This window comes from Halobacillus sp. ABH2_015 (genome assembly GCF_056158945.1).
Genome location: NZ_JBSWUG010000002.1, coordinates 3523736 through 3581406, shown reverse-complemented (window position 1 = coordinate 3581406; position 57671 = coordinate 3523736). Strand labels below are relative to the sequence as shown.

56 protein-coding genes and 2 tRNA genes (1 of these 58 cut by a window edge) are annotated in these 57671 nt (G+C 49.6%); 42 read left to right on the top strand and 16 right to left on the bottom strand.

Annotated features, from left to right (window positions below; translation table 11 throughout):
• The first annotated feature begins 239 nt into the window (after window positions 1–239).
• Genes mnmE through ACXAD6_RS18425 form a run of 4 tightly spaced genes read left to right on the top strand, consistent with a single transcriptional unit; the run spans window position 240 to window position 4845 of the window.
• Window positions 240–1616 carry a tRNA uridine-5-carboxymethylaminomethyl(34) synthesis GTPase MnmE gene (mnmE, locus tag ACXAD6_RS18440; protein ID WP_474970155.1) on the top strand — a complete coding sequence of 459 codons (1377 nt, stop codon included), beginning with the start codon at window positions 240–242 and terminating at the stop codon, window positions 1614–1616.
• 59 nt (window positions 1617–1675) lie between these two features.
• Complete coding sequence (gene mnmG, locus ACXAD6_RS18435; RefSeq protein ID WP_474970154.1) at window positions 1676–3565, top strand: tRNA uridine-5-carboxymethylaminomethyl(34) synthesis enzyme MnmG; 1890 nt, start codon at window positions 1676–1678, stop codon at window positions 3563–3565.
• 17 nt (window positions 3566–3582) lie between these two features.
• Window positions 3583–4299, top strand: coding sequence for a 16S rRNA (guanine(527)-N(7))-methyltransferase RsmG (gene rsmG / locus ACXAD6_RS18430; RefSeq protein WP_474970153.1), 717 nt, complete (start codon window positions 3583–3585; stop codon window positions 4297–4299).
• 54 nt (window positions 4300–4353) lie between these two features.
• The gene (locus ACXAD6_RS18425; RefSeq protein WP_474970152.1) at window positions 4354–4845 is read left to right on the top strand and encodes a metallophosphoesterase family protein; all 492 of its coding nucleotides are present in this window, start codon (window positions 4354–4356) and stop codon (window positions 4843–4845) included.
• Here the strand turns inward: ACXAD6_RS18425 and nei are convergent.
• The 5 genes from nei to ACXAD6_RS18400 form a co-directional block, all read right to left on the bottom strand.
• A complete protein-coding gene (gene nei / locus ACXAD6_RS18420) occupies window positions 4842–5672 on the bottom strand; it encodes an endonuclease VIII (protein ID WP_474970151.1) in 831 nt (276 codons plus the stop codon). The two genes, ACXAD6_RS18425 and nei, sit on opposite strands and share 4 nt — an antisense overlap.
• Before the next feature lie 16 nt (window positions 5673–5688).
• Window positions 5689–6558 (bottom strand): SDR family oxidoreductase, encoded by an 870-nt coding sequence (locus ACXAD6_RS18415; protein ID WP_474970150.1) that lies wholly within the window; start codon window positions 6556–6558, stop codon window positions 5689–5691.
• A 75-nt stretch (window positions 6559–6633) separates the two neighbouring features.
• On the bottom strand, window positions 6634–7101 hold the full coding sequence (locus ACXAD6_RS18410) for a hypothetical protein (RefSeq protein WP_474970149.1): 468 nt from the start codon (window positions 7099–7101) through the stop codon (window positions 6634–6636).
• A gap of 22 nt (window positions 7102–7123) precedes the next feature.
• The gene (locus tag ACXAD6_RS18405; protein WP_474970148.1) at window positions 7124–8110 is read right to left on the bottom strand and encodes a DUF3231 family protein; all 987 of its coding nucleotides are present in this window, start codon (window positions 8108–8110) and stop codon (window positions 7124–7126) included.
• Complete coding sequence (locus ACXAD6_RS18400) at window positions 8082–8288, bottom strand: hypothetical protein (RefSeq protein WP_474970147.1); 207 nt, start codon at window positions 8286–8288, stop codon at window positions 8082–8084. The genes ACXAD6_RS18405 and ACXAD6_RS18400 overlap by 29 nt, the downstream gene beginning before the upstream one ends.
• A 105-nt stretch (window positions 8289–8393) precedes the next feature.
• Here ACXAD6_RS18400 and ACXAD6_RS18395 point away from each other — a divergent pair, with 105 nt between their 5' ends.
• From ACXAD6_RS18395 to ACXAD6_RS18385, 3 genes are read left to right on the top strand one after another with little or no spacing between them, the layout of a single operon-like run.
• Entirely contained in the window at window positions 8394–9905 is a 1512-nt protein-coding gene (locus ACXAD6_RS18395; protein WP_474970146.1) for a spore germination protein, read from the top strand.
• Window positions 9898–11013 (top strand): GerAB/ArcD/ProY family transporter, encoded by a 1116-nt coding sequence (locus ACXAD6_RS18390; RefSeq protein ID WP_474970145.1) that lies wholly within the window; start codon window positions 9898–9900, stop codon window positions 11011–11013. The genes ACXAD6_RS18395 and ACXAD6_RS18390 overlap by 8 nt, the downstream gene beginning before the upstream one ends.
• Window positions 11003–12091, top strand: a complete 1089-nt coding sequence (locus ACXAD6_RS18385) for a Ger(x)C family spore germination protein (protein WP_474970144.1) — start codon at window positions 11003–11005, stop codon at window positions 12089–12091. The genes ACXAD6_RS18390 and ACXAD6_RS18385 overlap by 11 nt, the downstream gene beginning before the upstream one ends.
• Window positions 12092–12139: 48 nt before the next feature.
• Here ACXAD6_RS18385 and splB read toward each other — a convergent pair whose 3' ends face one another.
• Window positions 12140–13168: a spore photoproduct lyase gene (splB, locus tag ACXAD6_RS18380; protein WP_474970143.1), complete on the bottom strand. Its 1029-nt coding sequence runs from the start codon at window positions 13166–13168 to the stop codon at window positions 12140–12142.
• On the bottom strand, window positions 13162–13422 hold the full coding sequence (locus ACXAD6_RS18375) for a transcriptional regulator SplA domain-containing protein (protein ID WP_474970142.1): 261 nt from the start codon (window positions 13420–13422) through the stop codon (window positions 13162–13164). Before ACXAD6_RS18375 ends, splB begins: the two co-directional genes overlap by 7 nt.
• A gap of 156 nt (window positions 13423–13578) precedes the next feature.
• On the opposite strand from ACXAD6_RS18375, the gene ACXAD6_RS18370 reads away from it, so the two are divergent.
• From ACXAD6_RS18370 to ACXAD6_RS18350, 5 genes are all read left to right on the top strand, one after another.
• Window positions 13579–14121, top strand: a complete 543-nt coding sequence (locus tag ACXAD6_RS18370; protein WP_474970141.1) for a GNAT family N-acetyltransferase — start codon at window positions 13579–13581, stop codon at window positions 14119–14121.
• Window positions 14122–14457: 336 nt separating this feature from the next.
• Entirely contained in the window at window positions 14458–15321 is an 864-nt protein-coding gene (gene noc / locus ACXAD6_RS18365) for a nucleoid occlusion protein (RefSeq protein ID WP_474970140.1), read from the top strand.
• 112 nt (window positions 15322–15433) lie between these two features.
• The gene (locus ACXAD6_RS18360) at window positions 15434–16207 is read left to right on the top strand and encodes a ParA family protein (RefSeq protein WP_027955880.1); all 774 of its coding nucleotides are present in this window, start codon (window positions 15434–15436) and stop codon (window positions 16205–16207) included.
• Entirely contained in the window at window positions 16188–17021 is an 834-nt protein-coding gene (locus tag ACXAD6_RS18355; RefSeq protein ID WP_474970139.1) for a ParB/RepB/Spo0J family partition protein, read from the top strand. Before ACXAD6_RS18360 ends, ACXAD6_RS18355 begins: the two co-directional genes overlap by 20 nt.
• 62 nt (window positions 17022–17083) lie before the next feature.
• Window positions 17084–17788 carry a DUF554 domain-containing protein gene (locus ACXAD6_RS18350; protein ID WP_474970138.1) on the top strand — a complete coding sequence of 235 codons (705 nt, stop codon included), beginning with the start codon at window positions 17084–17086 and terminating at the stop codon, window positions 17786–17788.
• 2 nt (window positions 17789–17790) lie between these two features.
• Here ACXAD6_RS18350 and yyaC read toward each other — a convergent pair whose 3' ends face one another.
• Window positions 17791–18417, bottom strand: coding sequence for a spore protease YyaC (gene yyaC, locus ACXAD6_RS18345; RefSeq protein ID WP_474970137.1), 627 nt, complete (start codon window positions 18415–18417; stop codon window positions 17791–17793).
• 89 nt (window positions 18418–18506) lie between these two features.
• Here yyaC and ACXAD6_RS18340 point away from each other — a divergent pair, with 89 nt between their 5' ends.
• From ACXAD6_RS18340 to rpsR, 7 genes are all read left to right on the top strand, one after another.
• Window positions 18507–19526: a YkvI family membrane protein gene (locus tag ACXAD6_RS18340; RefSeq protein WP_474970136.1), complete on the top strand. Its 1020-nt coding sequence runs from the start codon at window positions 18507–18509 to the stop codon at window positions 19524–19526.
• Window positions 19527–19576: 50 nt separating this feature from the next.
• Entirely contained in the window at window positions 19577–20485 is a 909-nt protein-coding gene (locus ACXAD6_RS18335) for a mechanosensitive ion channel family protein (RefSeq protein WP_474970135.1), read from the top strand.
• 14 nt (window positions 20486–20499) lie between these two features.
• Window positions 20500–20694: a DUF951 domain-containing protein gene (locus ACXAD6_RS18330; RefSeq protein WP_474970134.1), complete on the top strand. Its 195-nt coding sequence runs from the start codon at window positions 20500–20502 to the stop codon at window positions 20692–20694.
• 241 nt (window positions 20695–20935) lie between these two features.
• Window positions 20936–22033, top strand: coding sequence for a redox-regulated ATPase YchF (gene ychF / locus ACXAD6_RS18325; protein ID WP_474970133.1), 1098 nt, complete (start codon window positions 20936–20938; stop codon window positions 22031–22033).
• A 136-nt stretch (window positions 22034–22169) separates the two neighbouring features.
• Window positions 22170–22463, top strand: coding sequence for a 30S ribosomal protein S6 (rpsF, locus tag ACXAD6_RS18320; RefSeq protein ID WP_027955888.1), 294 nt, complete (start codon window positions 22170–22172; stop codon window positions 22461–22463).
• 12 nt (window positions 22464–22475) lie between these two features.
• Window positions 22476–22964, top strand: coding sequence for a single-stranded DNA-binding protein (ssb, locus tag ACXAD6_RS18315; protein ID WP_027955889.1), 489 nt, complete (start codon window positions 22476–22478; stop codon window positions 22962–22964).
• 21 nt (window positions 22965–22985) lie between these two features.
• Window positions 22986–23213, top strand: coding sequence for a 30S ribosomal protein S18 (gene rpsR / locus ACXAD6_RS18310; protein ID WP_027955890.1), 228 nt, complete (start codon window positions 22986–22988; stop codon window positions 23211–23213).
• A gap of 56 nt (window positions 23214–23269) precedes the next feature.
• Here the strand turns inward: rpsR and ACXAD6_RS18305 are convergent, their stop codons facing one another.
• Window positions 23270–23707 carry an Rrf2 family transcriptional regulator gene (locus tag ACXAD6_RS18305; RefSeq protein WP_474970132.1) on the bottom strand — a complete coding sequence of 146 codons (438 nt, stop codon included), beginning with the start codon at window positions 23705–23707 and terminating at the stop codon, window positions 23270–23272.
• A 179-nt stretch (window positions 23708–23886) separates the two neighbouring features.
• On the opposite strand from ACXAD6_RS18305, the gene hmpA reads away from it, so the two are divergent.
• Entirely contained in the window at window positions 23887–25110 is a 1224-nt protein-coding gene (gene hmpA / locus ACXAD6_RS18300; RefSeq protein ID WP_474970131.1) for an NO-inducible flavohemoprotein, read from the top strand.
• A gap of 2 nt (window positions 25111–25112) precedes the next feature.
• Here the strand turns inward: hmpA and ACXAD6_RS18295 are convergent, their stop codons facing one another.
• A complete protein-coding gene (locus ACXAD6_RS18295) occupies window positions 25113–25745 on the bottom strand; it encodes a YczE/YyaS/YitT family protein (protein WP_474970130.1) in 633 nt (210 codons plus the stop codon).
• A gap of 527 nt (window positions 25746–26272) precedes the next feature.
• Window positions 26273–27922 carry a peptide ABC transporter substrate-binding protein gene (locus ACXAD6_RS18290; protein WP_474970460.1) on the bottom strand — a complete coding sequence of 550 codons (1650 nt, stop codon included), beginning with the start codon at window positions 27920–27922 and terminating at the stop codon, window positions 26273–26275.
• Between the two features lie 302 nt (window positions 27923–28224).
• Between ACXAD6_RS18290 and ACXAD6_RS18285 the strand changes: the two genes are divergently transcribed.
• The 3 genes from ACXAD6_RS18285 (at window position 28225) to ACXAD6_RS18275 (ending at window position 32995) form a co-directional block, all read left to right on the top strand.
• Window positions 28225–29385 (top strand): pyridoxal-phosphate-dependent aminotransferase family protein, encoded by a 1161-nt coding sequence (locus tag ACXAD6_RS18285; RefSeq protein WP_474970129.1) that lies wholly within the window; start codon window positions 28225–28227, stop codon window positions 29383–29385.
• Between the two features lie 3 nt (window positions 29386–29388).
• Window positions 29389–30975, top strand: coding sequence for a phosphoglycerate dehydrogenase (gene serA / locus ACXAD6_RS18280; protein ID WP_474970128.1), 1587 nt, complete (start codon window positions 29389–29391; stop codon window positions 30973–30975).
• Window positions 30976–31477: 502 nt separating this feature from the next.
• Window positions 31478–32995 carry an AbgT family transporter gene (locus tag ACXAD6_RS18275; RefSeq protein ID WP_474970127.1) on the top strand — a complete coding sequence of 506 codons (1518 nt, stop codon included), beginning with the start codon at window positions 31478–31480 and terminating at the stop codon, window positions 32993–32995.
• 459 nt (window positions 32996–33454) lie between these two features.
• Here the strand turns inward: ACXAD6_RS18275 and ACXAD6_RS18270 are convergent, their stop codons facing one another.
• Window positions 33455–34270, bottom strand: coding sequence for a histidinol-phosphatase HisJ family protein (locus ACXAD6_RS18270; protein ID WP_474970126.1), 816 nt, complete (start codon window positions 34268–34270; stop codon window positions 33455–33457).
• 158 nt (window positions 34271–34428) lie between these two features.
• Here ACXAD6_RS18270 and ACXAD6_RS18265 point away from each other — a divergent pair, with 158 nt between their 5' ends.
• The 4 genes from ACXAD6_RS18265 to dnaB all read left to right on the top strand — a co-directional run bounded on the left by ACXAD6_RS18265 (window position 34429) and on the right by dnaB (window position 39324).
• Window positions 34429–35382 (top strand): YybS family protein, encoded by a 954-nt coding sequence (locus tag ACXAD6_RS18265; protein WP_474970125.1) that lies wholly within the window; start codon window positions 34429–34431, stop codon window positions 35380–35382.
• A gap of 29 nt (window positions 35383–35411) precedes the next feature.
• A complete protein-coding gene (locus ACXAD6_RS18260; RefSeq protein WP_474970124.1) occupies window positions 35412–37385 on the top strand; it encodes a DHH family phosphoesterase in 1974 nt (657 codons plus the stop codon).
• Window positions 37382–37828, top strand: a complete 447-nt coding sequence (gene rplI / locus ACXAD6_RS18255) for a 50S ribosomal protein L9 (RefSeq protein WP_474970123.1) — start codon at window positions 37382–37384, stop codon at window positions 37826–37828. Before ACXAD6_RS18260 ends, rplI begins: the two co-directional genes overlap by 4 nt.
• Before the next feature lie 134 nt (window positions 37829–37962).
• Window positions 37963–39324, top strand: a complete 1362-nt coding sequence (dnaB, locus tag ACXAD6_RS18250; protein ID WP_035532384.1) for a replicative DNA helicase — start codon at window positions 37963–37965, stop codon at window positions 39322–39324.
• A 140-nt stretch (window positions 39325–39464) separates the two neighbouring features.
• Here dnaB and ACXAD6_RS18245 read toward each other — a convergent pair whose 3' ends face one another.
• Together ACXAD6_RS18245 and ACXAD6_RS18240 are read right to left on the bottom strand one after the other, a co-directional pair.
• Complete coding sequence (locus ACXAD6_RS18245) at window positions 39465–40319, bottom strand: Cof-type HAD-IIB family hydrolase (protein ID WP_474970122.1); 855 nt, start codon at window positions 40317–40319, stop codon at window positions 39465–39467.
• Window positions 40310–41092: a DeoR/GlpR family DNA-binding transcription regulator gene (locus tag ACXAD6_RS18240; protein ID WP_474970121.1), complete on the bottom strand. Its 783-nt coding sequence runs from the start codon at window positions 41090–41092 to the stop codon at window positions 40310–40312. The genes ACXAD6_RS18245 and ACXAD6_RS18240 overlap by 10 nt, the downstream gene beginning before the upstream one ends.
• 239 nt (window positions 41093–41331) lie before the next feature.
• Between ACXAD6_RS18240 and ACXAD6_RS18235 the strand changes: the two genes are divergently transcribed.
• A complete protein-coding gene (locus ACXAD6_RS18235) occupies window positions 41332–42621 on the top strand; it encodes an adenylosuccinate synthase (protein WP_027955905.1) in 1290 nt (429 codons plus the stop codon).
• A 72-nt stretch (window positions 42622–42693) separates the two neighbouring features.
• On the top strand, window positions 42694–43251 hold the full coding sequence (locus ACXAD6_RS18230; RefSeq protein ID WP_474970120.1) for an LOG family protein: 558 nt from the start codon (window positions 42694–42696) through the stop codon (window positions 43249–43251).
• Between the two features lie 14 nt (window positions 43252–43265).
• On the opposite strand, the gene ACXAD6_RS18225 is transcribed toward ACXAD6_RS18230, so the two are convergent.
• Complete coding sequence (locus ACXAD6_RS18225) at window positions 43266–43751, bottom strand: hypothetical protein (RefSeq protein ID WP_474970119.1); 486 nt, start codon at window positions 43749–43751, stop codon at window positions 43266–43268.
• A 138-nt stretch (window positions 43752–43889) separates the two neighbouring features.
• Between ACXAD6_RS18225 and ACXAD6_RS18220 the strand changes: the two genes are divergently transcribed.
• From ACXAD6_RS18220 to ACXAD6_RS18180, 9 genes are all read left to right on the top strand, one after another.
• A tRNA-Asp gene (locus tag ACXAD6_RS18220) sits at window positions 43890–43966 on the top strand.
• Between the two features lie 123 nt (window positions 43967–44089).
• Window positions 44090–44162 (top strand) — tRNA-Phe (locus tag ACXAD6_RS18215).
• 283 nt (window positions 44163–44445) lie between these two features.
• Window positions 44446–45684, top strand: a complete 1239-nt coding sequence (locus ACXAD6_RS18210) for a peptidoglycan DD-metalloendopeptidase family protein (RefSeq protein ID WP_474970118.1) — start codon at window positions 44446–44448, stop codon at window positions 45682–45684.
• A gap of 178 nt (window positions 45685–45862) precedes the next feature.
• Window positions 45863–46567: a response regulator YycF gene (gene yycF / locus ACXAD6_RS18205; protein ID WP_027955909.1), complete on the top strand. Its 705-nt coding sequence runs from the start codon at window positions 45863–45865 to the stop codon at window positions 46565–46567.
• Window positions 46568–46571: 4 nt separating this feature from the next.
• Complete coding sequence (gene walK, locus ACXAD6_RS18200; protein WP_474970117.1) at window positions 46572–48419, top strand: cell wall metabolism sensor histidine kinase WalK; 1848 nt, start codon at window positions 46572–46574, stop codon at window positions 48417–48419.
• On the top strand, window positions 48416–49795 hold the full coding sequence (locus tag ACXAD6_RS18195) for a YycH family regulatory protein (RefSeq protein WP_474970116.1): 1380 nt from the start codon (window positions 48416–48418) through the stop codon (window positions 49793–49795). The genes walK and ACXAD6_RS18195 overlap by 4 nt, the downstream gene beginning before the upstream one ends.
• 19 nt (window positions 49796–49814) lie before the next feature.
• Window positions 49815–50726: a two-component system regulatory protein YycI gene (yycI, locus tag ACXAD6_RS18190; RefSeq protein ID WP_027955912.1), complete on the top strand. Its 912-nt coding sequence runs from the start codon at window positions 49815–49817 to the stop codon at window positions 50724–50726.
• 17 nt (window positions 50727–50743) lie between these two features.
• On the top strand, window positions 50744–51538 hold the full coding sequence (locus ACXAD6_RS18185; protein WP_027955913.1) for an MBL fold metallo-hydrolase: 795 nt from the start codon (window positions 50744–50746) through the stop codon (window positions 51536–51538).
• A gap of 79 nt (window positions 51539–51617) precedes the next feature.
• On the top strand, window positions 51618–52844 hold the full coding sequence (locus tag ACXAD6_RS18180) for a S1C family serine protease (RefSeq protein WP_474970115.1): 1227 nt from the start codon (window positions 51618–51620) through the stop codon (window positions 52842–52844).
• Window positions 52845–53230: 386 nt separating this feature from the next.
• On the opposite strand, the gene ACXAD6_RS18175 is transcribed toward ACXAD6_RS18180, so the two are convergent.
• On the bottom strand, window positions 53231–53935 hold the full coding sequence (locus ACXAD6_RS18175) for a DUF2306 domain-containing protein (RefSeq protein WP_474970114.1): 705 nt from the start codon (window positions 53933–53935) through the stop codon (window positions 53231–53233).
• 369 nt (window positions 53936–54304) lie between these two features.
• On the opposite strand from ACXAD6_RS18175, the gene ACXAD6_RS18170 reads away from it, so the two are divergent.
• The 4 genes from ACXAD6_RS18170 to xylE form a co-directional block, all read left to right on the top strand.
• Window positions 54305–55324, top strand: coding sequence for a Gfo/Idh/MocA family oxidoreductase (locus tag ACXAD6_RS18170; RefSeq protein ID WP_474970113.1), 1020 nt, complete (start codon window positions 54305–54307; stop codon window positions 55322–55324).
• Between the two features lie 48 nt (window positions 55325–55372).
• Window positions 55373–56383 (top strand): LacI family DNA-binding transcriptional regulator, encoded by a 1011-nt coding sequence (locus ACXAD6_RS18165; RefSeq protein ID WP_474970112.1) that lies wholly within the window; start codon window positions 55373–55375, stop codon window positions 56381–56383.
• A 32-nt stretch (window positions 56384–56415) separates the two neighbouring features.
• A complete protein-coding gene (locus ACXAD6_RS18160) occupies window positions 56416–57243 on the top strand; it encodes a sugar phosphate isomerase/epimerase family protein (RefSeq protein ID WP_474970111.1) in 828 nt (275 codons plus the stop codon).
• A 66-nt stretch (window positions 57244–57309) separates the two neighbouring features.
• A protein-coding gene (xylE, locus tag ACXAD6_RS18155; RefSeq protein WP_202411455.1) for a D-xylose transporter XylE crosses the window boundary here: on the top strand, window positions 57310–57671 show its beginning. Its footprint extends 1081 nt past the window's final position; the window shows 362 of its 1443 coding nt (coding positions 1–362); its start codon is at window positions 57310–57312; its stop codon lies off the right edge, out of view.

Here is a 57671-nt window from a genome sequence, read left to right as displayed (position 1 = left end):
AAAAGCCGGCAGGAGTATTTTTTTGGCTGTACGGTTGTCCACAAGGGGTATTGGAGACCTCTTGCGGGGAAAAGATGATAGATGGCAGGTTATGCACATGTGGATAACCGCCTGATGCGGATTTCGGTCCGCATATCTTTTCAAAACACACGGGTGTGTGGTAAGGTAGTATGTTAGTGACTAGTGAAAAATATTTCGGATAACTATAGATAACCAATCATTCCAGGAGGTGAAAACGTATGGAAACAGATACAATAGCGGCGATTTCCACCCCGGTGGGGGAAGGAGCCATTGCCATCGTCCGTTTGAGCGGTCCCCAGGCTGTTTCGACAGCCGCCGGTCTTTTTCAAGGGAAGGATTTGAACAACGTTGATTCCCATACGATGCATTACGGAAAGATCATCGATCCGGAAACCGGTGAAATGGCAGAGGAAGTGATGGTTTCTGTCATGCGTGCCCCGAAAACATTTACGAGAGAAGACATCGTTGAGATCAACTGCCACGGTGGACTCGTGTCTGTGAACCGGGTGCTTGAAATCGCACTGGCTGCGGGATCCCGTCTTGCTGAACCGGGGGAATTCACGAAGCGTGCGTTTATGAACGGGCGGATCGATCTTTCCCAGGCCGAAGCGGTTATGGATCTGATCCGTGCCAAGACAGACCGGGCGATGGATGTTGCGCTGAAGCAGATGGATGGACGCCTGTCCAATCTGATTCACAATCTGCGTCAGAAGCTTTTAGAGACGCTTGCACACGTCGAAGTGAACATCGATTATCCGGAGTACGATGATGTCGAAGAAATGTCCCATGACATGATGGAGCAGAAAACGAAGGAAGTGCACGAGGAAGTCGAGCGGATCTTAGAGACGGCCAAGCAGGGCAAGATCCTGCGGGAAGGTCTCGGGACTGCGATTATCGGTCGTCCGAACGTCGGGAAGTCCTCATTGATGAACGCTCTTGTTCATGAAAACAAAGCCATCGTAACGGAAATCCCGGGGACGACGCGGGATGTCATCGAAGAGTATGTCAATGTCCGCGGGGTGCCTCTGCGGCTGATCGATACGGCGGGGATCAGGGAAACGGAAGATATCGTCGAACGGATTGGCGTGGAGCGCTCCCGTCAAGTGCTGAAGGAAGCCGATTTGATCCTGCTTGTGTTAAACTATGGCGATGAACTGACCGAGGAAGATGAGAAGTTGTTTGAAGCAATCAGCGACATGAATGTGATCGTCATCGTGAACAAAACCGATCTTGAGAAAAAGCTCGATCTTGATCGTGTGAAGGAGCTCGCGAACGATCAGCCGGTCATTACGACGGCGCTGATTCGCGAAGAAGGCATCGATCAGCTTGAGCAGGCAATCGGCGAGACCTTCTTTGAAGGAGATCTTGATGCCGGTGATATGACGTATGTCTCCAATGTCCGCCACGTGCAGCTGCTGAAGCAGGCCAAGCAGGCGCTTGAAGACGCACAAAACGGGATGGCAATGGGCGTCCCTCTGGATGTCGTTCAAATCGATGTGACCCGTACGTGGGAAATTCTCGGGGAGATCGTCGGTGAGTCGGTACATGACAGCCTGATTGATCAACTGTTCTCCCAGTTCTGTTTAGGTAAATAAGTGTTGGTTCGTAAATATAGAGTGATTTTGGAACAACTATTTAAAGGAGAGACATCCAAATGACATATGATGCAGGGCATTATGATGTAATAGTAATTGGTGCCGGTCACGCGGGCGTAGAGGCAGGACTTGCAGCAGCGCGCCGCGGGGCGAAGACATTGATGCTGACCCTGAACCTCGACCTTGTCGCCTTTATGCCGTGTAACCCGTCCATCGGGGGTCCGGCTAAGGGGATTGTCGTCCGGGAAATTGATGCATTAGGAGGCGCAATGGGTAAGGTGATTGATAAGACCCACATCCAGATGCGTCTATTGAACACGAGAAAAGGTCCAGCTGTGCGTGCGCTGCGTGCCCAGGCGGATAAGCCGCTTTATATCAAGGAAATGAAGCGTGTGCTTGAAAATCAGGAAAATCTGACGCTGCGCCAGGCGATGGTGAAGCAGCTGCTTGTCGAGGACGATCAGATAAAAGGTGTTGTCACAGAAACGAAGGCAGCGTACTATGCGCCGACGGTTATCGTAACGACAGGAACCTTCATGCGCGGACGCGTCATCATCGGTGACATATCCTATGAAAGTGGACCGAACAACCAGCGTTCCACCGTTTCTCTTTCCGAACAGCTGGAAGAGATGGGCATTGAGATGGTCCGCTTCAAGACTGGAACACCGATGCGCGTCAACAGCCATACCATTGATTATTCCAAAACGGAAATCCAGCCGGGGGAAGAAGAGCCGCGCTCCTTTTCCTATGAAACGACCGAATTCATTACGGATCAGATCCCTTGCTGGCTGACGTATACGAATGAAGACACGCACAAAATCATTAATGATAATCTCGGTCTCTCAGCGATGTACTCCGGGGCGATCAAAGGGACAGGGCCGCGCTACTGCCCGTCCATCGAAGATAAAATCGTCCGCTTCAATGATAAGCCGCGGCACCAGATTTTCCTTGAGCCGGAAGGTCGTGACACGGAGGAAGTGTACGTCCAGGGCTTGTCGACATCCCTGCCTGAATACGTCCAGAACGAAATGATGCGGACAGTACCGGGACTGGAAAACGCTGAAATCATGCGGGCCGGCTATGCGATCGAGTATGACTCCATCGTCCCTACACAGCTCTGGCCGACACTTGAAACGAAGAAAATTGATGGTCTTTTCACAGCTGGTCAGCTGAACGGAACGTCCGGCTATGAAGAAGCCGCGGGGCAGGGGCTGATGGCGGGAATCAACGCCGCTGCCAAAGCCCTTGATCTTGATACACTGATTCTTGACCGTTCCCAGGGCTATATCGGTGTCATGATTGATGACCTTGTCACAAAAGGAACCGGCGAGCCGTATCGTCTTTTGACGTCCCGTGCGGAATTCCGTCTCATGCTGCGTCATGATAATGCGGATCTCCGCCTGACCGAAATCGGGTATCAACTCGGGTTGATTCCTGAGGACCGCTACAACCGTTTCCTTGAGAAACAGCGTTTGATCGAAGACGAGAAAAAACGTCTCGATAAAGTGATTTTGAAGGAAACCGATGAGGTACAGGCCGTCATCGAAGAAGCCGGAGGCTCGAAACTGAAAGACGCCATCCGCGCGGTAGATCTCTTGAAACGTCCGGAAATGAATTACAGCCACATTGAGCGCTTAAGTGCCAGTGAGGTTCAACTGCCGGATGATGTCAAAGAGCAGGTTGAAATCCAAACGAAATATAACGGTTATATCAAGAAGGCGATCGAGCAGATTGACCGTATGAAGAAAATGGAAACGAAAAAAATTCCAGAGAACATCGATTACGATGCCATCCACGGTCTGGCTTCAGAAGCGCGTGACCGTCTGAAAGCGGTCCGTCCACTTTCAGTCGGACAGGCTTCCCGTGTATCCGGTGTGAACCCGGCGGATGTTTCCATCCTGCTTGTGTATATTGAGCAGGGCAGAATCGCTCGTGTGTCTGGAGAATAACTCGAAAGGATGGGTTTATGGATACGAACACCTTTCTGAACGCTTTAAAAGAACAAGGCATTGAACTAAATGAACAGCAGCAGCACCAGTTTCAGCGTTATTTCGAAATTCTCGTCGAGTGGAACGAAAAAATGAACCTGACCGCCATCACCGATCAGGAAGGCGTGTATTTGAAACACTTTTATGATTCTTTGACAGCTGCTTTTTACTATGATTTTTCCGAACCCCTCCGTATCTGTGATGTCGGAGCGGGGGCTGGTTTCCCTAGTCTGCCGCTGAAAATCGTCTTTCCGCATCTGAAGGTGACGATTGTCGATTCGTTGAAGAAACGGATCACGTTCCTGAATCACTTAGCCCACGAATTGGGGCTGGATGATGTCGCTTTTTACCATGATCGTGCCGAAAACTTCGGGAAAAACACGGGCTTTCGGGAAAGCTATGACCTGGTGATGGCCCGTGCCGTCGCCCGGATGTCCGTCCTCAGTGAGCTTTGTCTGCCGTTAACGCAGAAGGGCGGCCGCTTCATGGCTATGAAGGGACCGAACCTGAGAGACGAAATGGAAGAGGCCGAGATCGCTATTCAAACGGTCGGAGGCGAAGTGAAGGATATCTACACGTTCGAGCTTCCGGAAGAGGGCAGTGAACGGAATATTGCCATCGTTGAAAAACGGCGGAAGACACCGAAAAAATACCCGCGTAAAGCGGGCACACCGAATAAAACACCGATTCAATAACAGCAAGCCACTCTATCATAGACCGATAGGGTGGCTTTTTTAGGAGGGATCTATATGAAGATTGTCGCGCTGTCTGATACACATATGCCGAAAAAAGCGTCCCGTCTGCCTGATCGTCTGGTGACTGCGTTACAAGAAGCGGACCAGATCATTCATGCCGGCGACTGGCAGACGCCGGACGTTTTTGAAGAACTGAGCCGCTTTGCTCCTGTCACAGGGGTGTACGGTAACGTTGATGGTGAAGATATGAAAGAGATCGTGCCCGAACGACAGCTCGTAACGTGGGCCGGGTATTTCATCGGCGTCGTCCACGGACACGGGGATAAGAAAACGACGGAAAAGCGGGCGGTGGAAGCTTTTCAGGAACATCCCCCGGACCTTATTATTTACGGCCATTCCCACATCCCTGTTCTCCGTTACTTTAAAAAGACACTGCTGTTCAATCCGGGATCCATTACGGACAAACGCCGGCTGCCTTTCTATTCTTTTGGTATTCTTACCCTTGGGGAGGAGGGCATTCATGCCGAGCATATCTTTTTCCGCTAGCGTTCCGGGTGTTTTTGACACGTCGGACAGTAATAGAGCCTTCTGGAAGCCGCCTGGATCTTTTCGATTTCTGTGCCATCGATCCGACAGGACTTACCTGCCCGGTTGAACACCCAGTGACGGTAGTCCCGGCGCTTGATGCCCTGTTTTTTCAACTGACCGGCCAGTTCAAGATCATTCGTGATGCCTTTATGGCGGTACGACTGCCATGTCAGGTCGATCGACGCTTCGGCGGCTTTCCGAAGCTGTTCCTCTGAACAATCAGAAGGGCGGGCGGAAGGGGAGATGCCGGCCTTGAATAGGATTTCACTGCGCAGATAGTTGCCGATTCCAGCGATAAATGATTGATCGAGCAGCAGGGACGTCCATTTGCGGTTCCGGAACCTCCTGCTGATGAAGCGTTCGAACAGAACTTCTGCTGTTACCGGTTCACTGAGCAGGTCCGGCCCAGTCTTCCGGATAAACGGGTGTTCCTCTGCCTCCTCTGTGCGGAGCACTTCAATATCCGAGGAACTGTATAGCAGGGCGGACTTTTTTTCATTGTGCAGCGCAAGGCGGAGCTGGCGGTTGGTGTCCGGATAGTTATAGGCGTTCCGGATCATCCATTTGCCGTACAGCTGATTGTGCGAATAAATCGTGTAGCCCCTTTGAAAGCGGATGAGCATCGCTTTTCCCTTCGTATCCACTTTTTCAACGACATCCCCCTGTAAAATCTCCTCATATTCCTGTAATCGCTCAAAGGCGAAAAAAAGGTCGAGCACAGCCCGACCTTTGAGTGCTTTTTCTACTTGATCCGCAGCACGGCGGATTTCCGGTCCTTCCGGCATAGGTCTCTTCCTCTCCTCAGCTGGACGTGAACATGCCGCCGTTGATATGGATAAACTGTCCGGTGATATACGTAGAGTCATCAGAGGCCAGCAGCACATAGCTTCCGACGTGCTCCACCGGCTGTCCCGGGCGTCCCATCGGGGTGTTGGTACCGAATTGTTCCACTTTATCCTCAGAAAAGGTGGATGGAATGAGTGGTGTCCAAATCGGCCCCGGCGCAATCCCGTTGACGCGGATGCCTTTATCGACAAGCTGTTTCGCCATTGAACGTGTGAACGCAACGACCGCGCCTTTCGTAGCTGTATAGTCCACAAGATCGGGGTTTCCGACATAAGGGTTGACGGAAGCTGTATTGATGATGGAACTTCCCTGCTTCAAATGAGGCAGGGCAGCTTTCGTCATATGGAAGACCGAATAGATATTCGTTTTAAATGTACGCTCCAGCTGCTCCGTTGAAATATTCAGCAGGTCGTCGGTCGGATGCTGTTCAGCTGCGTTGTTCACAAGAATATCAAGCTGACCGAGTTCCTTCACGGTTCTTTCCACGGCTTCCTGACAGACGGACTCCTCGCCGACGTCCCCGGCAATCAAAATCGCCCGGCGTCCTTCGGCTTCGACCTGCTTCTTCGTATATTCCGCATCTTCATGCTCTTCTAAGTAGGAAATCGCTACATCGGCGCCTTCTTTCGCATAACCGATGGCGACGGAACGACCGATGCCGCTGTCGCCGCCTGTGATCAATGCGACTTTCCCCTGCAGCTTATTTCCGCTTTTGTAATCGTCATCCGCCTGGAGGGGAGATGGGTTCATCGCTCCCTCTGTACCTGGCTGCCGCTCCTGCTCCTGACCCGGTTGACCTTGTGTCTGACGTTCTTGTCGATTCATTTCAATTCCTCCTCCAACTTGTTTTAGTGTGCTCATTCCACCATCATGGAATGTTCAAACAAGCCGGGGGCATATTCAGGAGGAATGATCAGCATAACGGAGAAGCAGCCTCCTCAGAATCAGGCCGCTTCCAATACCTGGGATAAGGAAGAGTATCGGCAGCCAGATCGGTCCGATCAATACGCCGAATAAGCGAAGAGTGGATGAAAAAATCAATCCCACCGTGACGAAGTAGGCAGAAAAAGCAAACGGAAGGAATGAATAGGCCGGAACCTTTCCATCGGCATGGGCATAGGCATCCCATACGGCAAACATATAGATACACGGATAAAACATGAGCCACTGGTAATGGGTCACATCGACCGCTTTGGCGATATCCCCGTGAAAGCTGTGTATGATGGCCATATTGAAGCGGCTGTTGTAGTTCAAAATCACTTCAATGATGATAAAGGAGAGCCCTTTGATAAAATGTCCGTTCAGGATCTGCCCGAACCCCGGGAACGCAATACTCCATAGTATAATTTCCAATCGTTTTTCCTTCATGTCTATTCCTCTTCCGCTGAGTTTATTGGATGAGTCTCTGTCTGTCCGGTGCCTGCGGAGGCTCTTCAAACCAGCCGTTCTCAATCATAATATCCAAGCCGTCTTTTCCGTAGATGGCCGCTTCCAGCATGAGCTTGTGATAGTGATAAACGATGTCATAGCGCAGACTTACGGCTGCCCCGTTGACATAGTTCCCCTGCCCGGCGGATATGAGGACGCTGATCATATACATCATGAGCCTGTCGGAAAATACCGGGTCGGTACTCGTAGTCAATAAACTCGCAGATGTCATGGGAACGGTGATTCCAGAATTCTCAAGGATATTGGAAAGGCAGATCCGATGATCGATGGAGATGCGTTTTCCACGTCTCATATACTTTTTCACGGTTTTATTTTTGCTGGTCTGCCCGAAGGCCTGACAGACCACTTCCCCGAGGGCATTGTTTTTGACGTTCTCATAAATATGGGTGATTTCTATCGTATTCAAGGAACGCTTGTGAAACGGATGGTAGTAGGCTTTGCTTTCGATGTATTCCGTCTCATTCAGAACTTCAATTTGAGGAGCTCTCGTATAGATCCCTTTTTCAAGCGCCGTGCGCACGCTCAGATTGTAGAGTTTATCCTGCTGATCGATCCGATTGGTAAAGAAAGCGCGGACATCACTATTCGCAGAAGCCCCGAGGGAGTAGCCGTCCGACGTTAGTCCGACTTTTCCCATATGCTCTAAAAACGACAAAATAAAGGCATCCGTAAACAATTTCTTCGCCCTCGGGTTTAAATCGTCGAGGGAAAATCCGTTGGGGACAGGGAGACAGGCTTTCTGGAAAAATGTCCTGCACGTTTCGATTCCCTTATCCGCCAGATCCCTCGACAGCTGGATCAGTGGTTTTACTTCCTCATCCTCACATGTATTTTTCAAGTATTCGAGTACAGGGACGGCCATACTGTTCTGGATGTACTGCGTCCACAGCAGCCCGATTTCATTGGCTGTTAGTTTCTTCTCCGGCATTGCGTTTTCCCTCCTGCGTATCTTTATCTTCATGGCGGTAAAGAAGGAGCCATGGTAGGAATATGAAATTCACAAGAAATCCATAGATCAACATTTTGGCGAGCCAGTCGACTACAAACAGGGTCGAAACAAAGATGCAGACGATCAAAAACAATGGGGAAAGATAGGCATAAAGCATGTCGCGCCCTCCTTAATCCCCCTTATCCTGTCCGCTTGAGTATAAATTATTACGAGGTGCGGATGATAAGAGAGAAGAAGTCAGACTTAACGTAAGGAGCTCATCATGTGGAAATGGATGCGGAAAAACAAAAAAAAGCAGGGCGGGCAGAAGCCGTCGTATAACCAGAGCGACACGCTGCCTGAATTTATTGAAGTGCTGGGTCATTCCGAGGATTTCATTCAATTTGAACTCGACGGAATGACCCGATGTACCGTTTCCTACTTGAAGACGATGAGCGATTCGAAAATTTTGAACCGTTCTGTGCTCACCACGTTGAACAGTCATGCCCTGCACGGATTGAAGGAAATCAAAGAGACGATTCCTGTTGAGAACGTTCTGATTACTGATGATCTGAAAGTGATCCAGACGAAAGTGATGTTCGGTTACATTATGATCCAAGTGAAATCCTCTATGGAACAGGTGCTCCTCGTTCCGGCGGTTTCCTTGGAATCGAGAGATGTGAGCATACCGGAAGTCGAATTCAGTGTTGTCGGGCCGAAGGAAGCATTTGTGGAAACGATCAATACCAACATCAATCTGATCCGGAAACGACTGCCGCTTCCGCAGCTGACCGTGAAAGAACTGCAGGTGGGCAAAATGACGAGCACCCGGACCGCTGTCGTTTACGTAGACGGGATAGCGGATCAGGATAACGTTGAAACCGTCATTCAAAGACTCCAGGATATCGAGTATGACCAGTTGATCGACAGCTCGTTCGTCACACAGATGATTGCTGATAACAATCATTCTCCCTTTCCCCAGCTGCTTGATACGGAAAGGCCGGACAGGGTCGTCTCAAGCCTTGTTGAAGGAAAAGTAGCCATTTTAGTCGATGGATCACCTCACGCCCTCACGTGTCCGACAACGGTCGTCGAGTTTTTCGGGGCCTCGGATGATTACTTTCTACCGTGGCATCTGGCTTCCGTGTTCCGGCTGATCCGCTTATTTGCCGTTATCTTTTCCGTTCTCAGCACACCTTTATATGTCGCTGTTCTGACGTATCATTTCGAGATGATTCCCCCTGAGTTGATGGCTACCATTGTTTCGTCAAGGTCCGACATCCCTTTTCCGCCGATCCTTGAAGTGATCATCCTTGAATTGACGATTGAACTCCTCCGGGAAGCGGGAGCACGGCTTCCAACGAAAATCGGGCAGACCATCGGTATCGTAGGTGGTATCGTAATCGGTACCGCAGCTGTTGATGCCGGATTGACGAGTAATGTACTCCTGATCATCGTCGCACTGAGCGCCCTTGCTTCCTTTACGACGCCGGTCTATCAAATTGGTAACACGATCCGGCTGATCCGCTTTCCGTTTTTAATGGGTGCGCAGCTCTGGGGACTCGTCGGGGTGTCGATGTGTATGGTTTTCTTTATCGGCCATTTGATCAAGCTCCAGTCTATCGGTCGTCCATTTTTTGAACCGTTGTATCCGCTCCGGTTCAAAGATTTGAAAGATGCCTTTATCCGCCTGCCTTTTACCAAACAGGTGGACCGTCCGGTATTGATGAGATCCGAAGACCCAAAGCGTATGAATGAAGACAGGGCGAAAGCAAAGAGGGATATTGATGAATAAATTAAATGAAAACCAAGGATTGAACATATCGGAAAACTATCTGGTGAGCCCCTTTTATGTCTTTTTCATCATTTTTACGATGCAGGTGGGAATCGGAATTCTCGGGTTTGAGCGGTACTTAGTGGAAAAAGCCGGGTTTGATGCCTGGATATCGGTACTGGCTGCAGGCGTATTTCTGCACATCCTCGTATGGATGATGTACCGTCTCCTTCAAAATGGAGGCGGAGATATCGTCCATATCCATAAGCAGGTGTTCGGGAAATATATCGGCGGTTTTCTAAGTCTTCTCTTTGCGGCTTACGCGCTGCTGTTGTCATTTGATGTCATGATTACGTTTATTGAAGTGATCAAGGTGTGGATGTTCCCCGGGCTCCAGGTCTGGATTTTTGCTTTTGTCATGATCGGCCTCGTCTACTACATCGTTTCCGGTGGGTTCCGGGTGATTACCGGGATTGCACTCATCAGCGTCGTGATCGGGCTGCCGATTCTGCTGCTGAAATTTTTCCCGATTCAGGCAGGACACACGATGAACATCTATCCGAATATCAACCACAGCCCCGGTCAGATTCTTGCCGCAGCAAAGCAGAGTGCGCTCAGCTTTCTGGGCCTTGAATTTCTATTGATCTTCTATCCCTTTATCAAAAACCCGGCTAAATCGAAAAAATGGGCCCACTTTGCCGTGTTTTACACGACGATGCTTTATTTCATCAGTGTCCTCGTCACGTTTGTCTATTTTAGTGAGGAACAGTTGAAACAGGTCGTATGGGGGACGATTTCGACATGGAAGATTGTCGAATTTCCTTTTATCGAACGTTTTGAATATGTAGGGATTGCGATGTGGCTGTATGTGATCCTGCCCAACATCTGTATCGGCATCTGGGGGGCGACGCGTGTAATGAAAAGAATCTTCCCTGTGAAGCAGATTCACTTTTTAAGAGTTGTCTGTATCTCCCTGTTCTTTCCCGTCGCTTTAGTTGCAGGCCGCGACCCGATCAACGCCATTAACAATTTTGCCGGCACGGTCGGTTTTTACGTCCTGCTTTACATCCCGGTTCTTCTTCTATTAAAAATGATCTCGGACAAAGTGAGGAAGCGATATGAAAATTAAGTGGAACGTACTGGTTTTGATCAGCAGCTTCTTTCTTTTCACAGGTTGTGTACCCAGCAAGAGCGTTGAAGAAAATGCCATCGTCCAAATATCCGGCTATGATAAAGGCGGCGATAAAGGAAGGATTAAAGGGACTGTATCCATCCCCCAGTACGGCAAAAGTGAGAAGAAAACCGCCGCCTCTGAGCTTTACTTAACCGTTGATGCCAACTCCATCAAGGATGTGGAGAAGGAAATCCAGAAACAATCCTCCAAACCGATTTCCATCGGAAAACTGGCAGTCACGTTGTACAGCATGGAGCTGGCTCAGGAAGGCATTTCCGACGTCATAGACGTGCTGAGCAGGGACGCCCGTCTAAGCCGGAACATGTATCTCGGTATTGTGGATGGACAGACGCAGGACTTGATTGAGAATGGATACACACAGGATGAGACAACGTCCAAGCACCTGCAGGGATTGATTGAGAATAATGTCCATCACAACTTTCCATCGACAAGCCTGCACGAATTTTTATATGCCTACTTTGCGATTGGTATGGATCCCTATCTCCCGATTTTGTCGAAAAAGGAGACGTTTGTAGAAGTCTCCGGCATTGCTTTTTTCGATAAGGGAAAAGTCGTAACCACGCTCTCGGATGCGAAAGTCTTTACATTCAAAATGATGAAAGAGAATTTCGCGAGGGGAATGCAGGACCTCCCTTTTCAAAATGGAACCATCATGCTGGATAATATCGGTTCGACAGTGGATTACAAACTGACGGGCACGCCGGAAAACCCCGGTGTGGACATCCACGTGAAATTGGAATCGGAAGTGAATGAAATGGTCGGGGTGGAGGAAAAGCCGTCGCCGAAGCTTGCAAAAGAAATGGAAGATGCATTTGTGGAGTATTTCAAGACGAATGCCGGGGAGATGATCGAATTGTTCAAGAAGGAAGGCATTGATCCGCTTGGTCTCGGTCATTTTGCTAAAACGAGAACGAGACACTTTGATGAAAAACGGTGGGAGGATCTTTATCCGGATATGGATATCCAGTTCACCGTCGATGTGGAAATTACCGAATACGGCATCTTCTCCTGATTTGAATGTGAAACAAAAAAAGGCCTCTGGATGGAGGCCTTTTTTGTTTCACGTGAAATATTCAAGGCTTGCTTCAGGGAAGTATTTGGCAATGTAGCCGCCGAGGACATTCTTCATCTCTTCCTGTTCATCTTTTTGGTAGACGTACTTTCCGATGCCATAGCGCCCCCATTTGTATTTGCGTTTCTCTTCGTCCATTTCAAGTTTTGTCATCGGATAGTTTTTCTGAATGACGCGTTTGGCCGGTTTTGTAAACCGGTGCTGGATCAGTTCAAACGTCAGATCCTGTACAGCGTGGTCCGGGAGTCTGTCCTGAAGTTTTTCAAACAACTCTTTGTACCCTGCCTTCCAATCTTCATACAGATAGATCGGGGCGATGATGAAGCCCAGCGGGTAACCGGCTTCGGCCACTTTCACGGCGGCACCGATACGGTCATCGAGCCTTGATGTGCCCGGCTCCAAATATTTAATGACATAATCAGCATTCATACTGAAGCGGAACCGTGTGCGTCCGTTATGCTTCGCATCCAACAGGTGATCCACATGCGCGAATTTTGTCACGAACCGGAGCTGACCGTATTCAGACTGCCCGAAATATTCGATCGCCCGTTTCAAGGAATGAGTCAAGTGATCGACGCCGACAATGTCAGACGTACAGGAGGCTTCAAAGCGGGTCATTTCCGGTGCCCGCTCCTTCATGTACTGCTCCGCAGAGTCGAGCACTTCATCGACGTTCACATACGTACGGATATACGGCTTGCTGCCCATCGTCGTCTGCAGGTAACAATAATGGCAGTGGCCCATACAGCCTGTCGCAAGAGGGATGGCATATTCTGCTGACGGCTTGGACGTATCAAATTTCAATGTTTTTCTTACACCGACGACAAGGGTGGATTTGGCTATCCGGTACTTTTGGAAATCATTTTCCCCCGGCAGGTTCCGGACCTGGTTATGGGAGGTGGTTTCCCGGATTTCAATTCCCATGTCTTCGAATTTTTCCTTTAATTCCCGGCCTAAGGGGTATTCCAGGGCCCGGGGTTCAATATAAACAAGTTCTGGTACGAATGGCTTTACCACAGCTGTCCCTCCGATTCAGCCCCGCCGCCGAAGGCATCGTAATAGGCCCTTTCCGCTTCGCCTTCGGAAGCATACACAGCGATGTTTTCGTCGAGTGGAAAATACGTTTCGTACAAAAACAGAGCCAGTTCGCCCGGCTGTTCCGGATTATTGACGACGGCTGCTTCTTGTACATTCGCCACATCATACGTGTGTGGATTGCGGTAGATGACATATACGACATCTCCCGCCTTATAGGACGGTTGAATTTCCATACGGACACCTGCTCTCATAAAATTGGTTATGCTGCTATTCCTTGTCCATTTGTGCTCATGTTTCCACTAAGCCAGCTTTTTTATTATGAAATTCGATGTTAATAAAAGGAATTCCAGTCTCCTGTCCAGAAAAGGGAAAGCAGGAGGATGAGATGTATGACATGGCTTTTGAGAACAGAACGTCTGATGTTAGAGCCTTTTACAGAAGATCTAATAGAGAAAACGGCAGAACTCGCGGGAGATCCGGAAGTGGCGGCAACGACATTCGTTCCCCATCCCTATACGATCGAACACGCGAAGGAATGGATCGCTTCCCATGATTCCTGGATGGAGGAAAAGAAAGCTTTTCCTTTTTCCGTAAAGCAGAAGAAAGATGATGGACTGCTGGGGACGATGACGCTCCGTATCGATGAGGCACACCAAAAAGGCGAACTCGCCTATTGGATCGGCCGGCCCTACTGGGGACACGGCTATGGATCCGAAGCAGCCCGGCGGGTCGTCCGGTTCGGTTTGGAGGACATCGGCCTGCACCGTATCTGGGCTGCAGCGATTTCCGACAACCCGGCCTCTACGCGCGTCATGCAAAAAGCCGGTCTCACTTACGAAGGAACCTTGAAGGAGGATATGCTTCATAGAGGGGAATTCAAGGATATTGACGTGTACGGACTCGTTCGTGGATCACAGCGACGTTCCATGTGAAACAAAAGCGCCTGCTTTCAGGCGTTTTTTTGCGAGGCACAGGCATAGAACAAAATTTATCGACGAAATCTGTCATAGGGAGAGAAAGGGAAAAACGCATCAAACCGGCACGGATTTTCAAGGATCCCGCCGGTTTCGACAGGGGAAGGATGTAAAATCTTCGTTCATCAAGATACTTTTCCCTGTATAAATGTGATAAAATAATGAGAGAAAAGAAAACGGCATACGTGTGCGCAGCAGCGTCTACAGCCTGCGGCGCTTTTTATGTTTCAAACCATTCCTTTCATTCTTAATAATAAAGGCGTATGCTTGATCGTATAAAGGTGGTGTCTGATCGTGTTACATCCTTTTGGTCGTTTATTCGGGCTTGGGGACAAACCGGAATCGGATAATGACAACAATGAGGAACAAGGCTACAGTCCCGATGAAGTTGTACAGGTTCCCGTAGATCGTGTACAGCCTAACCGCTATCAGCCACGAGCGATTTTTAACAGCGAGAAGATCAGCGAACTTGCCCAGACGATACATACGCATGGGATGATTCAGCCGATCGTTCTCCGTCGGTTAAATGAAGAAGAATATGAATTGATTGCCGGTGAACGCCGGTGGCGCGCTGTCCAGTCACTCGGATGGGAGACCGTACCGGCGATCATCCGTGATATGAATGACTCCCAGACGGCGTCGGTGGCCTTGATTGAGAACCTGCAGCGGGAGGAATTAACCGTCATTGAAGAAGCGCTCGCCTATGCGAAGCTGATTGAGCTTCATCAACTGACACAGGAGGCCCTGGCTCAGCGTCTCGGTAAAAGCCAGTCGACCATTGCGAACAAAATCCGGCTTCTGAAGCTGCCGGAATCCGTCCAGCAGGCCATCATGGACAAGCAGATTACGGAGCGTCACGCCCGTGCCCTGATCGCGTTAAAGGATCCGGAAGTACAGGAACAGGTACTGAAGGAAATCATTGAAAAGCAGCTGAACGTGAAGCAGACGGAGGAACGGATTGCCAAGCTTTCCGATCCAAAACCGAAGAAAAAGAAACCTACCCTCAAAGGGGTGAACAAGGATATGCGGATTGCGATGAATACGATCCGCCAGTCGTTGAATATGGTGACAGATACCGGAATCGATCTGGAAACAGACGAGCAGGATCATGATGATTATTATCAAATCACCATTAAAATTCCGAAGAAAAAATCATAACGTCCCGTACCCATCTTGACTTTTTTAGTGGAGATGGGGCTTTTTTTAAGCTGTTCCGCCTATTTTCCGGGGGAAATGGTAGAATTATACTAAAACAGAGGCAGGTGACACCATGGGGAAAGTGATTTCCATCGCAAATCAAAAGGGCGGCGTCGGTAAAACGACGACAGCCGTCAATTTAAGTGCATGCTTGGCTTATCTCCATCATAAAGTCCTTTTAGTTGATATCGACCCGCAGGGAAACGCCACGAGCGGGATAGGTGTGGAAAAGGGGGAAGTGGATCAATGCATCTACAACGTTCTCATCGATGATGTGAAGGCGGACAAGGTCCGGACGGAAACGCTCGTGCAGAACCTCGATGCCATCCCCGCCACCATCCAGCTTGCCGGTGCAGAAATTGAACTGGTGCGGACGATTTCAAGAGAAGCGCAGTTGAAAAAGTCCATGGATCAATTGAAAGCGGATTACGACTATATCATTATTGACTGTCCGCCCTCTTTAGGCCTTTTGACGTTGAACGCCCTGACCGCTTCTGATACGGTATTAATTCCAGTCCAGTGTGAATATTATGCGCTTGAAGGATTGAGCCAGTTGTTGAACACCATCCGGCTTGTCCAGAAGCATTTAAATAAGCAGCTGATGATTGAAGGGGTCCTGCTGACGATGCTCGATGCCAGGACCAACCTCGGCATCCAGGTGATCGAAGAAGTGAAAAAATATTTCCAGGATAAGGTCTATCAATCGATCATCCCCCGTAATGTCCGGTTGAGCGAAGCTCCCAGCCACGGACGTCCGGCAATCCTGTATGATCCGAAATCAAGAGGAGCAGAAGTCTATTTAGAATTAGCAAAGGAAGTGATTACAAATGGTGAGAGGGTTAGGTAGAGGGCTGGATTCTCTGATTACCGGCTCCATGGAGGATGATGAACTGATTGATGTGTCTGTGGGCGCATGCCGGCCGAACCCGTACCAGCCCCGCAGACAGTTCGATCAAGAGGCCCTTGACGGACTTCAGCAGTCGATTGAAACCCACGGTATCCTCCAGCCTTTAATTGTCCGGAAAAGCATCAAAGGCTATGAGATTATTGCTGGTGAGCGCCGTCTGCGGGCAGCCAGGCAGGCGGAGCTGGAGACGGTTCCTGCCATCGTCAAGAATCTGACGGATGAGGAAATGATGGAGCTGGCTCTGCTGGAGAACCTGCAGCGTGAAGATCTCTCCCCGGTGGAGGAAGCCCGTTCCTATGAAAAGCTGATCAAGGAACTGAACGTCACGCAGGAAATTCTGTCCAAACGACTCGGGAAAAGCCGCTCGCACATTGCCAATCTCATCCGTCTTTTGTCGCTTCCACAGGAAGTGATCGAGCTGATCGAATCCGGCAGCCTCTCCATGGGCCATGGACGGGCTCTGCTCGGGTTGAAAGACCGGTCGGAGCAGATTACACTCGCCGGCCGGATCGTCAAAGAATCCCTCAATGTCCGGCAGGTGGAGCGGCTGATCCACGAAAAGAACCAGACACGTGCGAAAGATAAAAAGCAGCCGAAACCGGCCGATGTGTTTTTGAAGGAGCGCGAAACCGATCTGAGAAACCGGCTCGGTACGGCTGTGAAAATCCAAAAAGGCCGTCGGAAAGGGAAAATTGAGATCGAATTCACCAATGAAGCGGATTTGGAGAGAATTCTCGATATGTTCCAGGAGTAACGCGTACAGACCAGGGGCCTCAGGGTCTCTGGTTTATTTTTGTGTGAGGAGGTCGAAAGCCGATGGTTTTAACAGGAGCCCTCGTCAATGGACTCTGTATCGCTGTAGGTACAGGGCTTGGTCTATTTTTCACAAAAATCCCTGAGCGGTTTAAGGAAACGGTCATGAACGGGATCGGTCTTGCCGTTCTTTTGATCGGGCTGCAGATGGCGTTCGAAACAGAAAACATCGTCATCGTTCTGCTTAGTCTGCTGCTCGGCGGCTTGATCGGGGAGGCAGCTTCTCTTGAGGAAAAGCTGCAGTCCACAGGCCGGTGGCTGGAGGAAAAATTCAGCCGCCCGGGTCAGGAAACACGGATCGCACAAGGATTCATCACCGCCTCCCTTATTTTCGTCATCGGGGCGCTGGCGGTTCTGGGTGCCCTGGATAGTGGTCTGCGCCAGGACCATGAAGTGCTGATCACTAAAGGGATCATCGACGGATTTGTGGCGCTCGTCCTGACCTCGACGCTCGGATTCGGCGTGTTGTTTTCCGTCGTACCCGTTGTGTTATATGAAGGAGGCATCGCCCTCCTGGCGACGCAGATCAATGCCTGGGTGCCGGAAGCGATCCTGGATCAATTCATCGTGGAAATGACGGCAGCCGGCGGTCTGCTGATCACAGCCATCGGGCTGAATATGCTGAATATAACCAAAATCCGCACAGCCAACCTGCTGCCTTCGCTGCTGATGGTTGGAGTGATTCTCTGGGTCTACCAGTGGTTTTAATGTTACTGGATCCGTTTGTGAATGACCGGCCGGGACGTTGTGAACGCCTGGAACGGCCGTGTCTCCATGCTTGTTTTCTTCCGCTTCGCTTCGGTCATCTGAATGGCTGCGGCCACTTTAGCCGCCATCTGCATGACGACGTGAAGCCGTGTGTTCTGCAGGACGACATGCTCCATGAATCCACTGACATTGACCATCCCGCTGATATGGATCTGCCCTACCGGGGGCAGGTCCTTTTTTAATGCGGAGCCCGGGTTCAAGGACCCTTTACCGAGAACAACGGAACCAACAGAGGAAGATTTGCCGAGGCAGGCGTCAACAGCGAGAATGTACGGGTTTACATGTTCCCGGTGGATGGCAGACAGCCGTTCTTTCAGGTTCAGGGCGTGAAGCGGTTCTTCCAGTGTGCCATATATATGGAAGGTATCCAGTAATTGATCGTGAAGCATCGACCCGACGAGCGGACCGAAGGAATCTCCCGTGGAACGGTCGGTTCCGATACAGGCGACGACAATGTCCTTCGACGGGGGAAGCCAGTCATTCAAATAGTCGGCAAGCTGATCACTCATGGCCGGGTCTTCAGTGCTGACGCGTTTCTCTTCTTTGGAAAACTTGTCCTTGAAATTCATAGCTTCTCCTCCAGACACATAGTAGTAACAGTATATAAGGTTGTCCTTGGTTCTATACGTCGCAAATACATAGATGTGGAGGAACGGTCATGATAAAAGCGGGTTGTAAGTGGATGTTTTTGATTGTCGGAACGATGATAGGGGCCGGCTATGCTTCCGGAAGAGAGCTGTGGCAGTTTTTTGGTGATGACAGCAGTCTGGCCATCCTCTTGTTTTCGATTATGTTCATCTTCTGCTGCTGGGTGATTTTGTCGATCAGTTTCAAGCTGGAAAGCGGCCATTATCTCCCTGTCCTCCGCGCGGTCGTCGGCCGTCGTCTGACCGGCGTATATGACTGGATGATCATCGTCTATCTGTTTACGACGACGGTCATTATGCTGGCAGGCAGTGGAGCGACTCTGCAGGCCTTCAACTTCTCTTATAAGTTCGGGGTCGTTCTGATTATCATTCCGCTTATTCTCCTGTTTGTATGGGACGTCAAAGGGATCGTCGTCGTGAACAGCTTTGTTCTGCCGCTGCTGATTGCAGGTCTGTTATTCGTCCTCATCTTATTCATCAAAGATCAGGACCTGTCCCTTTTCGGCCATGTGCATGAGATGAGCAACTGGCTGGCGGCGTTTCCGTTTACCGCACTGAACATCCTGCCTTTGATTGCTGTCCTCGGGGCGATCGGCAACCAGGTCAGACGCAAAGGAGAGATCTGGGTGGCCAGTATCGGAAGCGGTGTGGTCCTCGGAGTCGTTTCCTATCTCTATAACAACAGTCTGATCCAAATTGCAGAAGACATCATTTTGTATGAAATCCCCCTTTTCGCGATTCTTAAACATTATCCGTACGAAATGATGATCTTCATGTCGGTGATGCTCTGGATTGCCATTTTCACCACCGCGGCCTCCGGCACACTCGGGCTCGTCACAAGGTTCCGGGATTACGTCCGGCAGCCGCTCTGGATTCTGGCGATGATGGTGATTGCCATCATGCTTCCTTTCACTTCTTTCGGTTTCTCCACGTTAATTGAATACTTGTATCCGCTGTACGGCATCCTGAATTTATACGTGCTCCTTGCCCTTCTTTTATACCCCGTTCTTTCCAGATTCAAAATTCGCTGAAAACCTGTTAAAATGAATGTCATATTCATAGACGTACAGGAGGGAAAGCGGTGAGTGAGCCAACGAAAGCTGTGGAGGATGCCAAAACACAGTGGGAGGAACTTGTCAGTTATGTCAAAGATCCGGAGATTTGGTGGAGTTACGGAATCGGCGCGTTGAAGATCATTATGATCATTGTGCTGTCTCTGCTGATTATCCGGATCGGGCGCGGTTTGATTGCGCAGTTTTTTGCGAATAAACGCAGGGGGCCATTTCAAATTACCCAGCGCCGGGAAGCGACGCTGAACAAGCTGGTCGTCAATGCGTTGTCCTATGTCGTCTACTTTGTTGCCTTTATTATGATTTTGGAGACGCTGACGATCAACATCGCTGCACTCCTTGCCGGTGCCGGTGTAGCAGGCCTTGCGATCGGCTTCGGGGCCCAGAACCTTGTGCGCGACGTGATTTCCGGCTTCTTCATTATCTTTGAAGATCAGTTTTCCGTCGGCGACTATATCCAGACCTCCGGTGTCGAAGGCTTCGTCGAAGAAGTCGGTCTCCGGACGTGTAAGGTGAAAGCATGGACAGGCGAAGTCCATATTCTGCCGAACGGCAATGTAACTCAGGTGACCAACTATTCCATGCACAACAGTGTGGCGGTCGTCGATGTGAAAGTGGCCTATGAGGAGGACATCGAGCGGGCCGAGCAGGTCATTTCAAAACTGCTTGAGGAACTGCCGGAACGTTATGAGGAAATCATCACTATGCCGGAACTCCTTGGTGTTCAGAACCTCGGAGCATCGGAAGTCGTGATGCGTGTGATCGCTGAGGTTAACCCGATGGAGCACTGGGCGGTGGCACGGGTGATCCGTAAAGAAGTGAAAAACCGGCTGAATCAGGAAGGCATTGAAATTCCGTTTCCTCGTATGGTCATGTATTCCCGGCATAACGAGAACGAGAATGAAGCGGTCGATCAATAAGGAGGAGCACAGTTATGGCAGAGAAATCCTATCAACTCAATGATGTGGTGGAGATGAAAAAACCGCACCCCTGCGGCGAGAACCGCTGGAAAATCATCCGCATGGGGGCGGATATCCGGATCAAATGTGAAGGCTGCGGACACAGTGTCCTCGTCCCGCGCCGGAAGTTTGAAACGAAGATGAAAAAAGTGTTGGAACCGAGTGAATGAACGAAAGCCTTCCCTTTGACAGGGGAGGTTTTTTTATGGAAAGAGGAAAAAAAGGACAAACTTCCATTATTCGGTCTGTTTCTTTGCAAAGGGTGAATTTGTTATAGTGGAAAATGGACTTTTGGGCTGTGCTTTTCCCCGTAAGGACGGGACGGCGCAGGTTGTTATTTTCAAGTACAGAATCTATAATAAAGTGGACTAACATGCATGTATGTAAATCCTTAAGGAGTGAAAGTCTCATATGGCACTAACAGCTGGAATCGTAGGTTTACCGAACGTAGGGAAATCTACGTTGTTTAACGCAATTACACAGGCAGGCGCTTTATCCGCCAACTATCCGTTCGCCACAATAGATCCGAACGTCGGGATCGTGGAAGTACCGGATTCGCGGCTGGAAAAGCTGACCGAGCTCGTGAACCCTAAGAAAACTGTTCCGACCGCATTTGAGTTTACTGATATCGCCGGCATCGTCAAAGGCGCAAGTAAAGGGGAAGGTCTCGGCAACCAGTTCCTCTCCCATATCCGCCAGGTGGATGCGATCTGCCACGTTGTACGCGCATTCGAAGATGAAAACATCACCCACGTTTCCGGTCAGGTCGATCCGATTACCGATATCGAAACGATCAACCTCGAACTGATCCTAGCCGACCTTGAGACGGTTTCGAAGCGTCTGGACCGTGTAGCTAAGCTTGCCCGTCAGAAGGACAAGGACGCCGTTGCTGAATATGCCGTTCTTGAAAAGCTGAAGGAAGCATTGGAAGCTGAAACACCCGCCCGCGCTGTCGAATTCAGCACCGATCAGGAAAAAGTCGTGAAAGGTCTCCATCTTTTAACTTCCAAGCCTATCCTCTATGTGGCTAACGTAAGTGAAGATGAAATTGGCGAAGGTGACAATGACAAAGTGAAGCAGATCCGTGAATTTGCGGCTAAAGAGAACGCAGAAGTCATTGTCGTCTGTGCAAAAATCGAGTCTGAAATCGCTGAGCTTGATGGCGATGAAAAGGACGAATTCCTGGACGATCTTGGAATCGAGGAATCCGGTCTTGATCAATTGATCAAAGCGACCTACAACCTGCTCGGCCTGGCGACATATTTTACTGCCGGCGAACAGGAAGTGCGCGCCTGGACCTTTAAGGAAGGCATGACCGCTCCACAGGCGGCCGGTATCATTCACACGGACTTCGAGCGCGGCTTCATCCGTGCTGAGACAGTGTCCTATGAGGATCTGGTTGATGCTGGAACAATGGGCGTTGCTCGTGACCGCGGCCGTGTCCGCCTTGAAGGAAAAGAATATCTGGTCAAAGACGGCGACGTCATCCATTTCCGTTTCAACGTATAAACGGGGAACCTTCCGCAAAAGGTTGTAAAGTGGGGACAAGTTTGTTACAATACTATATTGTGAGTAATTAAACGAATTACTCCTTGCTCCTCTTTACGAAAAAGGAGCCGTTAAGTCCATAAGGAGGTGAAAACGGATGAATAGAAAATACGAAATCATGTATATCATCCGCCCAGATATCGAGGAGGAAGCGAAAACGTCTGTCAAAGATCGTTTCAGCAAAATCCTTACAGATAACGGAGCGGAGATCCAGGAAGTTAAAGAACTAGGCAAGCGCCGTCTTGCTTACGAAATTAACGACCACCGTGATGGAATCTACGTAACAGTTGATTTCAACGGTACACGTGAAGCGATCAATGAATTCGACCGTCAGGCGAAGTTCACGGATGATATTATCCGCCACATCGCAGTACGCGAAGATGACAAATAAGGAGTGATTCTGGTGTTAAATCGTGTCGTACTAGCCGGCAGATTGACGAAGGATCCTGATTTACGCTATACGCCAAACGGAGTAGCTGTCGCCAACTTTACGATCGCTGTGAACCGCCCGTTCTCAAACAATCAGGGAGATCGCGATGCCGATTTCATCAACTGTGTCGTTTGGAGAAGAGCAGCGGAGAACCTTGCGAATTTCATGAGTAAAGGCAGTCTTGTCGGAGTGGACGGACGTCTACAGTCCCGCAGTTTCGACAATCAGGAAGGCAAGCGTGTGTTTGTAACCGAAGTCGTTGCAGACAGCGTACAATTCCTTGAATCCAAGGGTGGTTCTTCGCAGGGCGGAGGAAACCGTGGAGGTTCAGGATACCAGCCAAATCAGAATCAACCATCAGGAAACAACTTCGGTTCCAATAATAATAATCAACGAAACGATGATCCATTCGCAGATAATGGCGAACCCATCGATATATCAGACGACGATCTACCATTTTAATCAGAAAGGAGTGAATGCTACATGGCACGTCGTGGACGCGGAAAACGTAAAAAGGTGTGTTTCTTCACAGCTAACGGAATCACACACATCGACTATAAAGATGTTGATTTGCTGAAACGTTTCGTCTCTGACCGTGGAAAAATTCTTCCTCGTCGAGTAACTGGAACTTCTGCTAAATATCAGCGTAAATTGACAAAAGCGATCAAACGCTCTCGTCAAATGGCCCTGCTTCCTTACTCTACTGAGTAATAGCAGCGTTACTAAAAACCGTGAAGTCTTTTATAGACTTCACGGTTTTTTTATGTTCAGGCCAGCCCCATCAGCTTCTGCAGTTCTCCCCGATTATCCAGTAAGTCCGCCAGTGTATAGCTGTCCAGCACTTGAAAGAATGCGGCCAGAGCTTCGTGCAGGGCACGTTTCAGCCGGCACGCCGGTGTAAGGACGCAGTAATCCGATCCACAGTCAAAGCACTCCAACAGATGTAAATTATCCTCCATCGCCCGTACGACGCTTCCAATATTTATATCTTTCGGTTCTTCAGCCAGACGAATTCCTCCAGCTCTTCCCCGGATCGTTTCAATCAGACCGAGCCTGCTCAATTCATGAATGATTTTCCCCAGATGGTTTTCAGATATATGAAACACCTCGGAAATTTCCTTTTTGTTCGCCAGGGCACCGTCTTCCTTGGACCCGGCAAACATCAGTACCCTCAGGGCATAATCCGTATATTTCTTTAGCTGCATGTCCGGCACCCCTTCTTGTTTTCTATTTCTTTTATCATACCACATGCATTTCTATGAAAAGCGGAGAGAAGACTGCCTTCGAATTGTCAAATCTTTTTGTGGAAAAGACGTTGCAGAAGAATTATCTTTCGATACAATAAAGGTGTATATAAAATACATCTTTTAAAGGGGTTTGAATGATGACCAATCACGTTAAACATCCACTTGATGAAAGAACGGTACGGATTATTAAGGCAACGGTTCCTGTGCTGGAGGAGCATGGAGAGACGATTACGACCTTGTTTTACAAACGACTTTTTGAAAATTATCCGGAGCTTAGAAATATCTTCAACCAGACCCACCAACGGGCGGGAGATCAGCCGAGAGCCCTGGCAAATATGGTTTACATGGCAGCTCTTCATATCGAAAACCTTGGCGAGGTGCTTCCTCAGGTCAGAACAGTTGCGGAAAAGCATCGAAGCTTGAATGTTCAGCCGGAACATTACCCCATTGTTGGTGAATATCTGCTGAAAGCGATGAAGGAAGTGCTTGGCGAGCAGGCGACGGATGAAGTTATTGAAGCCTGGGGAGAGGCTTATGGTGTCATTGCAGGTGTTTTCATCGATGTTGAAAAAGATTTATATGAAGCAGCGGAGGATCAGAAAGGTGGCTGGTCAGACTGGAGGTTGATGCAGGTCGTTGATAAAGTGAAGGAAAGTGATGAAATGACGTCCTTTTACCTGGAGCCGGAAGATGAGCGCCCACTGCCCCGTTACAAAGCTGGTCAATACATTACGGTGAAAGCTGAGATCGAAGGAGAGTCCTATGATCATCTTCGTCAGTACAGCTTATCTGATGCTCCGGGCAGTGATCATTTCAGAATCACCGTCAAACGTGAGGCAGGATCCGAGGATGTTCCGGCCGGAATCGTTTCAACGTGGCTGCATGACCATGTGAATGTTGGAGATACGCTTCCAGTAAGCGTTCCGGCCGGTGATTTCCACCTGGATGACCGTAAACGTCCGCTCGTTCTGATCAGCGGAGGGGCAGGATTGACTCCATTGATGAGCATGCAGAAGGAAGCTGCAGCACGGCAGCCTGAACGGGATATTTATGTTATTCATGCGGCTAGGAACGGCAGGGTGCACGCATTCAAAGAAGATATGCTGAAAGAGAAGTCCTGCTTCGTTTATGAACAGCCGACAGAAGAAGATATCCGCTTGGACGCGTTTCATGAGCGGGGCTTCGTTGATTTGGATATCCTTCAGCGTACGGTTCCGAAAGATGCTGAATTTTATTTCTGCGGACCGAAGGGGTTTATGACAGCGGTGTACAGGAGTCTGACCGAGTGGGGTGTGAAGGAGGATGCGATGCACTATGAATTTTTCGGTCCTCAGGAAGCATTGGTGCTGAGAGAATCGTAACGTTACGATTCTCTCAGTGGAGCGGCCTGGAAGGTACGCTGGTCGAACTGGTCGATCATCTTCATAAAGATGTTAATGATATACCCGCTGAAAATGGTAATGATCACGGTGCCGATTCCCACCGCTCCTCCGAACAAGGCCGCCAGAATGACAAGAATGATGCTGATGAAGGCTCTCGATATCGAAACGTTCCATCCTGTTAAATCCTTAATCACAAGCATCATCCGGTCGAAGGGATTCGGTGCAAAATCTGCCTGAAGGTTCATCGCAATCCCGAAACCGGCAATGATCATGCCGCTGATCAGGCAGATAAACTGTACGGCTGCTGTTTCCGGCTGGATGGATTCTCTTAGAAGAAACACCCAGAAATCAATCCCTGCCCCTGTCATCAGCGAGGTGATGACAGCGAAAAGTTCCGGTTTTTTCTTCGATGCCGCCGCATTAAACAGGATCATCGTCAGGCCGACAACAATTTCCCAGCTGCCGATTGTCAATCCGAATGTCCGGTGCAGTCCTACAAGAAGGGCGTCAAAAGGAGAGGTACCGAGGGAGGATTGAATCGTCAAGGCAATACCGGCGGTCATAATGAAAAGGCCTGCCATATAATACAAGCCTCGGATGTAATGGCGTTTCATGACACCACCCCTTTTCTCGTTATCCTTAGACTATACAGCGGGAGTCACCCGTATTTCAAGAGGGAGGGTGTAAATGAAAGTAAAAAAGCAGGAGCTTATGGCTCCTGCCTTTCAAGCTGGTGAGTGAGGAACCTTGACCACCATTTGGGTGAACGGTCACGTTCCGCTTATCGGTGGATGCTTGCCGCGGGCACGGCCTCAGCTAACTTGGGCAGAAAGAACACCTGCCCAAGTGGATCTTCGACCTGTGCTGTTCCCGCAGGCGTCACCACCGAACGCTCCTCGTGACTTCACCAAATGATGAAGGATATGAAGTTTCTAAACGATCCTTGTTTTACAAGAACATGCCGTACGGGTCATGACAGGAACCCTGAACGATGTGTTGTATACGTGTAGGGAGACGTCCACTTACCGTAATCGAAAGCATTTTACTTGAATAAGGAAGACTGGAGGCGTTGGGGTAAATGGGAGTTATCTACATATAAAAAAGCAGGAGCTTATTGCTCCTGCTTTCTCTATGATATCTATTACTCTTCAACGTAAGCCCACTTGAATTCGAATTCAGGGCCTGTTGCTGTAGAATAAACGCCTTTAATGGACGGGCGGAACAGCTGTGCTTTGGCATCCTGATAAATAGGAGCCACGGCCTGATCTTCTTCAAGAAGCAGCTTCTCGGCTTCCAGGAAGGTTTCAAAACGCTTCGCCGGATCCTGGGCATACTCTGAATTGGCTTTGTCAATTAAGCTGTCATACTCTTCGCTGGAGTACGCCATGTTGTTGTTCTGACCATCTGTCAAATACATGTTCAAGTACGTGTTCGGGTCCACGTAGTCCGGTCCCCACGTAGCCGCTTCGATTTCGAATTCGGAATTGTTATCACGGCGGACACGTTCCTTAAATGGTACTTCCAGAAGCTTGATCGTCAGGCCGTCCAGGTTTTCCTCAAGCTGTCCTTTGTAATACGCAAGGGCATCTTTGGATGTCCCTGTATCATCACCCAGCAGCTCGATTTCAACAGAATCTGTACCGAGTTCCTCAAGCGCCTTGCTCCAGTGCTCTTTTGCTTTCTCAACATTGGATTCTACAAGTGACCCTTGTGCCTCGCGGAAATCTTCCTCACTGTCCGGCATGGACACGAAGTTGGATGGGACATAACCTTCTGCCGGAACAGATCCGTCATTCAGGATAACATCGACAAGACCTTGACGGTCGATCCCGTAGGAAATGGCCTTACGTACGTTTACATTGGCTAGCGCCTCGTTATTTTCCTGATTGAACTTGAAGAAATATAAGTATGGTTTTTCGACGACGTTGAACGCTTCGTTCGTACGATACTGGTCGACAAATTCCGCGTTCAATTCTGTCTGATCAATTTCACCGGACTCATAAAGGTTCACACCGGTGGAAACTTCTTTTACGACTTTGGCATTGATTTTCTCAAGCTGCACCGTTTCGTTATCCCAGTAGGAATCGCTCTTTTCGATGGACCAGCCTTCGCCGTGGCTCCATTCAGTCATTTCGAACGGTCCGTTGGAAATGGTATATTCCGCTTCTGTTGCGAACTTGTCCCCTTGTTCTTCAACATACTCCTGATTGAGCGGCATGAACGTGATGAAGACCGTCATGGACTCAAAGTAAGGAACCGGCTTTTCCAGTTCGACTTCAAGCGTTTTATCATCGACAGCTGTTGCTCCGAGGTCTTCCAGAGAAGCTTCCCCGTTGCTGATTTCAGTTGCATTTTTAATGATGCCACCAAGGAAGTATGGACCGTACTCGGATCCCACTTCCGGATCAACCGCTCTTCTCCACGCATAAACGAAATCGTCAGCGGTAACCGGGTCGCCGTTTGACCATTCGGCGTCACGCAGGTTGAATGTCCACGTCAGGCCGTCTTCGCTCACTTCAGAGCTTTCCGCCATTCCGTTGACAAGCTGGCTGTTTTCATCGAGTCGGTAAAGTCCCTCGTAGGTTTCCCCTGCCCATTGGAATCCGACAGAATCCGTAATCAAGGACGGGTCCATGCTTGGGATCTCACTTTTTGATGTAATCGTGATTTCCTGTTCTCCCGAAGCACTGCTTTCTTCTGTTCCTTCTGATGTTTCCTCATTACCTTCCCCTGATTCAGAAGATGTTTCGCTGTCCCCGCCGCTGCACGCTGCCAGTACAAGCACAAACATCAATCCGAAAAGCACCAACAGATGTTTTCTCAAAGTGACTCCCCCTATAGTTTAAATTTTCTAAAAATAATTACTTTTTGAATTATACAAATAAATAAGAAAAAAAGCAAAGTCTATTTTTGTCTAATCCTTTGGCATACGCGGGAAAACACCGGCTTATCCTGCTTTAAACAGAATATTCCCATTACATTGACATCGGGTTTACTTCTGATAGGATTATAGAATATCCAATTCTTTTCTAACGTTTTAACGCGTCTAAAAGATGAAAAGAGAGCATTGAATAAATAGGAGGTACAAGTCGAATGAAGCGTGAATGGGATTTGCTTCATACTCCGGGACCGACGCCGATCCCGCCGAGTGTGGACCGCAGTATGAGTCAGCCGATGATTGGACACAGAGGAGAAAAATGCAAGGAATTGATGCAGGACATCGCCCCGAGGTTGAAGCCGGTCTTCGGTACATCCGGTGACGTTCTCGTTATAACAGGAAGCGGGACGTCCGCGCTGGAATCTGCTGTCGTCAATGTCACCCAGCCGGGAGATGAAGTGCTTGTCGTTGTGGCCGGTGCGTTCGGTGATCGTTTTGCCCAGATTTGTCAAACCTATGAATTGAATGTCCACCGCCTCGATGTCACATGGGGAGAGGCTGTAAAGGTCGATCAGGTGACACAGGCCCTCCAGGAGAACCCTGATATCAAGGCTGTATTCGTGACGCACTGTGAAACATCGACCGGAGTCATGCACCCGGTGGAGGCCGTCGCTGAAAAAGTGAAGGAAGTCAGTGAGGCGCTTGTTATTGTTGATGGTGTCTCTTCGATCGGCGGCGCTGGTTTGAATATGGACGCCTCTGGAATCGATATCTTAGTCTCAGGTTCGCAAAAGGCGATGATGCTCCCGGCGGGTCTTGCGTTTGTTGCCGTAGCGGATGCTGCCTGGACAGTCATCGATCAGAATCCGAGGCCGCGTTTTTATTTGGATCTGCGCGTCTACCGTAAGCAGCTGATGGCCGGTCAGACCCCGTACACTCCTGCTCTTTCCCTGCTGTTCGGCCTGCAGGAAGCGCTGCGTCTTTTAGAGGAAGAAACGTTGGAAAAAGTGTATGAACGTCATGCATTAATGAAGCAGATGACACGTGAAGCGTTTCAGGCTCTTCAGATTCCCCTGCTCGTTTCCGATGGAGAGGCATCCACGACGGTCACCTCCGTCCGGCCGGAAACGTTCGAAGCCGAGCAGTTGAGAAAACTGGCAAGAGAAGAATTCGGCCTGCAGCTTGCCGGCGGACAGAAACAGCTGAAGGGCGAAATCTTCCGTGTCGGTCACATGGGGTACTCCCGTCCGGCCAATGTTCTGCAGTATATCGGCATTATCGAAATCATTCTGAAGCGCCTTGGTCATACGTTTGAACCGGGTGCGGGTACAGCAGCAGCTCAGGCGGCGTACCTCGATTTTACAAGGGAGGATTAATCCATGCACCGAGTGTTAATTAGTGATCCATTGAGTGAGGAAGGCATTAAACCGCTCCGTGAAGCGGATGATATCGAAATCATTAAGGAAACGTCCTTGTCCCATGAGGAACTGTTGGAAGCGGTCGGCTCCGCAGAAGCATTGATTGTCCGCAGCCAGACGCAGGTAACGCGTGAAGTCATTGAACATGGAACCCACCTGAAAATCATCGGCCGTGCCGGTGTCGGTGTTGATAACATCGATTTGGATGCGGCCACCGACAATGGTGTGATTGTCGTGAACGCCCCGGATGGCAATACGATTTCCACAGCCGAACACACCATGGCGATGCTCATGTCTCTGGCCCGCAACATCCCGCAGGCGTATCACCAGCTTCAGCAGAAACGCTGGGAACGCAAGAAATTCGTCGGTGTGGAGCTGAAGGATAAAGTGCTTGGAATTGTAGGCTTCGGAAGGATCGGCCGCGAGGTGGCCCAGCGCGCCAAAGGGCACCGCATGAAAGTCGTTGCCTTCGATCCTTTTCTTAATGAAGAAAAAGCACAGAAGGCAGGCGTCACCCACGGTACACTGGAAGAAGTACTCCAGCAGGCGGATTTCCTGACTGTACATACGCCGCTGATTGAAAAAACGAAGCACTTGATTAATGAAGAAGCGATTGCACTCATGAAAGACGGTGCCCGTATTTTGAACTGTGCCCGCGGAGGAATCGTGGAAGAGAATGCTTTATATGAAGCAGTTAAATCCGGGAAAATTGCGGGAGCGGCTCTCGATGTATTTGAAGAAGAACCGGCTACGGAGCATCCGCTGCTGTCCCTGCCTGAAGTGATTGCCACTCCTCACCTCGGTGCAAGTACCGTGGAAGCGCAGGAAAACGTGGCGACCGATGTCAGTGCCGACGTCCTTGAACTGCTGCGCGGAGGAACCGTGAGAAATCCGGTCAACCTGCCTTCGGTGTCTACCGAAATGATGGAGAAGCTGTCGCCATACTTTACGCTTTCCGAACGACTCGGTTCGTTTGTGTCCCGCATTGCAGAAGGCACCTTTGAAAAAATCAATGTCTACTACAGTGGGGAACTGCTCGACATCGATACGACGCCGCTGACGAGAATTGCGGTGAAAGGTATCCTCGGTCGATACATCGGCAGCCGGGTCAACGATGTTAACGCCTATAAAACAGCGGCAGATAAAGGCATTACAATCAATGAGCAGAAGTCTACGAAAACGAAAGGCTTCACGAACCTCATTACGGTGGAAATTGAAACCGATCAGGAAACACGCAGTGCAGCCGGTACCCGCTTGAATGGACTTGGGGCGCGGATCGTCCAGCTCGACCAATATTCCATTGATATCGTTCCGGAAGGTCATTTGATTGTTATTCACCATACGGACCAGCCTGGAGCCATCGGGCGTGTCGGCAGCCTGCTTGCCGAGCAGGACGTCAACATTGCAACGATGCAGGTGGGACGTGCGAATGAAGGTGGAGAAGCGGTCATGGTCTTAACCGTCGATAAAGCCATAGATAAGCAGGCAGCTGATCAGCTTTCTGAGATTGCCGACATCCGCCAAGTGGATTATTTAACCCTCAAATAACTAAAGACCGGCCTGAGCAGGCCGGTCTCAGCTTGTAGAGAAACCTCTGTTTCTTTACAAGCTTTTTTTCTGTCTTACCGCCAGGAGCGTAAGCCCTTCCCTTTCCGCGCCCGACCTTCCTCGCAAAACCCACGCTCAGCGATCCCGGACCACTCGTTCTTCCGGAACGGTCTGCGGCCCATACGTAATTGGAAAAAGTTCATTTTCGATTATTTTCTGTCTAATAATTAGGGGTCGATCTTCTGTTGAACGGAAAATCGTTCTCTTTTTTTGGTGAGGTTACGAGGAGCATCCACCGATAAGTGGAACGAGGCCGCTCCGTATAGGGGGAACTTTATAAGGAGGAACGGACGATCTTGCCGTCTAATCGTCTGCCAGTGGGTTCATTTTGGTGTGGTTTTTGTAAAAGTGAATCATAAACTTTGACTTTGAGACAATCCCTTGTTAAATTTAATGCCGACCTTATTTGTAAGTATTAAATAAAAAAACAAGGAGGACCATTATGAATGCTCAACAAAAAGAAGCTTCTGCCCCGAAAAAGCTTCTCTTCCGTATATTAGACGGGATCGAGTGGCTGGGGAATAAACTGCCCTCTCCTTTGCTGCTGTTTGCCATTCTGGCAGCGCTTGTCGTGGTGATTTCCGGCATCTTTTCCGGTGTATCTGTCACCAACCCGACCTCAGGAGAAGTGGTCGAAGTCAAAAACCTATTCAGTCTCAGTGGACTGGATTATATATTCAACAGTGCCGTTGAAAACTTCATCGGTTTTCCGCCACTTGGCGCTGTTCTTGTAACGATGCTTGGTATCGGGCTTGCGGAACAGACAGGATTGATCAACGCCTCACTGAAGGGCATCGTCTTTTCCTTCCCGCGCCGCCTGCTTACAGCTGCGCTTGTATTTGCCGGTGTCATGTCCAGTGTGGCGGTTAACGCCGGATATGTTGTTCTTCCGCCGCTTGGCGCTGTCCTGTTCCTGGGACTGGGACGTCATCCGCTTGCCGGTCTGGCTGCGGCCTTCGCTGGTGTGTCTGGTGGTTTCGGTGCCAACCTGGCGCTGACGTCCACGGATGCCATTCTGCTTGAGTTGACGGCTGATGCGGCCGGTACCATTGACCCTGCCTACGCTGATACGATCACGGTGACGATGAACTATTTCTTTGCCGCTGCTTCGGTTGCGTTGATTACGATTGTCGGTACATTCGTAACTGATAAAATTGTAGAACCGCGTCTTGGCACTTATAAAGGGGACGAAGCCGGGGAGATTGATGAACTGACAGCCCTGGAGAAAAAAGGGATGCGCCGGGCCGGTATCGGTTTCCTGCTTACCTTCGCTTTGATGGCCTATCTTTCGTTCGGGCCGCTGCGCGGGGACGGGGCTTATATCGAATCACCGTTCTTCAACGCCCTGGTCTTTGTCATTTTCATCCTGTTCCTCGTCCCGGGACTGATTTACGGGATAGTCGTCAAGGAGATTACCAATGACAAAGACTTGACCAAGCTGTTAGGAAAAACGATGGCCACGATGAGCGGCTACATCGCTCTCGCCTTTACGGCTGGTCAGTTTATCGCTTACTTCCGTGAGACCAACCTTGGAACGGTCATCGCTTTCAGAGGCGCCGATTTTCTTGATTCCACAGGGTTTGACGGTATCGGGTTGATTCTGACGTTCCTCGGCCTGACGATGGTCGTCAACTTCTTTATCGGAAGTTCTTCGGCGAAATGGACGATTCTTGCACCGGTGTTCGTGCCGATCATGATGAATCTCGGATATTCCCCGGAATTCACGACACTGCTGTACCGGATCGCGGACTCTGTGACCAACATGATCACCCCGCTGCTCTTGTACTTCCCGGTGGTCATTGCATTTGCTCAGCGTTATGACAAGAAGCTCGGCATCGGTACCCTCATCTCCATGATGATTCCGTATTCGGTCGCCTTCCTGCTTGCATGGCTGCTGCTCTTGCTCGTCTGGGTCATTCTTGGCATCCCAGTCGGACCAGGAGCTCCAATCAGCTATTAATGAATCAACACAGATCATGAAAAAAAGGCCGGACTCCTTATAAGGAGTCCGGCCTTTCAGTCTGTAGAAAAAGTTCGTCCTATCCAGTTAGAGTTGTCCGCATGTCGTGTTCAGGGGGACACGTTCCGCTTATCGGTGGATGCTTGCCGCGGGCACGGCCTCAGCTAAATTGGTCAAGAAAACCATTTGACCAATTGGATCTTCGGCTCGCGCTGTTCCCGCAGGCGTCACCACCGAACGCTCCTCGTGCCGACGCCTGTGGGAAAACAGCTTTACCCTCTGATAAAAGAGAACGTTGAGCATCGCTCCTTCGCCGTTTTATAGGACATTACAGGGGTCGTTACTGCCGCTTGCGTGGGAAAAATCCTATCCATGACCAGGTATTGGAGTCACTAGAAAAAAAGTTTTTCTCCAAGCTGAAAAGGCCGGATGCTCGTCGAGAGCGCCCGGCCTTTTTAATTACCCGATCGGATGACGTTCAGCCTTTCGGTTCGTAAATGTATGGACATGCGAATAGCCGGCTGATTTCGCAAGGTCGATGGCGGCATCATAGCGGTAGCCGATATGGTCCGGCTTATGGGCATCGGAGCAGAGAACGATTCCAACTCCGGCTTCCTTACAGATCCTCAGTAGATCAGGATCAGGATACAGCTCTCCGACCGGTTTTCTCAGACCTGCGGTACTGATTTCAATCAACGTATTCGTAGAAGCCAGTGCTTCCGCCGCCCGCCTGTACTGCCCGATAAGAAAATCACGGTCATCCGGACGGTAGCCGAATACTTTGATCACATCGATATGGCCGACAAAGTCGAACAGTCCGGATTCAGCGAGGGTGACGACGCGGTCGAAATACTGCTCATAGACTTCTTTCAAATCTCTTTTTTCATATTCCTCGCGGTAAATGGCCAGATCGATGCCCCATTCGTCGATCCAGTGCACGGAACCGATCACATAATCGAAGGGATGGTTTTCGATAAAGGCTTCCATCTCTTTTTCCTTACCAGGCATGTAATCCATCTCGATGCCCATTTTAATGGGAAGTCCCTGCTTTTCGGCTTCATCAAACATCTGCTGGTAGGTGTCGAAATCGAGGGTCCGCCGGTTGTTGACCCACGGATTGGAGAGAATCTCTTTTGTCTCCTGGAAAAAATACGCATGTTCAGAAATGCCTAATTCCTGAATGCCTTCGTTTTTTGCTTTTTGTATGTAGGTTCTCAGATAGTCGACGTCTAAATTTCCTGTTTCAGCCATATGCACGTGATAATCGGTCAGCATGAATATCCTCCTCAGGTGGAATTTCATTCATCATACCAGACTCACACCTGTTCACCAAGACAGAACAGGTGTGAGTAAACAACAACCCGTACAAACCGTACATATGTTAAAATAGGGAGGTTAAGACAGCGCGAAAAAAGTCGAGGTGCAACCTGAATATGAACAACTCAAAAAGAATAACCGAAGGGGCTTTAATGGCAGGGATATATCTGCTATTGTTATTGGTAATTATTTTCCTGCCGGGAGGAATCGGATCGTTACTGCTGTTCGTTCTGCCGGTGCCATACATTTATTACAGCAGCCGTCACGGCTGGAAGCCCGGCCTGCTCCTGTTTTGTTTAACGATGATCTTCAGTCTGCTGATCGTTCCGGTCCTTTCCATTCCCTTTACACTCACAGCGGGAATCGGGGGCGTGGTATCCGGCGGCGTCCTGCATGCCGGCCGTTCAGCCTATGAGTCTCTTGCTCTTGGAACCGTCGGGTATACGGGAGGACTGGTCCTCGGTATGGGGCTTGTCCAGCTTCTTCTCGGCATCAATCTTATTGATGAACTCACCGCAGGGATGAGCGATAGTTTAGACACGGTGGAATCTACGATGGGTATTTTCGGACAAGGGGACAGCTCAGAGGAAGCTGTGGACACAGTCCGTGAAGCGATCACCTTCATCCCGGACATCATCCCAAGTATTTTCGTCATGACAAGCGTCATCACGGCCTTGATCAGTTTGTGGCTGACGTTCAAGCTCATGAACAGAATCGAAAATAAATCCTATGCCTTTGCTTCGTTTAAAAATTTCCGATTGCCGACGTCTATTCTGTGGTATTACTTCTTTGCGATGATTTTGAACTATGTGGTGGCAGACCGGGAAGGCTGGGTGTACTTCGGAGCCATCAACGTCTTCATTGTGGCGGGCACACTGCTTGCCATCCAAGGCTTTTCATTCGTCTTCTATTACGCATCACAGAAGAAGTGGCCGAAGGCTGTACCTGTCCTGGTGATCGTTTTTTCATTACTTTCTCCGGGATTGATCATGTATCTTGTTCGAATTTTAGGTATAATTGACTTAGGATTTCCACTGCGCAGCTATGTCAGTGAGAAGAAAAAAAACTAGCTCGGAGAAGATGGTAGGAGCTGAATGCAATGCCGAACTTTTTTAAGAAACCAACGATGAGCGGACACTTATGGATCATCTATGCGATTTCCTTAATTCTGCTCGGGTTTATCTGGTATTATCAGTGGATGCTCGGGTTATTGATGACGCTGTTCCTTGCTGCATCGATATTCTACAGTGTCCGCACCGAACAGCACATGATCAATGAAACCGAGGAATATATATCGACCCTTTCCTACCGGGTGAAAAAGGTGGGCGAGGAAGCTCTGTTGGAAATGCCGATCGGAATTATCCTGTACAGCGAGAATTACACCGTCGAATGGGCCAACCCGTACATGAACCGGTTCACGAATGAGGATACGGTCGTCGGCGAATCGCTGAAAAAGCTGTCGGATCAGCTGATTCCTGCTTTGAAGGAAGAGGAGGATGAGGTGTGGATTACGATCGACGGCTATAAATTCCAGACGGTTGTCAAACGGGAGGAGCGCCTGCTTTATCTGTTTGACCGGACACAGCAGACCGAGATTCATAACCGTTATGAAAATGAACAGACGGTACTTGCGATCATCTTCCTTGATAACTATGAGGAAATTACGCAGGGAATGGATGATACAGCGAAAAGCCATATCAATTCCCAGGTAACCTCCATTCTGAACAAATGGGCCGGGGACTACGGCATCTACTTGAAACGCACTTCACAGGAACGGTTTATGGCTGTGATGAACCAAGAGATTCTTTACACGCTTGAAAAAGCGAAGTTCGAAATCCTGGATGATGTCCGCGAACTGATTACCGATCAGAACGTTCCACTGACACTGAGTTTCGGTATCGGTGTCGGGCCGATCAGCCTGCCTGAACTCGGGGAGCTGTCTCAGTCGAGTCTGGATCTTGCTCTCGGCCGCGGCGGCGACCAGGTGGCCATCAAGGATGATTCCGGGAAGGTCCGCTTCTACGGCGGTAAAACCAACCCGATGGAGAAACGGACGCGTGTACGGGCACGAGTCATCTCCCACGCTATGAAGGAGCTCGTCCAGGCGAGTGAAAAGGTCTTGATTATGGGACATAAATCCCCGGATATGGACTCGATCGGGGCTTCCATCGGCATACTGAAAATCGCTCAGGCCAACGACAAAAAAGCAGCCATCGTCCTGGATCCGGATGATATCGATACAGGCGTGCAGCGGATGGTCGAAGAGATTGAAAAGGATGAAGACTTGTGGGAGTACTTCATCCCGCCGGAAGATGCGCTCGAAATGGTGACGAACAATACACTGCTCGTCGTCGTCGATACGCACAAACCATCCATGGTCATGGAGGAAAAACTGCTGTCGAAGACCGAGCATGTCGTCGTCATCGATCACCACCGGCGGGCGGAGGAGTTCATCAAGGATCCGACGCTCGTCTACATGGAGCCATATGCTTCTTCCACGGCCGAGCTTGTCACCGAGCTTTTGGAATATCAACCGAAGAAGCTGAAGCTGTCCATGCTTGAATCGACGGCCCTGCTTGCCGGGATCATCGTCGATACGAAGAGTTTCACACTCCGTACGGGCTCACGAACGTTTGATGCCGCTTCCTACCTGCGTTCCAAAGGAGCGGATACCGTCCAGGTCCAGAAATTCATGAAAGAGGATCTGGATGTCTATGTAAGGCGGAGCAAGTTGATTGAGAAGGCGTCCATATATAGAGATGGGATAGCCATATCAACAGGCGACCACGGTGAATCCTATGGTCCTGTCATCATCGCTCAAGCGGCAGATACGCTGCTTACGATGAGTGGAATCGTCGCATCGTTTGTCATATCTGAACGCAGTGACGGCCGAATCGGCATCAGTGCCCGCTCCCTCGGCGACATCAACGTCCAGGTCATCATGGAGAAGATGAATGGCGGGGGTCACCTGACCAATGCGGCGACACAGCTGGAAGACACAACGATTGAAGATGCCAGAGATTTGCTGCAGGATATTATTGACGAATATTTTGAAGGGGGAGACACAGAATGAAAGTCATATTCAAAACGGATGTAAAAGGTAAAGGGAAAAAAGGCGAAATTAAAGAAGTGAACGACGGTTATGCACGTAACTACCTTCTGAAGAACAACCTGGCTGTCGAGGCGACCAAAGGCAACATGCAGGCACAAAAAGCCAAGGATGCCAAGGTTGAGCAGCAGGCTCAGGAAGAAGTGGAGGAAGCGAAGCGCCTCAAGGCTCAGCTCGCTGATCTGGAAGTGAAGCTTGATGCGAAATCCGGCGACAGCGGCCGTCTTTTCGGGTCGATTACGAGCAAGCAGATCGCCGAGCAGTTGAAGAAGGATCACAACATCAAGATCGACAAACGGAAAATTGAGCTGGATGATCCGATCCGTACGCTTGGATACTCCAACGTTCCTGTAAAGCTTCACCCGGAAGTGACAGGCACAATCCGTGTCCACATCGCTGAAAAATAAATGTATCAAAGAGGCGCCCTGTCCATTGTCCGGATGAACAGGGCGCTTTTCTGCCCTTTCCGCCATATGGACAGCGGTCAGAATATGAGTTAATATGATGTATTGGTGTTAACGATTTAGAGGAGGAAAAGCTAGTGAGTGAAATGTGGAACGACCGTACCCCGCCTCATAATATAGAAGCAGAGCAGGCGGTGCTCGGTGCGATCTTTTTAGAACCTGAAGCAATGTCGACAGCCGCAGAAAATTTACTTCCGGAAGATTTTTATCGAGCAAGCCACCAGCGGATATTCGAGGTGATGCTGACGCTTGCGGACAGAGGCGAGCCAATCGACCTGGTTACGGTCACCACGGCTCTTTCCAACAATAAGGTGTTGGAGGAGGTCGGCGGGGTTTCCTATCTGACAGATATCGCAAACTCGGTGCCGACCGCAGCCAACGTCGGTTATTATACGAACATCGTCGGTGAAAAATCGACGCTCCGCAGTTTGATCCGAACCGCTACGAACATTGTGACGACAGGATATTCGGAGGAAGAAGAGATTGACGATGTCCTGAACTCCGCAGAGAAGGACATCTTAGAAGTCTCCCAGCGGAAAAATTCCAGTGCGTTCAAAAGCATTAAAGACGTCCTGATCGATGTGTATGACAACATTGAACAGCTGCACATGAACGATGGATCGACGACAGGTATTCCGACGGGCTACCGTGACCTCGATCACATCACCTCCGGTTTCCAGCGGAATGATTTGATCATTATCGCTGCGCGTCCATCGATGGGTAAGACGGCCTTCGCCTTGAACATCGCCCAGAACGTCGCCGTGCACACAGATGAGAACGTGGCCATCTTCAGTTTGGAGATGGGGGCTGACCAGCTCGTTTCCCGTATGCTCTGCGCAGAAGGAAACATCGATGCCCAGCGTCTGCGTACCGGAAGCCTGGAAACGGAAGACTGGAACAAGTTGACGATGGCGATGGGAAGCTTGTCCAACGCCGGCATCTACATTGACGACACCCCCGGGGTGCGCGTGAGTGAAATCCGCTCCAAATGCCGCCGCCTGAAGCAGGAACACGGCCTCGGCATGATTTTGATCGACTACCTGCAGTTGATCCAGGGAAGCGCGAATTCCAAAGAAAACCGTCAGCAGGAGGTTTCTGAAATCTCCCGTTCCCTGAAAGGTCTGGCCCGTGAGCTGAACGTGCCGTTGATTGCCCTGTCCCAGCTCTCCCGTGGTGTGGAATCCCGTCAGGATAAACGCCCGATGATGTCGGACCTTCGTGAATCCGGATCGATTGAGCAGGATGCTGATATCGTCGGATTCCTTTATCGTGATGACTATTATGATAAAGAATCCGAAAGCCAGAACATCATTGAAATCATTATCGCTAAACAGCGTAACGGCCCGGTCGGAAACGTCGAACTGGCCTTCGTGAAGGAGTACAACAAGTTCGTCGACCTTGACCACCGTTATACCGATGCCGATATACCACCGGCCTGACAAGAGAAAGAAACGAAAAGACGCTCACATCCAGAGGGGAGATCTGGAGGAGCGTCTTTTTTATCAGCTTCTGTGAAGCCATGTATGATGATCACCACCCATCACGCCTCCCGGAGAGTCACGCTGGGTCGTGGGTGATCTTAAGAAAAGTAGTGGGTGATGGCGTAGGCTGCGCCATCCTCATCATTGGATTTCGTGATGTAATCGCTTGCTTCTTTCACATCACGGACCGCGTTTTCCATGGCTGCGCTTCTTCCAGCAGCCTTCAGCATGGAAAGGTCGTTATGACTGTCTCCGACGGCCGCTGTCCGGTGCATCGGAATATCAAGGTGCTCCGCTACGGATCTTAAGGCATTGCCCTTGGAGGCTGTTCGGTCTTCCAGTTCAAAATTATGCTCCGCAGAGCTCACCATCGTGAACGATGGGTGGTCACGGAACTTGTTTCTGCCTTTTTCGAGTTTATCCAGGTCGAACGTGAAAGCGAGGATGTTGTACATCGGGTCCTTGGACTCGACGATCTCCTCATAAGATTCGACAAAAGCGAAGCCGTTTTGGCTGAACTGCTTATCCAGTGCATGCCTCAAGCTCTGCTGATCAGTTTCCGGATTGGCGCTGATGAGGCGGTCCATCTCCACGTGAAGGAGTTCCCGTCCATTCTGCGGCGTGTAAATCGATGAGCCGCTGAACACCTCATAATAATAATCCTCCTGCTCCAGCCACTCCAAGGCTTCCCCGGCATCCTGCCGATTCAGTGCTTTTTCTTCAAACAAGGTGCCGTCCGGTGTATGGATGACGGCTCCGTTTGCACTGATGACCCATGGCTGGAGGGGAAGACTGGAAAAAATCTTCTGGACATCGAAGTAGGCCCGGCCTGTCGCAATAACGATTTCCACGCCGTTTTCCCGTGCGTTCTTCAGCGCTTCTGCATTTCCGTCACTGATCGAATTTTCCTTGTTCAAAAGCGTTCCGTCGAGATCAATGGCAATCAAGTCCATAAATCCTTCTCCTCCTCTTCTGTGACAATCAATTCTACTCCGCATTCCTTCAATAGACGCTGGAAAGGTTCCTCCGGTGCCTGATCGGTAATGATCATGTCGATATCCTCCAGTCCTGCAAACGTAAAGAATTCCGTCATACCGAATTTCGTATGATCAGCAAGGACGATCACTTCCCCGGCCTGCTTGATCATATTTTTCTTCACCATCCCGTCCTCTTCATGTCCGAGGGTCAGTCCGTGTTCAGAGATGCCGACTACGCCGATGAAGGCTTTATCAACATGATAGCTTTTCAGGCGTTCAATGACAGAAGCGCCGTAAAGGAACTGGTGCTCCTTCTGCAGGTAGCCTCCGAGGAGCTGGATGGAGACGAGACCGACATTGGAGAGAATATCCGCCTGGTGAATCGAATTGGTGATCACCTTGATCTCCATCGGCGAGATCTGACTGGCGCAGGCCTGTACGGTCGTGGATGTGTCTAAAATGATATGATCCCCCGAATGGATCAGCGAAGCTGCTTTTCTGCCGATTTCCTGTTTTTCATAGGATACAGCCTTCAAACGATGGGTATAATCCTGAATAGCCGCATGGGTTTTCGGCAGGATGGCTCCGCCCCGCGTCCGTACAATGGCTTTGCGCTCTTCCAGCTTCACCAGGTCACGCCTGGCGGTATCTCGTGAAATGTCGAACATCTCACACATTTGATCAATCGTGATGCGGCGGTTGTTTTTTAAGTATTCAATGACGCCGATCAGTCTTTCTTCCTGATACATGGGAGAACCCCTTCCATATCTATCCTCTTGTAAGTGATTATAAGTAATTTTATAATCAAAATCAATGGATAATAAGTTTTATTAAGTTGTTAGAAAAGCCTGATATATAGGCTATTATCGAACATTGAAATATTTTATTGAAATTAATGTTCGGATTCAGCGTTGACTTTCACGTCGGGAATTGGTAAACTGACGAAGGAAATTCAAACCAATAACCAAATTCATTGCGGAGGTGCCTTATGTCTTCAGTAGTTGTAGTCGGAACCCAGTGGGGGGACGAAGGTAAAGGCAAAATTACCGATTTTCTTTCACAAAATGCCGAAGTGGTTGCGCGTTACCAAGGTGGTAACAATGCGGGACACACGATTAAATTTGACGGAATAACTTATAAACTTCACCTGATTCCATCAGGGATTTTCTTTGATGATAAAATCTGCGTACTCGGAAATGGCATGGTCATTGATCCGAAAGCGCTTCTTGAGGAATTGAAATACCTTCACGATAAAGGTGTTTCCACAGACAACCTGCGGATCAGCAACCGTGCGCACGTCATTCTTCCTTACCACTTGAAGCTGGATGCGCTTCAGGAAGAGGAAAAGGGCGCCAATAAGATCGGAACGACGAAAAAAGGAATTGGACCGGCTTATATGGACAAAGCGGCCCGTACAGGAATCCGGATAGCAGATCTCATGGACAAGGAGAGCTTCCGAGAGAAACTGGAGCAGAACCTTGCCGAGAAGAACCGTCTGTTCGAAAAAGTGTATGAAACAGAACCATTTACCGTGGATGAAATTCTTGATGAATACTACGAGTATGGTCAGAAGATCGCTTCTTATGTATGCGATACGTCTGTCGTCCTGAATGACAACCTTGATGACGGCCGCCGCGTCCTTTTCGAAGGCGCCCAGGGTGTGATGCTCGATATCGACCAGGGAACTTACCCGTTCGTCACATCCTCCAACCCGATTGCCGGTGGAGTTACGATCGGTTCCGGTGTCGGTCCATCTAAAATCAAGCACGTTGTCGGTGTATCCAAAGCCTATACGACGCGTGTCGGCGACGGTCCATTCCCGACGGAGCTTGAAAACGAAACCGGCGACCAAATCCGCGAAGTCGGCCGTGAATACGGAACGACAACAGGACGTCCGCGCCGTGTCGGCTGGTTCGACAGTGTTGTTGTCCGCCACGCCCGCCGTGTGAGCGGAATCACGGATCTTTCCCTGAATTCGATTGATGTGCTGACAGGCATCGAAACGCTGAAGATTTGTACGGCCTATAAGTACAAAGGTGAAATCATCGAGGAGTTCCCGGCCAGCTTGAAAGTTCTCGCTGAATGTGAACCGGTCTATGAAGAAATGCCGGGCTGGACGGAAGACATCACGGGTGTGAAAAACCTGAGCGAACTGCCGGCCAATGCACGCCATTACATCGAACGTGTGTCACAGCTGACAGGAATTCCGCTTTCTGTCTTCTCTGTCGGTCCTGACCGTTCCCAAACGAACGTCGTCCGCAGTGTGTACAGCGAATAATCAACGAGCACCTGGCTGTTATCAGTCAGGTGTTTTTGTATAGGATAACGATAAAGGAAAGGAGTGTTTCATGTGAAACGCATTTGTATTTTTGCCGGGTCAAGTGCCGGAAGCAGCCCGGTCTTCGCTGAACAGACAAAAATTCTGGGACAGGCCCTCGCTTCCCGTGGGATTGAACTCGTCTACGGAGGAGCCCGGAGCGGTCTGATGGGCGCTGCGGCTGATGAAGTCCTTGCACATGGCGGGTCCGTTACAGGCGTCATGCCGACGCATCTTTTTGATAAAGAAGTTCCCCACCCGGATATTACGAAAATGATTGAAGTGGACACTCTCCATGAGCGAAAAACGAAAATGAGTGAACTGGCCGATGGATTCATCGCTCTTCCCGGCGGCTTCGGCACGCTTGAGGAATTGTTTGAAACGGTCAGCTGGGCACAAATCGGCATTCATCAAAAGCCTGTCGCCCTCTTCAACATTGAAGGATACTATACCCCCGTGATGAAGCTCGTGGAACACAGTGTCCAGGCCGGATTCGTGAAAGAGGAGCACCAGGACTTGATGGCAGCCTCTTCGGATCCGCACCAGCTTTTGGATGAAATGGAAGCAAAAGAAAAACCGGGCCTTCGCTGAGGTCCGGTTCCTTCTTATACGTGAATCGTTTTTGAAAAGATCAACCCGAAGTACCGGTATGTCACTTTAATTTTGCTGATGGTTGTTTCTTCGGCAATGCTCAGGCCATAGATGGTGGCAGGGGCTGGATCAGTGGCAGCGGCAACGGTTTTAGCAGCAAGAGGAGAGGTATCGGGTCCTAGTGAGAATGAGGCGAAATCCTGCGTGCGTTGGTTCTCACCGAGGAGCGCATGTGTATCCGTAAGGGTGAAACCTTGTTCTGTGTCGCTGATCTGAACATTCACGTGGGAAGGAGCTTCATCATCATTAATGGAAACATCCGTAATGTGGATACTTCCCAGCATGCTTTTGTTTCCTAAAGCAACAATGACCGACTGTTTGTCCTCTGTCGATCCAATCGATCCGTGCTCAAGCGGCGGATTCAGCTTCAGATAGGCAATGAACGATACCAATAAAAAGATAAGGGCGTAAACCAGATAGCGGAACCATATCCTCGTCAACGAGATCCTCCTTTCTATGTATAATGGCAGCTGTTCAGACAAAGGACTGAAGAATATCTTACATTCTATGAAATTTACTATTGCTTCCCCTTTGACCGTGTGGTACGATAGATATCGTTGCGGTGAACGAGCCGTATTGGTCCGGTAGTTCAGTTGGTTAGAATGCCTGCCTGTCACGCAGGAGGTCGCGGGTTCGAGTCCCGTCCGGACCGCCATTTTCATTATATCATTCTGTGTAGTCGAATTCACACGTAATGTGATTCAGTAATGGAAAGAAGAAGTCGAAAGCTCGGTAATTGCAGGAGCTTCATCGGTTTTGAAAAATTTCATCTTCCTAGGGCTCGGTAGCTCAGTCGGTAGAGCAACGGACTGAAAATCCGTGTGTCGGCGGTTCGATTCCGTCCCGAGCCACTTCTTTAAAAAGCCTGTAGAGGAACTTTATGTTCCTCTACAGGCTTTTTTGTGTTCATTTACAGGAAAATATTATCCGTGTTTCCACATCCTCATTTTGATGCTAATTTATATCAATATATATAAGATTGTTATCTATTTCGTAAAATTGCCAGGAAAATTATATCTTTTTTACAAGTTTTAAAATCTATTTTATTAAAAGTTTGGCTATGATAGATTAATGAAAGTGAATTTTACATTTTTTTATAGATCGATACACATAAAAATCCAGGGGGAAGGAAACATGTGGAAGAAGGTTGTCATCACGGGAATTGGAATCGCTGTACTCGGAGTCGGAACGGTTTATGCAGAGCAGTCCATGCAGACCGTTTATCACGTCCAGATGGATGGCCGGGAGATCGGTACCGTGACAGAGAAAGCTGTCGTTCAGGATGAACTGGAAGCATTGGTGAAACAGAAGGAAGAGCAACATGAGGATTGGAACTTGACGGTGGCTGAAGATATTACATTCAAGCCGGAGCGCGTCTTTTCTATTGAAGCAGACGAGGGAGAGGTGCTTGAACGCCTGGAGCAGGACGTGTCGTACGCGGTGGAAGCGGTACAAGTCCAAGTGAATGGGCAGTCCATCGCTTACCTTCCGGAGGCCGGAGATGTAGAGGAAGTGATGGAGACGTTAAAAGCGGAATACGTCAATGACGAGCGCGGCTCGGAGGAAGAGGACGTGTCTGCCGGCGCAACAGAACTTGAAAACGTCTACGTCAATGGTGTGATCGACTATGCCCCTGTTCAAGCGGCTCCTTCGTCCATCAATACCGTAGAGGAGACGGTGGACCGCATTCAAACCGGTAACATGTCAGAGCAGGTGTCGCTGAGCAGCGGCGAACCGCTGGTCGATGTGATCGTAACCGAACAGGAACGGGAAGCAGAAATGATTGCCCACAAGGTCGAAGTCCGGAATACGGATGCCCTGTATGAAGGAGAAACGGAAATCCATCAAGAAGGACAGGATGGGAAGAAGGAAACCTTGATTCAGACGGTGACGGAAAACGGCGAGACCACAGAGGAGGAAGTCCTTGAAGAGGAAGTCGTCGAGGATCCCGTCACACAAGTCGTGTTGAAAGGCACGAAGCCGTCGCCATCCACCGGATCCGGGAAATTTGTGTGGCCGGCAGTCGGAGGAGTCATTACGAGTAAACAGGGAGAACGCTGGGGGCGTTATCACAAAGGGATCGATATCGCCGGCGTTTCCGATCTGACCATCAAAGCCGCCGATCACGGGAAGGTGACCGAAGCCGGTTACCAGGAGAGCTTTGGAAACAAAGTCGTCATTGATCATGGCAACGGCTATGAGACACTGTATGCCCACCTGTCTTCCATCGATGTCCAGGTAGGGGACAAGGTTCAGCAGGGTGAAAAAATCGGGGATATGGGAACGACCGGCCATTCCACCGGTGTCCATCTCCACTTTGAAGTGCATAAGGATGGCGGCCTGGAAAACCCGCTTTCCCACGTATCTCAATAATGAAAAGCCGCTATGCAGAGTCATAGCGGCTTTTTTCATGGGAATGACTAATCATGGAGGCCTATAGATAGGATGAACGGATGATTTCCTGTCGTGTCTTCAGATGAAATAAGACATTTAGCAGGAAATAAGTTAAAATGAGGGAAAGAACAGAAGTCGATGAAAGGGATGAGACAAGATGGCTCAAAAGATCTTAGTTGTAGACGATGAAAAACCAATTGCTGATATATTGAAGTTCAACCTTGAGAAGGAAGGCTATGAAGTCGTGTGTGCCTATGATGGGGACGAAGCGATCGCTAAAGCGGATGAGGAAGAGCCGGAACTGATTCTGCTTGATATTATGCTTCCGAATAAAGATGGCAATGAAGTGTGCCGGGAAGTGCGTAAGCGCCACAATATGCCGATCATCATGCTGACGGCTAAAGACGCTGAAATTGATAAAGTGCTCGGACTGGAAATGGGTGCGGATGATTATGTAACGAAACCGTTCAGCAACCGTGAACTGATTGCCCGTGTCAAAGCGAACCTGCGCCGCCAGCAGCAGGAGCCCGAGGATTCCTCCCAGCAGACGAAGGATATTGAAATCGGCCGCCTGGCGATCCATCCGGATGCTTATACGGTGACGCGTGATGGGACATATATCGAGCTTACCCATCGTGAATTCGAGCTGCTTCACTACTTAGCCCGCCATATCGGACAGGTGATGACGCGTGAACACCTGCTTGAAACCGTATGGGGTTACGATTACTACGGTGATGTCCGTACCGTTGATGTGACTGTCCGCCGTCTCCGTGAAAAAATTGAGGAGAACCCGAGTAACCCGATGTGGATCGTGACACGACGAGGGGTCGGCTACTATTTGAGAAATCCAGAGCAGGACTGACTTTATGAAGAAAGTGGGTTTCTTTCAGTCGGTCCGGCTGAAGCTGATTGTTGTTTATATACTGCTTTTATTATTAGGCATCCAAGTGATTGGGGCCTATTTTGTTGGTCAGCTTGATAATCAGCTGACAAGCAATTTCACCAGTTCCATCGATAACCAGCTGAATTCTCTGACTTTCAGCCTGCAGAATGCGTTTAACGCCGAACGGGACGAAGACAGCCCGACACTGGAGGATGAAGTGCAGGGGCTGATCAGTGACTTTATAGAAGAAACGCAGAGCATCAATCCCCGCAAACTGCAGATTTTGAACAGCAACTCCAACATCATCGCCTCGGTCGGCAACCGGGATGATTCATCGGATATCGGAAAAAAGGTCACGGATTACCAGCTGACTAACGTGCTGGTTATCGGTGAGGCGACCGAACCGAAGTTCAAGCGGGAAGAGGGCAGCAATGACCGCGTGTATGTAGGCACGCGCCCGATCACCGATGAAACGGGCGAGGAAGTCCTCGGTCTTCTCCATTATGAAATCTACGGGGATGAAATCTCGACACAGATGCAGGAGATCAGCAGTATTTTTGCCAAAGGGACGGTCTTAGCCATCGTCGTAACGGCTCTGCTCGGGATTTTGGTGGCCCGGACCATTACGAAGCCGCTGACGGAAATGAAGCGTCAGGCCCAGATTATGGCGACGGGTGACTTTTCCCAGAAGGTCAATGTCCGGGGAAATGATGAAATCGGCGAACTGGGGCATGCGTTCAACGATATGAATGATAAATTGAAGCTGGCTCAGGCGACTACCGAAGGAGAGCGGCGGAAGCTGAGTTCCGTGCTTTCCAACATGTCGGACGGCGTCATTGCCACGGACCGGCTGGGCGCGATAATTTTAATGAACGCGCCGGCTTCCAAGTTGGTCGGCCAGCGCTTTGAGGATATCCAGGGGCAGTCGCTCATCGATGTGCTCGATTTGAGCGACCAGATTGAAGAAATGGACGAAGTCGAAGAAACCAACTCGATGATTATCGATTTGAGCAACGACGATGATCATCTGTTATTGAAAGCGAATTTCTCGGTGGTGGAGGATGAAAACAATGAAATGGACGGATTCATCACGGTAATCAGTGATGTTACCGAGCAGCAGCGCGTCGAGCAGGAGCGCCGCGAATTCGTTTCCAATGTTTCCCACGAACTCCGCACACCATTGACGACGATGCGCAGCTACATCGAAGCACTGAACGATGGAGCATGGCAGGATCCGGAGATCGCTCCGCGCTTCCTTGATGTCACCCAGAATGAAACGGACCGGATGATCCGGCTCGTCAACGATCTGCTCCAGCTGACGAAAATGGATCATAAAGAAACGACCCTTATGAAAGAACGGGTGGAATTCGTCAGCTTCTATGAAAGCATTATCGAGCGCTTTGAAATGAACAAGGATGATAAAGTGAACTTCGTCCGCAGCCTGACGAAGAAAAAGATGCATGTATGGATCGATAAGGATAAAATCACCCAGGTGCTGGATAATGTGATTTCCAACGCCATCAAGTATTCCCCGGAAGGCGGGCGGATTACCTTTGAAGCCTCTTCAACGCGGAAACAGCTGCGTGTCAGCATTACCGATGAAGGCATCGGGATGCCGCCGGATACGGTCGATAAAATCTTCGACCGCTTTTACCGTGTAGATAAATCAAGGGCCCGGGAAATGGGCGGTACTGGTCTTGGTCTTGCAATTGCCCGGGAAATAATTGATGCCCACCACGGGAAAATATGGGCGGAAAGCCGTGAAGGGAAAGGAACAACCGTTTACTTTACCCTCCCGCTCATGAGTCAGAAGCGGAGGGATAAATCATGAATAGAGAAACGTTGAAGTCAATCATTCTCGTTATTCTGATTGCCTTCAGTCTCGTGTTGACCGTCGCCCTCTGGAGTTACCAGCCGGCTTCGGAAACGTTGGAAGAGGGTGGAAGCACAGCCGACAACAAGCTGGAAGGCCTCGGCACCGAAAAGGATCTTTCCGAGTTATTGATTCCTGAACTGGTCGTCTATCATGAAAATGAAGGACACTTCACATTTCCTGAACCGAATGGAAAGACGAGCTTTAATGACCAATTCAAAAAATGGTCGTTATCCAATTTTGATACAACACCCGGTGAAATCGATCTGAATACGATCGAAAAAGGTGTAGAAGTCATTTTTCCGACCTCTCTTCCGTTAAAAGTGATCAAAGACCTGTTTACCGTCAACAACAATGTCATTCTTGATAATATCAATAAGAATTTTGAACGGGTATTCCTTATCCAAAATGAGGAACGCTCTTCCTCTACTTATGAGCTTTGGTTCGTCCAGGCCGGCAGCCAGGGGGATGAAGTCACCTTGAAGGCAAGTGTCAATGCGAGTGCAGGGGACAAAGCACTGAAGGCGTTCGAAGATCGGAACGACCTGACGGAAATTGTCCGTCTTGCCGATGAAATGCCGGCCGTCGACGCCGCGAATACCGGCGCCAATCATATCTATCTGCCGAAGGATGATATTTCTGTGCCTCAGGTCGTCCTGCAGACGACGGCTGTGCCGGTCACACCGCTGCAGAATGATTTGTTCCCTTCGCCATCCAGCACCATCTTCTATGAGGCGGGAGAAGGAATCAAACGGACGAAAACGAATGACCGGAGGCTGGATCAGAAAATGGATGACCGGCTGATGGAGTTTCTATTTTTAACAACGAAGAGTATCAATGAATCCGGGATGACCGAATATGACCTGCTGACGAAAAGTGTGCAGGACATCAACAGTCATCTTGGCTGGACAAATGAATTCAGGATCGAATCCTTATCCACCGGGCTGGATGAACTGAAATACCGGATGTATTTCAATGAATTCCCGGTCATGGAAGACGAGGCTACAGAAGGGTTCGCGCAGATATCCATGACGTATGAGGATAGTGACATCCAAAGCTACGACCGGCCGCTGATCAAGTTCGTACGGACGCCGTATGAAACAGATTCCATGGCTGAACTGCAGTCTGTCGATGAAGTCATTAATCAAGTACAGAATTCCAACACGTATGACTTCAACAGCATCAAAAATATCGGGATTCGCTACACGTTGGAAGAGCAGACGAACAATCTGGCGTACAACTTGATACCGGAATGGTATATCGAAACGGAATCCGAAAGCTGGGCACCATTATTCAAGGAAGAGCCGATGCCGAATGGCGACGCGGCACCTTAAGAGGAAGGCGGGATAACGAATGCAGTGGGGCCAGATAAAATTGTTGTTCATCCTCAGCTTCTTGATTCTCGACCTTTTCCTCTTGCAGCAGTTTATCACCAAACAGTCGCAGGATGTTCTGGGACAGATTTCAACAGCTGAAGAAAATATTGAAACCGAGCTTGAAGAAGATGGCATAACGATCGCCGATGACGCCAACCCGCAGGAGCCGGGAGAAGTGTCGACGATCAAGTCCTCAGGCAGCACGTTCTCTGATGAAATTCTTGGACAGATCGAAGATATGGACGAAGAAAACCAGACCGTCGAAGTGCTGAATGAAAACCGAGTACTGAAAGTCGAACTGGACGAGCCGGTTCCTGTCACAAAGGATAATTTGATCGAAAAAGTCCGGGCGCTCGTGCCGTTCTATTCCCAGTATTCGTTCTGGGGATGGAATGAAGAAAAAGGAGCAGCGCTGTTTTTCCAGAAAGCCAACGACCGGACGATCTACTTCAATAACAGCGGATCCCTGCTCGTCTCGATTGAGGACGGGGAGATTACCGGTTATGTAGCGACGATGCTTGCGTTCAATGAAGGGGAAATGATCATTGATTCCGAACAGGACGGGGCGGTTATAGCGCCCCTCAGTGCAATGAGAAATCTCCGTAACCAGGGGATGCTGAAGAGCGGAGACGAAGTGACCTCGATGAGCATCGGGTATTACACAGAAATTTTTGTTGAACCGAGTGAGGAAAAAGGGGAGCAGGTCTTTGCCCCTGCCTGGAAAGTGACCGTCAATGGAGAACGCAGCCACTTTGTCTATGCTTTGTCGGGCGGCGTCATTGATGTCGAAGAAGGAGAATTTATCGAAGAAGAGTTACAAACGTACAATCTGCAGGAAAATCCATTAGAAAGTACGACAGAGGAGAACGAAGAAAGTGAAAACAATTAAATGGAGTGTCTTACATCATGACCTTACGCTTTAGTGTACTGGCTTCAGGCAGTACGGGGAACGCGTTTTTTATTGAATCAGGGGACGAACGGATTTTGGTGGACGCCGGCTTGAGCGGCAAAAAAATGGAAGGGTTGATGGAGCAGGTGGACATCGACCCCGCATCGCTGTCGCGGATCCTCGTCACGCACGAGCACAGTGATCATATTAAGGGGCTCGGCATCATGGCGCGCCGCTACAACCTGCCTGTTTATGCCAACGAGAAGACGTGGCAGGCGATGGAAGGGCAGATCGGCAAGCTGTCTCTGGACCAGAAGTTCCTTTTCGGAATGGAGGAAGTGCAGACATTCGGGGGCATCGATGTGGAAAGCTTCGCGGTATCCCATGATGCGGCGGATCCGATGTTTTATACGTTCCATCAGGACGGGAAAAAAGTGGCGCTGGTCACCGACCTCGGCTACGTGTCGGAGCGCATCAAAAAGACAGTGGAAGGCGCCGACGCCTATGTGTTTGAATCCAATCATGATGTCAGCATGCTTCGGATGGGACGGTATCCTTGGAATGTGAAACGGCGGATCCTCGGCGATTCCGGGCACGTTTCCAATGAAGATGCCGCGCTTGCCTTGACGGATATCATCACCGATCAGACGAAGCGGATCTACCTGGCCCACCTGAGTCTGGATAACAATATGAAGGACTTAGCCCGGATGTCCGTCTCCAACATTCTTGAGGAGCGTGGTTTCGAGCTGGGCACGAAAGTAGCGCTGTATGATACTGATCCCGCTGAAGCCACACCGATTTTTGAGGTTTAAAAGGTTTGATTTAGTTAAACATAAGGGAACAATACCTATTGAAGTTCATAGGAACGAAGGAAAGGTAAGGTGAAGCGGAGTGGGTTATTACGATGACCATTCACCCCAGACACAGCAGAAAAGAACCCGCAGGCGCTGGGTCATGCCGACCATCGTCGGAGGTGTTCTGGGTGCTGTGCTCGTCCTGCTTGCTCTCCCGGCACTCGTTCAGACCGAGCTGCTTCCATACGATATGACGATTCCGGAGGATGAAAGCGGCCTTGTGGAGGACAACCAAGGCCTGACCGGCGATACGAAGAGTGTATCTGTGGATGTAACGACACAGATTACCGATGTCGTCGAACAGGTCACACCGACGGTTGTCGGCGTCGTCAATCTGCAGACGAGGGAGAATTTCTGGCAGGAAGGCGCAGAGGATTCCTCCCAACAGGCAGGCGTCGGTTCCGGTGTCATTTATAAAAAGGAAGACGGGACCGCTTATGTGGTAACGAACAACCACGTTATTGAAGGCGCCAGTGAAATCGAAGTCGTGCTCGCCGATGAAACAAGGATCACAGCCGAATTGATCGGCGGCGATGTCTTCACAGATCTCGCAGTATTGAAAATGCCGGGGGATCAGGTGGAGCAGGTGGCTGAGCTTGGCAGTTCTGAAGATCTGAAAGTCGGTGAACCGGCTATTGCTATCGGGAACCCGCTCGGCTTGAGTTTCGCCGGATCCGTCACGCAGGGCATCATCAGCGGAAAAGAACGGGCCATTCCGCAGGATTTCAACGGAGACGGCCTGGAAGACTGGCAGGCGGAAGTCATCCAGACCGACGCCGCCATCAACCCCGGAAACAGTGGAGGGGCGTTGATCAATATCGAAGGACAGCTGATCGGAATCAACTCGATGAAAATTGCCCAGTCCTCTGTAGAAGGGATCGGTTTTGCCATTCCGATCGATTCAGCCAAGCCGATCATCGATGAGCTGGAGCAGAAAGGGCAGGTCGACCGCCCTTATATCGGCATTGAAGCCTATGGCCTGAATGAAGTGCCGACATCCGAATGGGGCAATACGTTGAACCTTCCTGAGGACGTGGAAGGCGGCCTTTACATCCGCAGCATCCGGCAGATGTCACCAGCCGCAAAAGCCGGACTGGAGCCACTTGATGTCATTACCGCTCTTGATGGCGAACCAGTTGAGGATATCATTGACCTCAGAAAGTATTTGTACAATGAGAAAAATCCTGGCGAAGAGATGGAAATCACCTACTACCGTGATGGACAGCAGCAGACAACATCCATTACCCTCGGCTCACAGGAATAAATCATGAAAAAGAGTACCTTCGTTGTGAAGGTACTCTTTTTATGGTCAGGAATCGACATTCTTCTCTTTTGTTCAACATATGATTATCCACAGCCTGTGTATAGAGTTCTGGATAACTGTCATATATGGTAGGGAACATATATTCCGATACCATATAGCCATCAGCCATGTGAATATGTGGATAAAATCTGTGTATAACCTGTTTATATCTAAGGGGAGCCTGTGAATATCAGAAAATTAACAAGGTTTGTGCATAAGTCTGTGGACAATTGTGGGTAACTGCTTTCGTTAGTGGCTGTTTTCCACATGTGTATGAATTTCAAACGTTCTCTCCATCGGTTCTGTGAAAAAAATGTCTAATGCTAACGTCATTCGTGAGTACCTGTTTAAGAGGCTGACTTTTTAACTCTTGGAAGATTGAATTTCCTGCGGTAATAGAAATTGAAGCTGTAAATCAGAGGAGTCAGGACTGCCGCCGGCAGAAACCAGAGCCAGATGCTCACACTTGAGATATTCAATAATCTTGGAGCACCAAAAACGACAAAAGCCGTAATGGTGGCGATTGAGCAGCCGATCAAGTTTCCGTAATGCTCAAAATACCAGTGCATTTTTGTTTTGGGAGGGGTGAGCCAATAGGAAAGCTGACCACATCCGAGCACGAGGCCCAGGATCGGGAAAAATTTCAGCAGGGCAAAATCATCGATCCAGCCGACCACCATAGTAACGAGGGACATGATGACGAGCAGACCGGATATCCCCAAATCATAAGGGTTGCGGTGAGCGTCTGTCCGGCGTTTGAAGCGGAGTACACGGATGCCCATCCAGGCTGTCGCTGCACTCAAGACGGCGATAAACAAAAGAAAAAAGGAAAAAGCCTGTTCGGCTGATGATCTTTCCTGATCGATAAACAGGCGGTACAACCCCATGAACAGCGCACTGCCCGCGACTGTATACATGGCCCAGACGTATACCCAGCCGATTTTGCGGTGCGCACGGCCGCCTTTTTTCGTGACGAGGGGAATCCAGAATACGGTGAGCGCGGTAAACCCTGCGGCAATATGAAGCATGAGTATGATTGAAAATAAAGACATGATTTTCACTCCTCTCTACTCTACCAGTTATACGGAGCGTAAGAAGGGAATTCCTGCATTCTTAACGATTTTTACAAAGAAACGACAAATCCTTGGTCACAGGACACGGGTTTGTCGTTTTATGTGGAGGGGTGATGAACGATGTCTTAGGAAACATTCACATAAAAAAGGAAAGAACTTTCCTCATGAAACATATTCCGTCTTGTGTTGTTGTTTATCCCTTGATTTAAACGAATCTTCTTGCTCTTTAATAAAACTTTTAGTTTTCAAACAATTTAAAATTCTGTTTGACTAGCTTTATGAAAAGGTTTACAATCCAAGTTAAGGAAAGTTCTTTCCTAAATTTTATTTATCTAGGAGGCGTTTGTTTTGAATACATTGAACATTGGATTGATCGGAGCAGGAAGAATGGGGGCCTTTCACGGAGAAACCATAGCCCAGCGTTTACCCGGCGCACAATTGTATGCGGTTGCAGATCCGGTACCCAACGCAGCAGAGCAGCTTGTCCACACGCTGAATACAACAGCGAAGGTGTACACCGATCCTTTGGAATTGATCAAGGACCCTGAAGTAGAGGCTGTTGTCATCGTGTCTCCGGCAAAAACGCATGCTGCGAATGTTCTTGCCGCCATCCGCCATGGGAAAGCGGTTTTCTGTGAGAAGCCGATGGCAATTACAATGGAGGAAGCGGATGAAATCGTTCAGGCGGCGGATGAGCATCAAACATTCCTTCAAGTTGGTTTCAACCGTCGTTTTGAAAAAGGTTTCCGGGCTGCGCACCGGGAGATAACGGAAGGTCACATCGGTACACCACAGCTGCTGAAATCGAATACGAGGGATCCGGAGCTTCAGGGAGCAGAGTCGAAGCCGCAGTGGACGATTTTCCTGGAGACGCTCATCCACGATTTTGACGCCCTCCGCTACTTGAACCCGGGCGCGCAGCCGGTGGAAGTCTATGTGGCCGCTGATGCGCTTGTCCGTCCTGACCTTAAGGAAAGCGGCCTGCTGGATACAGCCGTAGCGACGATCAAGTTTGATAACGGCGCCATTGCAACAGCAGAAGCAAGCTTCCAGGCTGTGTATGGATATGACGTCAGAGCCGAAGTTTTCGGATCTGACGGGATGATTACAGCCGGAGGCATCCGCGAATCCAGTATGACACGTTATAATAAGGACGGAGTCAGCTATGATACAAGCCGTTATGACCAGCATTTATTGTTCGAGGCGTATGTAGAAGAGCTGCGGGCCTTCGTCGACGGTGTCGTACACAAGCATCCTTCCTATGCGACAGCTGAAGATGCCAGATGGGCACTGAAGATTGCGCTTGCCTGTATTGAATCCGTCCAGACGAATCAGCCTGTTCAAATACCAAAACCAGCACTCGTTTAACCATAAGCTGCCCTCACTCAGGCAGCAGAGAGAAAGGGGCAGCAAATAATGAAAGTCACCATTTATGATGTAGCAGAAAAAGCCAGCGTATCGATTTCCACCGTATCCAAGGTGTTGAATGAAAAAGGAAACATTAACGAAAAAACGAAACAGCGGGTATACGACGCCATCAAGGCGCTCGATTATAAGCCGAGTGTCGTCCTTTCTGTCCAAAAAGCAATGAAGACGATCGGTGTCCTCATCCCGGATATCTCCAATCCGTTCATGGCGGAAGTGACGAGAGCCGTGGAGGACAGCGGCCGGAAGAAAGGCTTCAACGTCATGATCTGCAGTACAGACAACGATCCGGATAAGGAAGAGGAATATATCACGATGCTGCAGCAAAAATACCTCGATGGCATGATTATCGCCACCGGCTTGAAAAACAGCCGTGCGCTGAACAAGCTGAAGAAAAGTGAAGTTCCTGTTGTACTGCTGACGAGGGACGTCCCTAAGTTTCCAGCGCATTCGGTGATGGTGGATGATTTTCAGGGCGGCTATGATGCAGGAACTCACTTGGCTGAACTTGGACACAAACAGGTGGCGGCCTTGATGGAGGATGTAGATGTACCGTCCATCAAACAGCGTTTTTATGGATTGAAAGAAGCCCTCCAGGCCTGCGGCGTGCCTATGACGGAAGCGTTCACACGCTATGCTCCCCATTCGCTTGCCGAAAGTAAACAAGCGGCGCTTGATCTGCTGTCACAGGAAAGCGCTCCTACAGCCATTTTTGCATCCACCGAGATTCTGGCCGTCGGCGTTCTGCAGGCAGCCAAGGAAAAAGGGCTGAAGGTGCCGGAGGATTTATCCGTCATCGGGTTTGATAACAGCATCCTTGCCCAGGTTACCGATCCGCAGCTGACGACGATCGGCCAGCCGGCTCAGAAAATGGGGGAAAAAGCGATTGAGCTGTTCGTCGAAGAGCTCCTTAATAAGAAGGAGCAGGAAGAAAAAATCGTACAGCGGCTGGTACTCACCCCGTCGCTGATCGAACGGGAATCAACCGCCCGTCTTACATAGAACAGACGGGAACTATAGAACGGAGGAATCCAATGAATCGAGATTACGGCTTGTGTTTATGGACGTTTGGAGATATCGATTTTGATAAGAAGTGCCGCCTTGCTGCTGACATAGGGGTGGACGGCGTGGAAGTACAGGGGGATGTCTCCCGGAACCCGAAAGAGCTGAAGGGTGTTCTCGACCGGTACGGGCTTAAAATTTTATCCATCACCCCGGACAATGTCGATATATCCAGTGCCGAAGATCAAGTGAGAAAGGAAGCGGTCCAATACTTCCTGGATCTGATCAGCTGGGCCGATGAGCTCGGTGCGGACAGAATCTGCCTGCATGGTGACGTCGGGAAAGTCCGCGGCAGCGGCGATGAAGAGAAGGACTGGCAGCTTCTTGTAGAAAGCACCTCTGAAATTATGAAAAAAGCGGAAGACCACAACATGGAAGTGGTGTTTGAAGTCTTGAACCGGTATGAAAACCACCAGGTCGTTACAGGAAAAGAAGCCCTGGAACTGATTGAATCGGTGAGGAGCTCCTATTTGAAGGTGCTGCTTGATGCTTACCATATGAATATTGAAGAAAAGAACCCGGCCGGGGCGTTGAAGGCAGCCGGTCGCCAGCTTGGGGTCTATCACATCGCCGACTCGAACAGACAGGCTGTCGGAAACGGCAGCGCCGATCTGGCAGAGCAGGTTCAGGCACTCGATGACATCGGCTATCAAGGACCGATCATCATGGAAATGACCGCTGCAGGACCGGATCCGTTCACACCGGTCAAAGGCGCTGATTATCTGGATGTGGTCACCGGCTATTACGAGACGTCACTTAAGAAATTGAAGCAGTGGGAAGGCGCAGAGGTCAAAGGCTGACAGCCACTTGAAATTTGAAAGCGCTGTCTATATCACATTACGTATAAAGGTGGGGTTCACGTAATTATGACAAAGCATTTGAAGTATATGATCTTTTTATCTGTCGTCGCTGCTTTAGGCGGGTTGTTGTTCGGATATGATACGGCTGTCATTTCGGGTGCGGAGCAGTCGCTTGAGGTGTATTTCATCGACAGTCTAGGCCTGAACAGCTTGTTCCAGGGATTGACGGTCTCCAGTGCCTTATTCGGATGTATCATCGGCGGACTGATCAGCGGAGTGCTTTCCAACCGCATCGGACGGAGGAATTCCCTCATTACAGCCGCTGTCCTGTTCTTTTTGTCCGCTCTGCTTTCGGCGTATCCTGAATTTTTATTTTTCACGAAAGGCGATCCATCCATCGGACTTTTCATTATGTTTAACCTGTACCG

Bases quoted from the DNA above. Each gene is read 5' to 3' on its own strand.
- mnmE (WP_474970155.1), top strand. From the start codon at position 240: ATGGAAACAGATACAATAGCGGCGATTTCCACCCCGGTGGGGGAAGGA.
- mnmG (WP_474970154.1), top strand. From the start codon at position 1,676: ATGACATATGATGCAGGGCATTATGATGTAATAGTAATTGGTGCCGGT.
- rsmG (WP_474970153.1), top strand. From the start codon at position 3,583: ATGGATACGAACACCTTTCTGAACGCTTTAAAAGAACAAGGCATTGAA.
- ACXAD6_RS18425 (WP_474970152.1), top strand. From the start codon at position 4,354: ATGAAGATTGTCGCGCTGTCTGATACACATATGCCGAAAAAAGCGTCC.
- nei (WP_474970151.1), bottom strand. From the start codon at position 5,672: ATGCCGGAAGGACCGGAAATCCGCCGTGCTGCGGATCAAGTAGAAAAA.
- ACXAD6_RS18415 (WP_474970150.1), bottom strand. From the start codon at position 6,558: ATGAATCGACAAGAACGTCAGACACAAGGTCAACCGGGTCAGGAGCAG.
- ACXAD6_RS18410 (WP_474970149.1), bottom strand. From the start codon at position 7,101: ATGAAGGAAAAACGATTGGAAATTATACTATGGAGTATTGCGTTCCCG.
- ACXAD6_RS18405 (WP_474970148.1), bottom strand. From the start codon at position 8,110: ATGCCGGAGAAGAAACTAACAGCCAATGAAATCGGGCTGCTGTGGACG.
- ACXAD6_RS18400 (WP_474970147.1), bottom strand. From the start codon at position 8,288: ATGCTTTATGCCTATCTTTCCCCATTGTTTTTGATCGTCTGCATCTTT.
- ACXAD6_RS18395 (WP_474970146.1), top strand. From the start codon at position 8,394: ATGTGGAAATGGATGCGGAAAAACAAAAAAAAGCAGGGCGGGCAGAAG.
- ACXAD6_RS18390 (WP_474970145.1), top strand. From the start codon at position 9,898: ATGAATAAATTAAATGAAAACCAAGGATTGAACATATCGGAAAACTAT.
- ACXAD6_RS18385 (WP_474970144.1), top strand. From the start codon at position 11,003: ATGAAAATTAAGTGGAACGTACTGGTTTTGATCAGCAGCTTCTTTCTT.
- ACXAD6_RS18375 (WP_474970142.1), bottom strand. From the start codon at position 13,422: ATGGAAATTCAACCGTCCTATAAGGCGGGAGATGTCGTATATGTCATC.
- ACXAD6_RS18370 (WP_474970141.1), top strand. From the start codon at position 13,579: ATGACATGGCTTTTGAGAACAGAACGTCTGATGTTAGAGCCTTTTACA.
- ACXAD6_RS18360 (WP_027955880.1), top strand. From the start codon at position 15,434: ATGGGGAAAGTGATTTCCATCGCAAATCAAAAGGGCGGCGTCGGTAAA.
- ACXAD6_RS18355 (WP_474970139.1), top strand. From the start codon at position 16,188: ATGGTGAGAGGGTTAGGTAGAGGGCTGGATTCTCTGATTACCGGCTCC.
- ACXAD6_RS18350 (WP_474970138.1), top strand. From the start codon at position 17,084: ATGGTTTTAACAGGAGCCCTCGTCAATGGACTCTGTATCGCTGTAGGT.
- yyaC (WP_474970137.1), bottom strand. From the start codon at position 18,417: ATGAATTTCAAGGACAAGTTTTCCAAAGAAGAGAAACGCGTCAGCACT.
- ACXAD6_RS18340 (WP_474970136.1), top strand. From the start codon at position 18,507: ATGATAAAAGCGGGTTGTAAGTGGATGTTTTTGATTGTCGGAACGATG.
- ACXAD6_RS18330 (WP_474970134.1), top strand. From the start codon at position 20,500: ATGGCAGAGAAATCCTATCAACTCAATGATGTGGTGGAGATGAAAAAA.
- ychF (WP_474970133.1), top strand. From the start codon at position 20,936: ATGGCACTAACAGCTGGAATCGTAGGTTTACCGAACGTAGGGAAATCT.
- rpsF (WP_027955888.1), top strand. From the start codon at position 22,170: ATGAATAGAAAATACGAAATCATGTATATCATCCGCCCAGATATCGAG.
- rpsR (WP_027955890.1), top strand. From the start codon at position 22,986: ATGGCACGTCGTGGACGCGGAAAACGTAAAAAGGTGTGTTTCTTCACA.
- ACXAD6_RS18305 (WP_474970132.1), bottom strand. From the start codon at position 23,707: ATGCAGCTAAAGAAATATACGGATTATGCCCTGAGGGTACTGATGTTT.
- hmpA (WP_474970131.1), top strand. From the start codon at position 23,887: ATGACCAATCACGTTAAACATCCACTTGATGAAAGAACGGTACGGATT.
- ACXAD6_RS18295 (WP_474970130.1), bottom strand. From the start codon at position 25,745: ATGAAACGCCATTACATCCGAGGCTTGTATTATATGGCAGGCCTTTTC.
- ACXAD6_RS18290 (WP_474970460.1), bottom strand. From the start codon at position 27,922: ATGTTTGTGCTTGTACTGGCAGCGTGCAGCGGCGGGGACAGCGAAACA.
- ACXAD6_RS18285 (WP_474970129.1), top strand. From the start codon at position 28,225: ATGAAGCGTGAATGGGATTTGCTTCATACTCCGGGACCGACGCCGATC.
- serA (WP_474970128.1), top strand. From the start codon at position 29,389: ATGCACCGAGTGTTAATTAGTGATCCATTGAGTGAGGAAGGCATTAAA.
- ACXAD6_RS18275 (WP_474970127.1), top strand. From the start codon at position 31,478: ATGAATGCTCAACAAAAAGAAGCTTCTGCCCCGAAAAAGCTTCTCTTC.
- ACXAD6_RS18270 (WP_474970126.1), bottom strand. From the start codon at position 34,270: ATGCTGACCGATTATCACGTGCATATGGCTGAAACAGGAAATTTAGAC.
- ACXAD6_RS18265 (WP_474970125.1), top strand. From the start codon at position 34,429: ATGAACAACTCAAAAAGAATAACCGAAGGGGCTTTAATGGCAGGGATA.
- ACXAD6_RS18260 (WP_474970124.1), top strand. From the start codon at position 35,412: ATGCCGAACTTTTTTAAGAAACCAACGATGAGCGGACACTTATGGATC.
- rplI (WP_474970123.1), top strand. From the start codon at position 37,382: ATGAAAGTCATATTCAAAACGGATGTAAAAGGTAAAGGGAAAAAAGGC.
- ACXAD6_RS18245 (WP_474970122.1), bottom strand. From the start codon at position 40,319: ATGGACTTGATTGCCATTGATCTCGACGGAACGCTTTTGAACAAGGAA.
- ACXAD6_RS18240 (WP_474970121.1), bottom strand. From the start codon at position 41,092: ATGTATCAGGAAGAAAGACTGATCGGCGTCATTGAATACTTAAAAAAC.
- ACXAD6_RS18235 (WP_027955905.1), top strand. From the start codon at position 41,332: ATGTCTTCAGTAGTTGTAGTCGGAACCCAGTGGGGGGACGAAGGTAAA.
- ACXAD6_RS18210 (WP_474970118.1), top strand. From the start codon at position 44,446: ATGTGGAAGAAGGTTGTCATCACGGGAATTGGAATCGCTGTACTCGGA.
- yycF (WP_027955909.1), top strand. From the start codon at position 45,863: ATGGCTCAAAAGATCTTAGTTGTAGACGATGAAAAACCAATTGCTGAT.
- walK (WP_474970117.1), top strand. From the start codon at position 46,572: ATGAAGAAAGTGGGTTTCTTTCAGTCGGTCCGGCTGAAGCTGATTGTT.
- ACXAD6_RS18195 (WP_474970116.1), top strand. From the start codon at position 48,416: ATGAATAGAGAAACGTTGAAGTCAATCATTCTCGTTATTCTGATTGCC.
- yycI (WP_027955912.1), top strand. From the start codon at position 49,815: ATGCAGTGGGGCCAGATAAAATTGTTGTTCATCCTCAGCTTCTTGATT.
- ACXAD6_RS18185 (WP_027955913.1), top strand. From the start codon at position 50,744: ATGACCTTACGCTTTAGTGTACTGGCTTCAGGCAGTACGGGGAACGCG.
- ACXAD6_RS18175 (WP_474970114.1), bottom strand. From the start codon at position 53,935: ATGTCTTTATTTTCAATCATACTCATGCTTCATATTGCCGCAGGGTTT.
- ACXAD6_RS18165 (WP_474970112.1), top strand. From the start codon at position 55,373: ATGAAAGTCACCATTTATGATGTAGCAGAAAAAGCCAGCGTATCGATT.
- ACXAD6_RS18160 (WP_474970111.1), top strand. From the start codon at position 56,416: ATGAATCGAGATTACGGCTTGTGTTTATGGACGTTTGGAGATATCGAT.